This window comes from uncultured Capnocytophaga sp., from assembly GCF_937936315.1.
GTDB lineage: Bacteria > Bacteroidota > Bacteroidia > Flavobacteriales > Flavobacteriaceae > Capnocytophaga.
Map to the genome: position 1 here is coordinate 1 of NZ_CALGWU010000057.1, position 57,671 is coordinate 57,671.

The following is a 57,671-nucleotide window of genomic DNA, read 5'->3' on the forward strand; positions in this document are numbered from 1 at the left end:
TGTAGAAATCGACACAATTAGGGTTTCACGCGCAAAAATACGATATTATTTTTACACAGAAAGACGAGGAGGGAAATTTTAACAGAAAATTAACGCTTATAAGGAAGGGGGTAGAAGTTAGGTATTAGCAGGGAAAAATAAAAGAGGTAAAAGATAAAAAGTTTATTATCTTTTACCTCTTATTTATTAGCTTCTAAGTATTAGAGTTCAAGGGCTTGTTTAGGATTGCCATTCATTAGAATTTCTACAGGATTTTCGAGAGCTTCTTTTACAGCTACTAAAAATCCTACTGATTCACGTCCGTCGATGATGCGGTGGTCGTAAGAAAGGGCGACGTACATCACAGGGGCAATTACTATTTGACCATTGCGCACGATAGGGCGATCGACGATATTGTGCATACCTAAAATACCGGATTGTGGCGGATTGATAATAGGGGTAGACAACATAGAACCAAAGACACCTCCATTGGTAATGGTAAAGGTACCTCCGGTCATTTCGTCTACCGTAATTTGTCCGTCACGAGCGCGGGTTGCTAAACGTTTTACCTCGGCTTCTACACCTCGGAAAGAGAGGTTTTCGGCATTGCGAATCACAGGTACCATCAAGCCTTTAGGTCCTGATACGGCGATAGAGATATCGCAGAAATCGTAAGTAACTTTGTCTTGACCATCAATCATTGAATTGACATCGGGGAAGAGTTTAAGGGCGCGTACTACTGCCAAAGTGAAGAATGACATAAAGCCGAGCCCCACATTATGACGTTCTTTGAAAGCGTCCTTATATTCATTGCGCAACTGGTAGATAGCCGTCATATCGACCTCGTTGAAAGTGGTGAGCATAGCGGTTTCGTTTTTAGCACTCACTAAACGTTCGGCTACTTTACGGCGCAACATACTCATCTTAGCGCGGGTTTCACGACGCACACCACCAGTAGGTGTACCCATTGATGGTTTAGATGCTTTGAGCGCATCATTTTTAGTTATACGACCGTCTTTACCTGTACCTACTACTGTTGATGCAGGGATTTCGCGTTCGGCTAATATTTTACGAGCTGCAGGTGCGACCCGCACGGGGGGAGTAGGTTGCGCTGGGGAAGTGACTTGCACGGGAGAAGGGGCGGAAGCTGCTGGAGCTGCAGGAACCTCTTGTTTCACAGGTTGTGATGTTGAAGGGACTGCTGATGAAGCAGCTGTTGGTGCTTTTGCTTCGGTATCGATCAAGCATACCACTTGTCCTACTTTTACAGCTTCACCTTCTTCAGCTTGCAATGTAATAATTCCGCTAGCTTCAGCAGGAAGTTCGAGGGTTGCCTTATCGGAATCTACTTCGGCAACCGCTTGGTCTTTAGTTACGTAATCCCCCGTTTTTACAAGCCAACGGGCTATTTCTACTTCGGTGATAGATTCCCCAGGAGAGGGGACTTTCATTTCTAGCATAGTTTTTAGGTGTTAGTTATTTCGTTGTTAAAAAGTTTTTCAATTTTGCTAATAAGCCCTTTCGTTCTTGTTTATCATTTTGCAAGAGGGCTTCGAGTTCTCGTCGGTTGAGTGTTATAAGCATATAGTGACCGTCGAGTTTTTGGATTTTGTTTTGAGGCAAACGCTCTAAAAAGGTTTTATAATCAAGACCATCGAGTACTTCATAAGCATTAGGGTCGTTTTCATCACCATTAATGACAACTAAACTGATACGCCATAGTTTTACATCTTCTTGACTGAGGTTTACTTGCGTAAAATCTACAAAAGGTGGATATTCATAAGGCAAGACAGTAGGTACTCCTTGTGTAAGGGCATAAACTCCCATCACTTCCTCTTTGTCGTTACTAAAAAACTGTTGGCGTGCAATATATACATCGGGGTGTTCATATAGTTGTTTTTCTACGAGCTGACTAAAGGCTTTTACTTTATCTTCGGCTTCTAATAGTTCGTTGATCATTTGCTTAGATAAACATATAGGGCGATAAACACTAAAAATATAAGCACCATCTTCTTTATCGTCATAGCATCTGACACCAAAGCTAATATCGTGCCTATAATCGTACGTAATAGCATTGGGTTCATAGGTCTCACCCTCTTCATCAACTACATTAGTAGCCAATGCGGTGGCTACTTTGCCAATGAACTCTATGGCTCCTAACCAATCATTTTCGGTGCTAGGGGTGAACACACGCACTCCATACTCTTGGGTTTCGGGGTCGTAAGAGACTTCAAAACCGCGACCGCTAATACCTTTTTGTCCCATTATCATACACCCCCATTCACTGATAGGGCTATGCATCACCTGAGTGTAATGTTCGTCATCTTCATCAATGTTATACTGCGTAAATCCCTCACGTTGGAGGTTGAGCAACTGCTGAGGCGTCATTTCCTCGGGTGCTTGGGTATTTTTAATGTAAAAAGTTCGACTCATCTTTTGCTAGGTGTTAGTTATCAGGTGTCAGGTGTTAGGGGTTAGGTGCTAATTTAAGAGATATATCATCTAAGAAAAATAGTTTCTTTGTCTTTAAGGTTTTGTTTTTTAGCTTTTTGCGGCTTGAGAGTAATATTAATTACTCCATTCTTAGCTGCGTCACCATATTTAGCTGCGGCTTTTGTTTCAAGTTTTTCTATCTTTTTAACTCTATGTCTATCTATATTTTCCAAAATCACCTTTTTTACTTTAAAATCAAAAAGGGGGACACTATCTAATATATAGAGTGGATGATAGATCTTTTCAGATTTCTTGTCAAAAGCCTTCTTTTTTGAGGGCTTAAAAGCAATTATAATCACTCCTTCTTTGGCTAAATCACCATATTTATCAGTAGCTTCTGCACCTGTAAATACCTTTATACTTTTAATTTTTTCAGGGTCTAAAACATTTAAAGCAAGCTCTCTTAGTTGAGGCTCTACAAGAGGAATGCTATCTAATACAACCAAAGCTGCAATAGGCTTTCGCTTTGCTGATACAGTTCCGATGATAAATAAACACAAGAATATAATAATTGTTTTCATTGAGGCTAATATTTAAACCTTGCAAACTTGTGGCATAGCTTACGAGCTCGTGCCTACGAGGGGGTTCTATTTTATGGTGTTTTCTCTATTAGAGATATATCTAACTTTTCAGTTTTTCCTTTTAAAGTAATTAATAGCACTCCTTTTTTAGCTTTTTCACCATATTTTTTAGTAGCTTTTTTATCTTTTAATACTACAACTCTATCAACTTTCTCAAGATTGATATTATCTATTAAAAGTTTTCCTACTTCAGGATCTGAAAACTCTACATCATTGACAACAACCAGAGGAAAAACTTCTTTAGGAGCTTCTATTCCCGATAAATCGGCTTTTTTAGAAATATCCTTTTTCTTTAAAGTTATAATAACTACTCCATTTTCAGCTCTATTGCTACATAATGTAGGAAGAGTAGTAGCACTTTTAAGGACATTGATACTCTCAATATCATTAGTATTAATTGCACTTAAAAAGATGCTAGCAGCCTTGTCGTCATCTATCAAAACGCCATTCACCACGAGCAAGGGTGAATTTTGCTCTCGTGATACAATTTTGTCAACTGTTTTTTGCGCTGATAGCGCATAAGTGGTTATCAACAATAGTAATGTAATGATTGCTTTCATATTGACGTTCAAAAAACTCTATTTGTGGGGGCGTTTTGCAAAATGCCTCCACATAGTACACCCTAAAAATGAATGATTATCAGATTAATCAACTTTGACGAAGGTTGTAGCGATGGGACAGGCGAATTGCCATTCGTCCCTACGGGATAAATACTTCAGCAATGGCTTGGCTGTGACGTTTGCGGTCACGGGTGTGGCTACCAGAAGCAGGAGCTGCATAAGCAGGTGTACCTACATAACGCCATTTTACCAAATCAAAATTCATTAACATATAGCCATAAGCACCCATATTTTTTGGTTCTTCTTGCGCCCAAACAAAATCGGTAGCGTGAGCATATTTGGCAATTACTGCTTTGAGTTGCTCTACTGGTAATGGGAAGAGCTGCTCGATACGCACCAAGGCTATATCGTCTCTACCTAGCTTTTCACGTTCGGCATAAAGGTCGTAGTAATAACGACCGGAACAGAATACCACGCGTTTTACCTTTTCGGCTTTGGCGATAGGGTCGTCGAGCACTTCTTGGAAATGACCTGCTGCTAAATCGTCGACGGTTGAAATCACTTGTGGGTGACGCAACAAGCTCTTAGGAGTGAATACCACTAATGGCTTGCGGAAATTTGTTTTCATTTGGCGACGCAAGAGGTGGAAGAAGTTAGCCGGGGTAGTACAATTGGTTACATACATATTATTTTCGGCACAGAGTTGCAAATAGCGTTCTATACGTGCTGAGGAGTGTTCAGCTCCTTGTCCTTCATAACCGTGAGGGAGTAATATCACTATGCCGTCCTGAGTCTTCCATTTGCCTTCGCCGCAACAAACATACTGATCAAGCATTATTTGAGCGCCATTAGAGAAGTCGCCAAACTGCGCTTCCCAAATTGTGAGTGTTCGTGGGCTTGCCATTGCATAGCCATACTCATACCCCAAGACTCCATATTCAGACAACAATGAATTATAGATATGGAAAGTACCCGTAGCGAGTTGTTTAGTTTTAAGGTCTTGCAAAAAGCATACTTCTTCTTCAGTATCTTCAGTTTTGATCACAGCGTGGCGATGTGAGAAAGTACCGCGTTGTACGTCTTCCCCAGTGATGCGCACATCGAAACCTTCGGTGAGGAGCGAACCATAGGCTAATAGTTCAGCCATTCCCCAATCGATATGGTTATTAGCATACGCCTCTTTACGATCGGCGATAATCTTTTTCACTTTATTAATAAAAGGTTTATCGGCAGGCAATTCGGTAAGTACGGCAGCTATTTCATTGAGTTTTCCTTTGGCGATAGAAGTATCTACCTTTTGCAACATTTCTTGAGGTGAGGCGATTTCAAAGCCCTGCCATTCGGTTTGCATAAAAGGTTTTAATATTGTAAGCGGTTCTTTGCGTGAAGCTTCAAGACAAGTATCGAGATATGCTTTGTAAGCATTTTCTATTTCGGTAACATACGTTTGTTGGGTAATCCCCTCCCCTATTAGTTTTTGTGCATAGATATGGAAAGGATTGTCGTGTTTACTGATGGTTTTATACATTATTGGCTGAGAGAAACGCGGTTCGTCACCTTCGTTATGACCGTATTTACGATAGCCAAAAAGGTTGATATACACATCTTTGCCAAAGGTTTGACGGTAATCGGTAGCTAAAATGAAAGCGTGTACCACAGCTTCGGCATCATCGGCATTGACGTGAAGCACAGGAGATTCGTTCATTTTTGCAATATCGGTGCAGTAGAGAGAAGAACGCGAATCGGAAAAATTAGCAGTAAATCCAACTTGGTTGTTCACTACGATATGAACAGTACCTCCATTAGTAAAGCCACGCAAGCCGCACATCTGTACAGTTTCGTATACTATACCCTGCCCTGCAACAGCTGCATCACCGTGAATGAGTATAGGCAAGGCTTGACGGATATTTCCTTGACAATAGCGGTCTTGTTTGGCGCGGGTAATCCCTCCGACGAGTGCATTTACAGCTTCGAGGTGTGAGGGGTTAGGCACTAAGTTCATATCTACTGTTTTTCCAGTGCGAGTAGTGCGATTGATAGTAATACCCAAGTGGTATTTCACATCACCATCGAACCAATCGTCCATTTCGTAATCTTTGCCATCGAACTCAGAAAAGATATCTTGTGGATTTTTGTGGAATATATTAGCTAATACATTTAGTCGACCGCGGTGTGCCATACCAAGTACTACGTGTTTTACACCTTGTTCGGCAGCTGTTTCAACCATAAAGTCAAGACCTGCTACAAGGCTATCATTCCCCTCTAATGAGAATCGTTTTTGACCTACATATTTAGTATGAAGGAAGTTCTCAAAAGAAGTAGCTTCGTTGAGTTTTTGAAGGATTTGGAGTTTTTCTTCTTTAGAAAACTGAGGGGTATTATGGTTTTGCTGTAATCGTTTGGTAAACCACTCGCGTTCTTCGGTATTGCGAATATGTTGAAACTCGACACCTATAGACTTACAATAGGTAGTTTGGAGTTTTTCTACAATAGTATTAAGAGTTGAAGGAGCTAAGCCTATTTCGCGAGCAGCATCGAAAGTAGTATTCAAATCGGCTGCTGTTAGTCCGTAGTTTTCGATAGCCAAGGTAGGGGTATAAGGCTCGCGAGGGCGTAGGGGGTTGATTTGTGCGAATAAGTGTCCGTAAGTGCGATAACCATTGATGAGGTTGAGCACAGCAAACTCTTTTTTGACCTTATCGAGAAGGGCAGGGTTCTCGCCATTTACTACTTGTTGTGCCATTACTGGTACGGCTTCTTCAACGGAAGTGCCATATTGCTCTTGGGCAAAATCAAAACCTTGGAAGAAAGCGCGCCAACTGGGTTCTACCGCATCGGGGTTTTCTAAATACTTATCGTATAAATCACCGAAAAAAGCCGTACTTGCGGCATTCAAGAAAGAATACTTATCCATAAAATAGCAATTGTTTCGTTTGTCTTTCGTTAATAATAGGCAAAGGTAGTATTTTGTTTTGAATTAACAAGGGGATTTGTATTAAAAAAAACAATATTTTTACAAATGTTTGATTTTCAATCATATTGAGAAACGAAATAAAAAAACGAGTTACAAGCTCGCACTAGTGAGGGGTACAAGCGAAAAATTTGCATCAGCGAGAAAAACTCAGATAATCTTGAAGTGTCTCAAAGGAGGTAATACTGTTATTAGAAAAATCTATTGAATTTGATTATGTTATTTAATAAAACTATTGTAATTTTGCAGCGTAGAATTAAAAAAATAACAACATTATGAAATTAAATACCTTAGGGCTTGACAAAGCCAAAGTAGAAAAAGAAATCGGCTTGCTAAATGTATTGCTTGCCAACTATCAAACGTATTACCAAAACTTGCGCGGTGTACACTGGAACATCAAAGGAAAACGCTTCTTTGAACTTCACGTGAAATTTGAAGAGCTTTACACTACCGCTCAAGAACAAGTAGACGAAATTGCTGAACGTATTCTCACCCTTGGAGGTGTACCTTTCCACACTCTCGAAAGCTATGTGAAACACACTTCTGTACCTGTAGGTGAAAATATTTTTGACGATGATAAAACTGTGCGTTTGGTAATTGATACTCTTAGTGCGCTATTGCCTTTGGAAAGAGAATTGTTGAACTTTTCTGACGAAATAGGCGATGAAGGTACCAACTCACTAATGAGCGACTTTATCTCTGGACAAGAGAAAACAATTTGGATGCTCAAAGCTTACCTTAATGAAGTAATCTAAAATTAGGTAACAAGTAACAAAAAGACTTTGATAAATTTATCAAAGTCTTTTTTTTGTCAGTTGCTAATTATTTTGTACTTTTGCACAACCACTTAAAAAGAATATAAAATGAGTGCATTGAGTGTTAATCACCTATTGGGTATTAAGTATATCACTGAAAAAGATATACAATTGATTTTTGAAACTGCCGACCACTTTAAGGAGGTCATCAACCGCCCTATTAAAAAAGTGCCTTCACTGCGCGACATTACTATTGCTAATCTTTTCTTCGAAAATAGTACGCGCACCCGCCTATCGTTTGAATTGGCAGAAAAACGCCTCTCTGCTGATGTGATTAACTTTTCGGCTTCACAATCTTCGGTAACCAAAGGAGAAACCTTAGTAGATACAGTAAACAATATCTTATCAATGAAAGTGGATATGGTGGTAATGCGCCACCCTAACCCTGGTGCGGGAGTATTTCTATCACAACACGTAAAAGCCTCTATTATAAATGCTGGTGATGGGGCACACGAACACCCTACTCAGGCTCTTTTAGACTCATATTCTATACGAGAACGCTTGGGCGAGGTTGCTGGCAAGAAAGTAGTGATTGTAGGCGATATATTGCACTCGCGTGTAGCACTCTCTAATATTTTTGCCCTCCACAAACAAGGTGCTGAAGTGATGGTGTGCGGACCTCAAACTCTCATTCCTAAATATATACACGAGTTAGATGTGAAAGTAGAAACTAACTTGCGCAAAGCACTGAATTGGTGTGATGTAGCTAATATGCTACGCATCCAAAACGAGCGTTTGGACATTAGTTATTTTCCTTCTACACGTGAATATGTACAACAATACGGACTTACTAAAGAAATATTGGATAGCTTAGACAAAGAAATAGTGATTATGCACCCAGGTCCTATCAATAGAGGGGTAGAAATCACCAGCGAAGTAGCTGATAGTGACCAATCGATTATTTTACAACAAGTAGAAAATGGGGTTGCTATACGAATGGCGGTAATTTATTTATTAGCTAACAAGTAAAGAGGTAAGAGGTAAGAGGTAAGAGATAAGAGATAAGAGAAAGCGCGATGTTTTTGAATGATAAACATCGCGCTTTTTTATTTATCAGTTGTTGTTATCTTTTTAGTCTGATGGTGATAAGGGCAAAAGCAAAAGTGGTAAAGAAGGAAAAAATTGCATAGACAAGGGCGGGTTTGGTCATATCGGTATTGCCTATAAGGGTACCTGCTACTAATATGGCTAAAGCTGTGTTTTGCAAACCTACTTCTATACTGATAGTTGTTGCTTGTACGCCTGAAAGTTTAAAGTTTTTTAAAGCAATAAAATAACTGAGTATCATTGCGCTGAGATGCATTAATAGTGTAGCTGGCAAAAGACGAATTATTTCGTCTACCGAGATACCACTACCTCCTGATTGTTCATCACCAAAGAATTTGATAAAAAACACAATTCCTAATAATATTGTATTGATCACCTTTAAAGGGAGACGGATTTTAAGAGATATATTAGGGAAAAATCGGTTGAAAAATAAACCCAACAAAGCTGGAATAATAATAATTTTAGCTACTTCCCATACCATATTAAGGATAGGCAAGGAAACCTCAGTATGACTGCCCATAAAGGCTGCTACTGCCCAATTAGAAAGCAGTGGAATAGTAAGCAGAATGAGTAGGCTGTTGATAGCAGTGAGTGCCACAGCTAAAGCAGTATCGGCTTTAATGAGATAACTGATAAAGTTAGAAGTAGTTCCGCCAGGACATATTGAGACAATGATAAGACCTACTTTTTCTTCGGGGGTAAGGTTTATTAATTCCGCAATAATAAAAGCACAGATAGGCAGGAAGACCATCTGCAAGAAAAGCCCCAAATATAGAGGCTTTGATTTTTTGAATATATTCTCGAAATCGGCAAAGTGGAGGGAGCTGCCTATCGCAAAAGTGATAAGCATCAGTACTGCCGAAAGAAGATAATCTATAAACATCGGTAGTTAGGAATTTCTAATAAGTGTAAGTGTAATTGGTTTTGTGGTTATTGTTTTTCTTATACTCCATTGACTTAGGGCTATTGTCATTGTTCCATTGGTAATGGAAAGAGCGAATAGCATTTTCTAAATCCTCATGATTGGCATAGGTATTATCAGCCAAGTTTTTAGTATAAGAAATTATATTATGAGCTCCTATTCTTAAAAGAGGGTCTCTGTAATAATCACCATAATAGTTATAGTTATTTATCAATTCTATTTCGGCTAAATACTTAAATACATCACGCTGGAAGAGATTAGATTTGTTGTCGTATTGATAAGAGCAAGTACCTCTAGTACTTTCTCTAGGCACATTGCCTATATAATTTATTTTTTCAAAAGAGGCTACAGTACCATCAGAGTTAAGGGTATAAGTAAAACGATCATTGAATCCAGGGGTAGGATCACTTGCAATCATTTTGATTTTACCAGTTTCATAAGTATAAGAATACTTTTTGATCACAGGTCCATTCACTGTTGTTTTGGTAGCCACTTTGCCATTTGCATATTCATAAGTAATTTTTTGAACATTATCACTACGAGTAATTGATTGTAAGTTATTTCCACTATAATAAAAATTAAAAGTATAATTTCTATTACTATGAGAATTGCTTTTTAGGGTGATGCTTTTTATCAAATCACCTTCGTAATTAATATTGTAGACTTCATTGGTATTAGTAGACCCATCTTCTATCACTCTTATTGTACTGAGACTAGTTATTTTATTGTTCGTTAAACTATAAGTTTCAGTAGTTTTTATAGTTCCTCTATTGGTTACTTCCTCTTTTACAATTGTTTTAGGGAAAGCACCGCTATTATTATAAATAGTTTCATTGTTATCATCTTTTTTACAAGAGAACAAACTGAGAGTCATTGTTGCTAATAATACGGTTTTCTTCATTGTTTATATTTTTAATATTGGCGACAAAGGTACAAAAAATTAGTTAATAAGCAAATTAATAAATTTGCTAATCACTTCACATATAAGAACCCTTTATCTTTTTTTAACACACCATTTTTGTAGTAGGTTACAACATAGAAGTAAGTTCCTGCAAGAGCTATGCTTTTATTCATATTTTTCACATTGGGATAGCCTTTAAAGACTTTGCCATACTCACCATAAAAGTTATTTTCATAAACCTTAAGCCCCATTTCATCAAAAATAAGTACTGATATAGGTTTATCGGTATCAGCATTTTCTATTTTGAAATAGTTCTCGGGGTTAGATGTTGAGACTCCATTGTATATAATAAGTGATGGGGAGGACGAGTCGGACGGGGCTGATGGGTCGGGGTTGGGTTGTGGGTTAGGTTGAGGTTGTGGGTTAGGTTGAGGTTGTGGGTTAGGTTGAGGTTGAGGTTGAGGTTGTGGTTGTGGTTGTGGTTGAGGGTTGGGCTGTGGTTGAGGTTGAGGTTGGGGTTGTGGCTGTGGTTGAGGTTGTGGCTGTGGTTGGGGTTGGGGTTGTGGATTTTGAGCGTTAGGATCAACAGTGATTACTTGTTCATAACGGTTTTCGTTATGAGCGCTATCTTCTACGAACCACACATAACGTATTATTTTTTTACCGTCTTTGTCTTCACTATTTTGGCTAGACACTACTTGTAATGTTCCATCACAATTATCGGTTGCAGTGAGGTTTTGTCTTACAGGTACATCGGCTTCGCTCTTTACGGTCATACTTGGAGGGTAAGACGAGAGCACTGGTTTTTGAGTGTCTTTAAGGAAAATTTGTTGGGTATAACGGATAGGCAAAGCTCCCTCGGCATAGGCTATCCAAGAGCGAGTGAGTTTGTAAGAATTACGGTCGCCTTCTCTAAACTCTTCTTCATAGTCTATGTGAATATTATCGGCTCCCTCTGCTTTTACTTCAGCTTTGGCAGGAATATCGCCTCGGCATTGTACGTGTTTATCCTCAGGAAGAGGAACTACAAAACGCAAGGTTTTAGTAGGCTCTTCTTTTTCGTAATAGATAAATTGCTGTGCTGTAGCAGAATAGTTGCATTTATCTTTTGCTACCCATTTGCGCAATAAATAGGTAGTATGGTCTTCTTCTGAAAAAGTTACCTCAGCTTTTTTATTAGTACCACAATAATGAGATTCGGCGGTAACGTTAGGTTTTTCGGGAATAGCATTTTTTTTAACAGTTATCACAGGCTCTGGCAAATTTTTAAAGGTAATATCAGGACTGTGCATATCCAATAAATAAGGTTTTTCATTGCTTACAGCATAAGCGATATGATTGAGTACTTCTATTTTGAAAATACCTTCTACATAGAGATTGCCACCATTCAACCCCTTAGCTTGTGTAGGGAAAATGACAGTAGCTTGTCCGTTATTGGGTAATCCATCGGCTAATACATATTTGTAGGTTTTTCCATAATCGTCTGAAAAGAGGATACGTACTTTGCTATCGTTGCCAAAAATATTTTTATCTACACTCCAATTAATGGTAACTTCTTTACCACGTTTGTATTTTCCCGCACTACTTTTGCTTACAGAAGTAATCTTGAAAGGCGTTCCCCCTACTATATTTACTTTGGTTTCATAGACATCATAGAGCGCTACGTGCGGTTTTCCGTCTTTGTAAGCTCCTATTTTACCGTCGGATACGCCTAACCAAAAAGTAAAAACGCCAGTTTCGTTTTCTCCTGTGAACTTATAAGGTACTTTTTCCCATTCATTAGTGTTATTATTTTTTCTATAGGGTTGATAGAACTCTATATGATTGCTCTCGGTAGGGCGATTAGAAGGGAAACGCGCTTTGCCAAACTGATTAAAATCAGCTTGGTGTGCCATATAGAGAAGTGGGTCGCCATCGGGGTCGGTTGCTTCTATATTGAATTGAAAGTAAGTGTTTTGGGGGAGTTTGTATTCCTTTTTCAAAGTAGTACGCTGGATTACAGGGGCACGGTTAGTAGAAACTTCACCGTAGGGGATATTGTCCTGTGGCAAGCCTACCAACTGTGTACGGGCTTTATCGCTATAATAGGCATCGTGCAAATTGGTACGGTTGCGGATGGTGTATATAGAAGGAAGTGAGAAATATGTGCCATAAGGGTCGTTGATATAACTCATAATAGAGTTCCCTCTATCGGGTTCGGTATGAGAAGAAGCGGTTGCTCCTCCTATGGTAAAGGTGTGTGCGGAGCCTAATAAGTGTCCTAATTCGTGAAGGATGATATAAAACTCGTGATTGGCGATACAGCCTCCTTTTAGTTTTCCTGTAATTTCACCCAAATGCGCCAATCCGCGATTATCACGGTATATAGAAAAGACAATACCTGCATCGTAATTCTCTTCGCCTATAAGGTTATTAAAATCTGAAGTCGCTCTATTCAATGCCTCTCTCACCACAGGGTTATCGTATATTTCTTTGTCTTTAGTAGTGATGATAAGGCGAGGGTCGTTCACCAAAGTAAATTGACAACCAATCTCTCTACCGCATACTTCGTTGAGCCCTGCCTCTACTTTTGTCATAAATTCTTTTACCTTATTTATATCACTATAACAATATTTTTTGTAGAAACTATAATCGATGAGCATAGCTAAACGATAGGTTCTGAGTACATTGGTATTGTAAAGCACTTTTTTATCGTCAGACGGAAGTGCCTCTTCGTGCAGTATGGCGCCACGTGCAGTCATCGCATTAGCAGGCGCGAGTTGCATAGGTAGTCTTTGGGAAGTGGGCGTTGTAGCTTGAGAGCATTGTCCATCGGCGCAAGTGCCACAAGTGAAGTGTTCTTTATCGGTAGTAACTTTGATCATTCCATTTTCAGTGTTGATGAAATAAGAATGACCATCGTGCCATACTTCACCTGATAGGGTAGTTTTATTCATTGAGAGCGTTCCTGCAAAATTGCCATTGTGATAGGCAACGAAAGTGCGGAATCCTTCTTGGACAAGGCTATTGGGACGTGCTTGCCAGTTGAGCGATATAGATTTTCCTTTGATAGGAACATTCCATTGTACTGAGGTGTTTGTACCGAAAAGGCGTATGACCTCAGTAGCTTTTTGTTGTGCGTTGGTTACTGCTGTTAGTAAGAAGCAGAGTAGTAAGAGTTTTGATATTTTCATTTGTTGTTAGTGTTTAGTGTTATAGCCCCCGTTCCCCCGAAAGGGGACAAGCCGCAAAAGTGATTGTTTTAAGAGGCTTAGAGTATCTCGGAGGGACTTAGCTAATTATCTTACATATAAGAAACCTTTTTGGGTTTGTTGTTGTCCATCTTTATAATAGGTAACAATATAAAAATAAGTACCCGCAAGAGCTTTGCTCCTATTCATATTCTGTACATTAGGATAGCCTCTAAAGACTTCTCCATTTTTACCATAATTACTATTTTCGTATACTTTGAGTCCCATTTCATCGAAGATGAGAATCGAAATAGGTCGGTTTTCATCAGTATTTTCTACTTTGAAATAGTTCTCGGGGTTAGAGATGGAGACACCATTATATATAATAAGTGATGGGGACGGGGTGGACGAGTCGGACGGAGCTGACGGGTCGGGGGTAGGGTTGGTTGGGAGTTGAGGTTGGGGGGTTGGTTGAGGTTGAGGTTTTGGCTGTGGCGTTGGTTGAGGTTTTGGCTGTGGTTGAGGGTTAGGTTGGGGTTGAGGCTCTGGATCAGGGGTAGTTTCAGGTTTTGTAGGGTCTTTTTGTATCATAAAACCCCCTACGTGATAAGGTTTTGTGCAAGACAATGCATAAGCTAAGCCATCAATCACTTCTATTTTGATGATGCTTTGTCCTCTTTGTTTGCCGAAATGTCCGTGAGTAGTGCCTACAGAAATATTAGGAAGCACTACTTGACAAACTCCATTATTAGGTGCTTCTTTTTTCAATACGTATTTATAAGTTTTACCAGAGTCGGTTGAAAGAAGGATACGCACCTTGCTATCCTTACCAAAAATAGTCTCGTCGACCTGCCAATGAAGCGAAAGTGCTTGTCCTCCTTTGTAGGTTTTGTTCTGTTCCCAACTGCCATTATCGAAGTTTTGTATTTGAAAAACTTTACCTTTGACTATTTTCACTTGCACCTCTTCTACATCGTATTTCACTACGTGGTTGTTATCGCTTTTGTTATGATCAGCAGCTGCTAACCAAAAAGTGAATGTGCCTTCTTTGTAAGAATCGGCAGCCCCTATAGGTACAAAGGTATTGCGTTCTCTCTCAAACCAAGTAGTTTCAAAGCGTATATTACCATCAGATTTTCCTTTGTAGGTCATAAAACGCGCGTTAGATTTGGTAGAGTGAAAGCGCCTATCAGCGGGGTGTGCTATATAAGTAAGCGCATCGCCCTCGGGGTCAGTAGCATTCAGATAGAATTGGAAATATGTTTCTTCTGGGATAGTGTAGGTTTTCTTAAGATGCGTTCTGTCAAGCACTGGGGGACGGTTGTTGCTCTTTACCCCATAAACAAGGTTAGAGCCTGTACCCTCTACACGCTTGCCTGCCACTTGGGTACGCGCTTCATCGGCGTAATACGCCATAGAGTTTCCCAAGAACTTGCGTATCTCTTGCAGACTTACGAGCGAAAAGAAATCGCGGGGGTGCTCGTGTCCATAACTCATAATTGATTGACCCGATCCAGTTTCGGTTTTACTAGAATACTGACCTCCGTTAGAGAACGTATGGTCTGAGCCAAACATGTGTCCTATCTCGTGGGCAATGGTAGAAGGTTTTACAGGGCGTGCCGCCGCGTTAGCTTTGTTGTGTTGTTCATAAGCGGCATAGACCATCGCTAAGCCATTGTAGTTTTGGCGATAATCAGTGAGGATAATTGCTATATCATACTTCTTAGGGTCGTACTTCTTATTTAAGGTGATAGTACCATTGTTTACCACTTCATTAGCAGCTTCCCTTCTGCGGAATAAGTGATTTTCTTCAGTAGTAAAAATAAGTGCCTCATCATCTACCAAAGTAAAATCCACTCCCACATCATTGCGATATAACTCATTCATAAAGGCAACGGTAGCATACCAAAATGCTTTGATTTTATGTATATCTCTATTGAAATATGTCGAATTGTAAATGCTGTAATCCACCGGTATTGCCAAGCGGTAGTGCCTGAACACACCATCGGTGTGAATGAGCGCTTTAGGATAAAGTGAATTGTAAATCTCGGGTTGCTCAATAGGAGGGTCATTTTTATCTTCATCGCCTTCGGGAAAGAAATTGCGGGCAGTGAGGGCTTGTTTTCCCAAAGAACTCGCACCACAATCGTGTTCATCGGTTACTGCCTCAACAGTGAGCATTCCTTGGGGAGAAGTTCCCAATACATAGGACTTTCCTCTGTGAAAAATTTCACCGCTCAACTCCTGTTTGTCAAAGCTGATGACACCTACAAAATGATCTTGGTAATAACCTACAAACGTGCGAAATCCATTATTAGAGGTAGTGCGCGCTTGCCATTGTACAAGCATAGAAGGTGTGTTAGGAATAGGAGGTGCCCATTCTACGGAAGATTCTGTAGCAAAAAGAGCTATAATACTTTGGATGTTAGTTTGTGCATTGGCTACTTCTATGCTTAGGCATAGCCAAAGTAAGTAGCGTAGTAGATGTTTCATTAGTTTGGTTTTAAAAAACGGTGCAAAGGTACGAAACAATTAACAATTAGCAAGGAAAAATTAACATTTTTTATAAAATACCAAAGAGATTTGGAGTATCTCAAAGGGGTTGCTCATTGGCAATATATTAGGACAACCTATACAGGAGTGTAATTATCTTACATATAGAAAACCTTTTTTTGTTAGTTGTTGTCCGTTGAAATAATACGTCAATACATAGAAATAAGTTCCTGCTAATCGTTTGCTTCCTACTACTCCTTTTATATTAGGGTAGCCTCTAAAATATTCACCATTTTGTTGATAGTAATTACTTTCATATACTTTTAAGCCCATTTCATCAAAGACTTGTAGCGTAATAGGTCGGTTTTTATCGGTGTTTTCTATTTTAAAATAGTTGTCAGAGCCATTTTCGCTAGAAATAGCATTGTAAATCACCACTTCATTAGGGTTAGTATCTATATGGGGAGATTCTTGCGGTTTAAGTTTTATAGTAATATTTTGGGTATATACCCTTTCATTGCCGCAGACATCACGAGCCACCCACTTATAGACCACTTTAGAGAGTTTTCCATTAGTGAGATATTCTTCTTTGGGCGGCATTGTAACAGTAGGTTGCCCAGCACAAGCATCTTCAGCTGAAATGCTCTGTTGTTGAGGTACAGTTATTCCTTCTTCGATAGTAAGGTCTTGAGGTAAATCGCCTACGAAAGTAGGAGGGGTTTTATCGGCTATAGTGATACGCTGGGTATGGGTAAGGGTTGTACAACCATCGGAAGCTGTAAAAGTACGCTCTATGGTGTAGTTGTTGAGGCATCGCTTGTTGAGTTCCTTATCGGCGCGGGTAATCACTACTTTAGCACAACCGCCTTGAGTTGTAGGGGTTTGTACAGCAGGAATGGCTTTAGCGCAATTGACAGTTACATTTTTAGGGACACTTGCCCAAGTGAGCGTAGGGACTTTTTTAGGCTCAATGGTAATGATTTGCTGGTGAGTACTAATATTGCCACAAGCATCTTTGGCTATCCACGTATAGATAAGTTTAGTAAGTTTGCTTTTGGCATCTTTTTCTTCTTTATGAGAAGTTGTAACCGCAGCAGTACCACAATTATCGGTAGCGGTAAGCGTTACTTGAGCGGGTATTGTTTTGCCTTCTTTAACGCTCATATTTTTGGGTAAAGTACCTACAAAAGTAGGGGGAGTTTTATCTGTTACGCTAATAGTTTGAGTATAAGTAAGCGTTTGGTTACAAGTATCGGCAGCTGTAAAAATACGTTTGATAGTATAAGTATAGTCGCAATTGCCTTTGATGCGTTCTTCTTTTTGAAGGGTAACCGCAGGAGTGCACCCTCCTGTAACCGTAGGCAATGTTACCGCTGGAATAGATTGCTCACACGAAAGCATAAGATGATTAGGGAGTGATGCCCAAAGAAGAGGTTCAGGAAGGGCGGGGTTCTTTTCAATGGTAAAACCTCCATTTTTAGGATTGTAATTGGTAAGATCAAAAGCTAAACCATCGATTACTTCTACTTTTAACACCGCCTTATCGGTATTGATATTAGGCAAAGTGATTTCCTTACTGCCATTGTTATCAGTTTCTGCTACTACTATATGTTTAAATGTCTTTCCTAAATCATCAGAAAGCAGGATACGCACTTTGGTATTTTTAAAAATAGTATTATCTACGTTCCAAGTAAGAGTGATTTTATCCCCACCTTTATATTTGTTTTTTGGGGTAGATGTAATTTTGAAGGGGGTACCGTCTTTTACGGTTACTTTGGTTTCTGCCAAATCATATTGTACTATATAGTCGGCTGACGATTGGAGTGGGGCATCGCTCACTCCCAACCAAAAGGTAAAAGTACCCGTAGTTTGTTGTGCCAAACCACTATTGGCTACTACATCTCCCGAGTTTTCGTGGTATTCAGTTTTGATAGTTACAGGGTTGGCAGGGGTTGATTTATAAATAATGTACTGCGTTATAGGGGTTTCATCGCTATTGCGCACATCGTGTTGGTTTACGGTGTATAGTAGCTGCTCGCTATCGGGGTCGGTAGTGGGGATATAGAATTGGAAGAAAGAGCCTTTGGGGATAGTATAATGACTTTTAATCTTGCTGTGTTCTATGCGAGGAGCTTGAGTAGTGAAAGTCTTGTCGTGAGCTTTTACGGGTACTTTCGTTAATCGTTCCCGTATGCGCTGAATGCTCGAGAGTGAGAAGAAATCACGCGGACTACCATAGCTCATTACCGAAGTACCTCTGTCATACTCCGTCTTTTCACTATCGTAGGCTTCTGAGCCCTTATAGCTACCAAAAGTGTGTCTCCCTCCGAATAAGTGTCCGATTTCGTGAGCTATGACTTCTTTGGTAAGTACTGCTACGGCATCAGCTTTGGTATTAGCCTTATAAACACCTTCAAGATAAGCTAATCCTCTGACTCCTTTTTTTAAGGAAGCGGTATACGCAAGGGAAATCCCCACATCATAACTATTTTCTCCTATAAGTTCGTTGATAATCGTTGTTGAATTATCCTTAACATAATCGGCATTGCGATAGCTTGCAAAAGTCTCTTTATTCTCGTCTTTGATGATGAGACGCTCATCCTTTACTACCTCAAAACGCACTCCCAAATCGCGCAGGTACATCTCGTTCAGGAAAGCCTCGGTATCTGCCCAAAAAGCTTTTACTTTTTGTACGTTTTTCTCTAAGTGTCCTGTGCTGAAGGTGCTATAAGGGATATGCATCGCCAAACGGTATACTCTTAGTGTTTGTGTGTTGGCAATGGTAGGAGCGGTTTCTTCGGCTAATATGGCAGGGCGTGCTGTTGAAGGGCTCGGGTGCGAATGAGGTGTATCGGTAGTGCCACACTCAAATTTTTCATTAGGTAAAAAGACTAATTTCCCTTTTTGCAAACTGATTTCATACGATTTATCTCGGTAATGGAAACTCCCTGATACCGCTTTTGAACCTACTGAAAGGGTTGCTACAAAATTGCCTTCGCAGTAACCTACAAAAGAGCGAATACCCTCAGAAGCAAGAGAGGTTTTGCGCTCCTGCCATTGGATATCAAGTTGTTGTTTTTTAGCAATTTCTTTGAGATAAGTTTCTGCGGTTTGAGCATTCCCAAGGAAACCAATAGCTAATAATATGATTGTGATAATGTTTTTCATTCTTAGTCTTTTAACTGCTCTATAAGCGCTTCTACGATGGTTTTTATAGGCGGAGACATTCTCGGTATAGCAGAGTAAGCTCGTGCGATCAGTTGCAAACGAAGTGTCTTATCCTGAAATTGTTGTCTCCTTGCTTTTATAACTTCTGTAGAAGGCAAAATATTTATATCCCATTGCTGTTCACTCAATGAGAAAGTTACCAAATGATTTTCAGCTTGATAATTGTAAAGATGTATTTTATCTACGGCTTTTTCATTGTACAAATGGTCTAATGAGTGAAGTAAGCCTTCTACGGCTCTATCGTGAGAATTTTTATCTGCCAATCGTCCATATCCTTGAAAATCTTTTTCTTCTTGATAGCGCAAATAAAAACCTAATTCGGTAAAGAGTGCAGGAACGGCAATCGCAAAAGCTTCTACATTAAAACCGTTTTCTCTAAAAGCTAATGCCGTACGCAAAGGTACTTCAGGATTGCGCATAGTCCCCTCTACAATGATATTGTATTTATGGATAATAGCCTCTTGTATGAGTGCTTCTGTAAAAAAGTTAGAGAATATTTGAGTCTCTGTTGAGTATCTCTCAGGATATTTTATAAGCTCATTAGCCTTAGGATGAAACTCTCGGTAAATATCTCCATTTACAAAAAGGAAATCTTTGTCAGGAAATTGTCTTAGGATAGCTTTTGCTAGACCACTCTTTCCTGATGCAGGCTGTCCTCCTAATATAAAGGCAATAGAATTTTCTTGAGATTTTAAACCTGATAAAAGGTCTGTTTTCTCTCTTTCAAAAATATCCTCAATTTTATAGTACTCCATTCATTTGTTTTATTAGCGGACTATAATAATGTACTACTTTATCCATAACAGAAAGCCTTGCCATATCATCAGTGCCATATAGCATTTTTTCTTCCTTTAAATACATTTTAATTTTCTGGTCTAACGCATCCTTCTCTACCAAATTAGTTAAAGTAGATTTTTCCTTAATAGCCCTTACTTTTAATGAGCCTACAATCTGTAATGCTGTATCTAAACTAATAGGTTCTTTCATCATATATCTTTGTTATTTTAATTCAATGAGCATAGGAGTTTTAGCAGATATTTCTAAGGTGCTTGTACTCAGATTGAGTTCTTTCCCCGATATAACATCTTTTCCCTTCAAAAATCCCGCCAAACTCTCGGCAAAGCGGTTGAGGTGGAGCGTTTGGGGTTTATCACTGTTGTTGAGGATAACCATTAGGCTCTCGGTATCGTTGTAGCGGAAATAGACATACACTTCATTTTCAGGAAGGTATTGTTTAGTCTTTCCGTAGTGAATTACGGCTTTATCCTTACGCCAGTTGAAGAGCTTGGCTGTAAAATCGTAATATTTTTTCTGGGTAGCTGTACGCCCAGAGGCTGTGAAAGCATTCTGCGTATCGCCTGCCCAGCCACCAGGGAAATCTTGTCGTATATCGCCATCGCCTTTGCTCTTGTCGCCTGCCATTGCTATCTCACTACCATAATACAATTGCGGAATACCACGCGCCGTTGCCAGCAATGTGATAATCATCTTATAGCCCTCTATCTTAGGATATACGTGATTGATACGTGCCGTATCGTGATTTTCGGCAAAGATAAGTAGGTTGTTGATGTCTTTATACAGAAAATCATTAGTGAAATTGTCGTAGAGTTGTATCATACCTTTGTCCCACGAAGGCGTAGAGCGAAACGCTTCCCCTATCGCATTAAAAAGTGGAAAATCCATCACAGTAGGCAGATAAGTATTATAACTCTGTATAGCACTTATCGGACTGTCCTTTTGCCAATACGACACTTGGGCACTCTGGTTGAGCCACACTTCCCCCATAATATTGAAATGAGGATACTCATCGGTGATGGCTTTTGTCCATTTAGCAATGCCTTCTTTGTCGTTATACGAATAGGTATCTACGCGCAAACCGTCGAGATCGGCGTATTCTATCCACCAAATTGCGTTCTGGGTGAGGTAGTTAAGCACTAATGGATTTGCTTGGTTGAGGTCGGGCATAGAGCGTGCAAACCAACCTTTTTCGCAGTACTTTTTATCCCATTCTGAAGCATTGCTATCCATCTGAGTGCTCATCCTGAAAGTGCTCTGTCCATATCCTGGGAATTGATGCAACCAATCATAGCAAGGTAGGTCTTTCACTATCCAGTGCTGACTGCCCCAGTGGTTAGTCACATAGTCTTTGATGAGCTTCATACCCCGCTTGTGCAGAGCCTTAGACAGCTGTATATATTCCTCATTCGTACCATAGCGAGGGTCTATTTTATAGACATCAGTTTGGGCATAAGTATGGTAAGAATGCTGAGGCTCGTTGTCCTCACATAAGGGCGTACTCCATATAGCCGTAGCGCCTAAAGATTGTATATAATCCAAATGGTCGATAATTCCCTGAATATCTCCCCCATGACGACCATCAGCATCCGAGCGGTTGAGTTTATCAGTAAGTGCAGGGTGTGAATCGTTGTTAGGATTACCATTGGCAAAGCGATCGGGCATAATGAGATAAATCATATCACTGCTATCAAAGCTCTTGCGATAAGCCGACCCCTCTCTGCGCGCTTTTAGTTCATAACTGACGCTCCCCACTTGTTTCTTCTTTTGCCATAGCGAAATGCTATAGTTGCCCGCTTTTTTATCCTTGGTGTCTACGGTTATAAATAGATAATTAGGATTCTCTGTTTTTAGCACATTACTGATAGGTAAGTCGCTTTCCACGCGGTATTGTGCTATATTTTTGCCGTACAATAATATTTGTATTTCAGCATAGTGCATTCCTTCCCACCAAAAAGGTGGTTCTACACGCTCGATTTGAGCGTGAGCATTAAAAAAAGTAAATAGTCCCATAAGGATAATAATGTGTTTCATATTAGTTTTGCCAATTTGGCGATTTAGCAATTTGCTTTATAACTTCTCTTAGTTCTTTTAATTAATCAAAAAAAACAACTACAATTTATTAAAATAAAGTTATTAATTTTATAGAAAAAATATTCTATTTCTTTTAAAAGCTCTCTTAAAGTGATTTCACTTATAATAAAATTAAGAGAGTACAAACTTCTGACTTTAAACATTTTAACAACAAAACCTCTCTTAAAATCTCTCTTAGGCTCTCTTAATGTTAAGCTAAAGTCCAAGAAGGAAAGGTAAAACTACCTATATTTTTTATTCTCTTACTCTTTCTAAGTTCTGTAAGCAAATTTCCTATTTTATTCTTCTTTTGTTTCTCGTCTAAAATATCAGGTAGTTTATCCCAAAGTAATTTATCAATATCCGCCCTACTCATATTGTCGTGATCTTTAATTGCATTGAGTATAAAATCCAAATAATACTGTTTATCCATTCCTTTGTTTTTGGAATAGTCAGCTTTTTGTCCTGTTTTCTGAGATATTTCTTTACAAATAAAAAAGTTAGGTTTTCGTCCTTCTATCAAGTGTTTTTTCTTTAAATATTTTTCTTCTGAAAGAGTAAGTTTCTTGTGTTTCTGAACTTTGTCGAGCATTATTATTTCCTCAAGTGTAAGTTCTTGGTCTTTAGCTAATCGTTGTGCATAATTCACATCCAAAACCTTTCCTATAAGAGTCATTTTTACCTTTCCTCCTGATATATCATATTCAGGCATAGGAAAAAAGCGAGCTCGCTGGTAGTTAAACATCTTTTTGATGCCTCCTCCTACTGTATCTACCATTTTAAGGTTAAACATTGCCCTTGCCAAAAATGGATTGCGATAGGTTTCTTCAGGAGCATCTTCTAACACTACTTTTTCTACACTTTCAGGTATAAAAGCTCCATAATTGCTAAATACAAGGCGATCTTCAAATTCTATAAGGTTGATACGTGCCGCCTTAGTATAATCCTGATGGGCAATACAATTATTTAAAGCCTCTCGTATAGAAAAAGGTTCATATTGAGTTACTTCTGTAGGAAAAATAGTTCCATTTTGCAAATAGCGATATTTCAGATTACGCACTTTAGCAAAGGCTTTTTCTACTGAAAGTAATAATGGCATTTCAAATATTTCATAATCTAAATCCTGATTATCCCGATTTACTAATTTCCAACGAATTTTAATATCTGCAGGACTTAAAAAATGCTCAGCTTCGCTTTCTCCCAATAAAATAAGAGCCGTACGAGTGATTTTTCCCTTAATAGTAAGTTTAGCTTTATTCAAAAAGGTGATATCATCCCATATCTCTACCTCTTTAGCCATATCTGGGTACTTATTCTTAAAGTTATTGCGAGCCAAAGCTATAGCTGTGGGATTTAAATCATTTATAGTAGCTTCTTCTACTACCTCAGCACTCCAATCTTCTAAAAACGATTGTTTTCTGATACGTTCTATTTTTTCGATGTGTAAAGGTACTAATTCCTCACCATTACGGGCGTAGTAATGTCCACCAAAAGCAATAGGAATACCCTTAGGGGCAGCAGGTATCTGAAACATCAGCACTCTTTTACCTTCCTGTTTAAGTTCATAAATTTCAATAAAAGAAATTTGTTCTGTTGTTTTCCTACTGATTTCCCCTTTTACACTTTCTAAACTTTTAGGAGTGCTCCTATATTGCGTTCCTACGATTTGATGTTTTTTATCTTCTACTCCAAAAATAAGCCAACCATATTCTTTTTGTTTCAAATTTGCTTCATTTGATATTGCTGAAAAGTATTTTCCTAATTTAGGCTATCAAAATCATTTTTAGCTTCCTTAAACTCTACTATTTCATTTTCTATACCACTCAATAGGTGTTGAAAAATATCTATTATATCTATATTTTTCATATTTTTTAATCAGTTAGTTGATTTTTATTTTGATGTATTTGCGATTTTTGTTGAGGTTGCCTTGTTGGTCATAATAACATCCACTTGGGTTCATAGAAGCATAGAGATAACCATTTTTGCTGAAAAATATAGGTAGTTCTCCCCAAACATAAGGTTGCCAGCAAGAGATGTTTGCTTCTACTTTAGTTGTCAACTGAAAAAAAGGGGTTTTATTTGTTATTTCATAGAGAGAAATTGCAGCACCATCCATAGGCTGATAACTAAGGCATACTATATATTTATTGTCAGGAGAAAGAAAAGGAATATCTGTTATATTTGTTTTTTTACCTGTACTCTTATCTATGAGAAGACAACCTACAGCTTCATAATATGAAGCATAGACTACATATTGTTGAATAGGATCTATTCTCCCTTTATAACTATAAATAGCCATATCCATATCATTTTCAACTGTTTCATCTTGAGGATCGGCATCTTTTAGTTTTAGCAAAGTATTCTTACAAGGAAATGTGAGAACTCCGTTTTTCTTAGTAATAGAAAGCGTATCTTCAGTGAGAAAGCTATACTTATTTTTTAGTTCGGATAGGTATTCTTCACGAGAAATAAGAGCAACCGAAAAATATTTAGAGAAATTAGAGACCTCTTTATCTATTGCATTTTTGTTGTTTTCCTTAAAAAAAGTATTTGTAGCTTCTAATGACTCTTTGGTTAAAGTAATATCTTCATAAATACCTACATCTTCCTTACGAACAAAAGAAGTTTTATCATCTTCTATTCTATAAAAATTAGCTGACTCTTCAATGGTTTTTATTCTATCACCTAAGAAAAAATGACTCTTTTTATCAACTCCCATTTTATTAGGTTCTGAATAACGATAGGCTCCATTTGTATTAATTACATATAGTTCTTTCTCTATAGGTACAAATTTTTCTGTTTGTTGTTCCTCTACTTGTTGTGTTGTTTCTACTGATGGTGTTGTTACTACTGGTTGTTGTGTTTGAAAGAGTTGGCAACTGTTAGAAAACAATATTACAAAAAATATTAGAAAGTATTTCATTAGTTTTTGTTAAGATTTTTGGCAAAGATAACTGTTTCTTTTTAAATAGCAAAGAGAATATGGGAGTTATGGAAATTGTGAGGTGTGGATTTGTAGATTGCTAATTGTTTTGTAACTTTGCGCTACTAAATTATTTATCACTATGAAAATCGTTATATCACCTGCTAAAACTATTAACGAAACCTCGGCTTTACCTACTGAACGTTACTCAACGGCTATTTTTGCAAAAGAAATCGCTCAAGTACACGCTGCTCTTAAGCCGCTATCTCCCCAAAAACTATCGGATTTGATGGGGATTTCATCTAAACTTGCTGAACTTAACTGGCAGCGCAACCAAACTTTTGCAATGCCTTTTACTCCCGAAAATGCACGTCCGGCACTCTTTGCTTACGATGGCGATGTATATGAGGGGCTTGATGCCTATTCACTTTCTGAAACGCAAATTGACAAACTGCAAGGGAGTTTACGCATCCTCTCTGGACTTTATGGAGTGCTAAAACCATTAGATCTTATCGCTCCTTATCGATTGGAAATGGGCATTAAACTACCTGTAGGAAAGGCGGCAAACCTTTATGCTTTTTGGAAAGAGAAAATCACTCAAGCACTAAATAACGAATTACAAGAAGGCGAATTGTTTATCAATCTCGCCAGTGAAGAATATTTTAAGGCGATTGATACCACAAAGCTAAAAGTGCCCGTGATTACACCTGTCTTCAAAGATTATAAGGGAGATACGCTCAAAATTATTAGTTTTTACGCGAAGAAAGCACGCGGTCGTATGGTACGCTTTTTGGCAGAAAGTGAGATTCACTCAGTAGAAGATTTGAAAGGGTTTAACGCTGATGGTTATGCCTTTGCAAAACAGTTTTCTAAAGGGAATGAGTTAGTTTTCATAAGATAAAAAACTTTGCCAAAGGTTCTGATTGCACGTTGTGCTACAACCTTTGGCAAAGTGTATGATATCAATCATTTTTGGGGAATATTGACAATAGTAAGTCTTCTCAATAATTTATTAGGATCTTCTTTAGCATTTATAGCTCCTATAATCCAAATTTTTGACAATTCTTCTACAATAAGAAAATAAATACCAAAGTATACTAGTATATTGCTCTCATTTTTTTATCAAATTCATCAAAAGCTCTTCCTGCTTGTTCAGGATTTTCTGTAATTTCATCAACTCGTTTCAAAAGCACTTGCAAATACTCATTAGAAGTCTCACTATCCGAAATATTATAGTCAAAATCCATATTTTTTTCTTCTAAAAAAGAAGTTAGCAGTGCTTTTTGAGTTTCATCTTTTGGATATACTAATACACACATAATTATTCTTTTTTGCAAAGGTATAAAAATTAATTGGAAAATCAGCTAATTTGTAAATTAATCACCAGTCCTTCGTTGCCTCGTACGTTGAAAACGGTATTATCATTAAAAATGAGGTATTGCCCTTTGATGCCCATTAGTTTACCACTATAAGTAGGGGTCTGTGATAATTGCAGTGAGCGCACTTGGGTAGGGTATTTTTCTACAGGGAAATGAATGCGTAGGGGAGTGATATCTTCGGTGATGTAGGGCTGTACTTCATTGGGTACAAAATCACGCATTTCTAATTTTACTCGCAATAAATCTACGGGGGTGATTTGGTTGGTGAGCATTTTGCGCCAATTGGTTTTATCGGCTAAATGCTCTTTGAGAGCAACCTCGGCGATGCCTGCTAAATACCGATTGGGCACTTCGGCAAGGATGAGGGCTTCGTGCGCCCCTTGGTCGATCCAGCGGGTTGGGGCTTGTGATTTACGGGTTACTCCTACTTTTACATCGCTAGAATTGGCGAGATATACATAATGCGGTTGCAACTGCACTTGTTGTTCATAGCCTAAATCGCGTTCTTCGATATTGAGGTGTGCTTTGCTGAGTTCGGGGTGCATCACCCAATCGGCGGTTTGAGGAACTTCAAAAAAACACTCTTTACAATAGCCCTGACGAAAGATAGGTTTGTTTTCTCCACAATTCATACACTGAAAACGCACAAATTGGAGAGTTATATCCTTGCCGATGAGTTGGTTCATCAGCACAAAATCACCTTCCATTGGCAAATAATACCGTATGGGGTCAGCCCATTCGGTAAGCATTTTTTGAAGTACTCCTTGGAACATTGTTTTATTTACTATATGTGTTTTAAATCTGCAATGGTTTGAGTAGGATTGGCAGCATTAAACACAAAACTACCCGCTACTAAAGCATCGGCACCTGCTTCTACTAATGCTTTGGCATTCTTTAGACTCACCCCTCCATCTATCTCAATAAGGGGTGAGGCTCCTGCTTGTTCAATAAGCGTTTTGGCTTGTCGCACCTTTTTATAAGTATTTTCTATGAACGACTGACCTCCAAATCCTGGGTTTACACTCATCAGTAAGAGCACATCTACGTCTTGAATAATATCTTCGAGTACACTCACAGGAGTATGCGGATTGAGAGCTACTCCAGCTTTCATACCTTCAGCTTTAATAGCTTGCAAAGTGCGATGCAGGTGTGTACAAGCCTCGTAATGTACGGTGAGGATATCGCTGCCAAGTTTTGCAAAAGTACTGATGTATCGGTCAGGATCTACAATCATCAGGTGGACATCAAGGGGTTTGGTAGCGTGTTTTTGGATCACCGAGAGTACAGGCATACCGTACGAGATGTTAGGCACGAACACGCCGTCCATAATATCAATATGGAACCAATCGGCTTCGCTGGCATTTACCATTTCAATGGCTTGTTGTAGGTTGCCGAAATCGGCAGCTAATAGTGAGGGAGCAAGAATCATATTTTCAATTAACAATTAATAATTAACAAATTTCAATTGACAATTATCCTACACTGCCTTCCAATGAAATTTCTAAAAGTTTTTGAGCTTCTACAGCAAACTCCATAGGTAGTTTGTTGAGTACTTCTTTACCAAAACCATTTACAATGAGCGAAATAGCTTTTTCGGTATCAATACCACGCTGATTGCAATAGAAAATTTGGTCTTCACCAATTTTAGAAGTGGTGGCTTCGTGTTCTATTTGGGCAGTAGGGTTTTTAGCTTCTATATACGGAAAAGTGTGCGCTCCACAGAGGTTGCCCATCAAAAGAGAATCACACTGAGAGAAATTACGCGCGTTTTTGGCATTAGGCACTACTTTTACCAATCCTCGGTAGCTATTTTGTGATTTGCCTGCCGAAATACCTTTAGAAATAATTGTAGATTTGGTGTTATTACCCAAATGTATCATCTTAGTACCTGTATCGGCTTGCTGAAAGTGATTGGTAACGGCAATAGAATAGAATTCACCTATAGAATTATCACCTTTAAGCACTACAGAAGGATATTTCCAAGTGATTGCTGATCCTGTTTCTACTTGCGTCCACGATATTTTAGCATTTTTCTCGGCTAAAGCACGTTTGGTCACAAAATTGTAAACCCCTCCTTTACCGTCTTTATCACCAGGGAACCAGTTTTGTACTGTAGAATATTTAATTTCGCCATTATCCATTGCGATGAGTTCTACTACTGCCGCATGGAGTTGGTTTTCATCGCGTTGAGGAGCTGTACAACCCTCGAGATAAGACACATAAGCGCCTTCGTCTACAATGAGGAGGGTACGTTCAAACTGACCTGTACCTGCCTGATTGATACGGAAATAAGTAGAAAGTTCCATAGGGCAACGCACTCCCTTAGGCACATAGCAGAAAGAGCCATCGGAGAAGACAGCAGAATTGAGAGCAGCATAGAAATTATCGGTTTTAGGCACTACCGTACCAAGGTACTTGCGGACAAGCTCAGGGTGTTTTTGGATAGCTTCGGAAATAGAGCAGAAAATAATACCACGTTCTGCTAAAGTTTTTTGGAAAGTAGTCGCTACCGACACCGAGTCCATTACCACATCCACAGCTACGGCAGGTTTATCTTCCACCCCAGTAAGGCGTTTTTGTTCTTCAAGAGAGATGCCGAGTTTTTGGAAAGTTTCCAAAAGTTGTGGGTCTACCTCATCTAAACTATTGAGTTTAGGCTTTTGTTTAGGAGCAGAATAGTAAGCAATATCTTGAAAATCGGGAGTTTCAAACTTGAGGTTTGCCCAATGAGGAGGCACTTCCATCGCTTGCCATACACGGAAAGCCTCTAAACGCCAATCGGTCATCCATTGAGGTTCGTTTTTCTTTTTAGAGAGGGCAATTACCACCTCTTCATTAAGCCCTTTAGGGAAAGTTTCGGATTCTATATCAGTATAAAATCCGTATTTGTATTCACTGTTTTCTAATTCTTCTTTAAGTTCTTCTTCTGTATATTTAGCCATTTTTAGCAATTAACGATTTACAATTAATAATTAAGTGGGCAAAGATAGTACTTTAAATTAAATCTAAAATACTATCTTTATAATTATTTTCTATCTTAGGTAAAAGATAAGAGATATGATGAAAAAAATCATCACTTAACTAAAGTGTCTAAAAGTTCGTGGACAGCATCGCTATTCCAACGAGCAATTCCTTCTTTTTGAGCGCGTACAAGTCCGTTTTTATCTACGATATAACCTGATGGGATTTTCTCGGGGTCAAAAGGCATTTTCTCACCAATAATGAGGTAGGTTACTTTGAAATGGAAATTGCGTTTTTGCATCATTTCTTCCACTGGTTCAGGTTTCTCATTAGTGATGATATAGAAATCCACTTTATCCTTATAAACATCATAGAGTTTTTCCACTGCATAGAGGTCGGCAATACTAATGCCGCGCCAAGAGGAGAAGAAATATACGAATGAGGGTTTCTTTCCTTCAGTTTGTGAGTAGTTGAACTGCACATCATTGCGATCTTTGAGTTGCCAACTGAAGTCGATTTTTTGAGCTTTATCAGCGGGAATGATGTCTACCGAACTAGCGAAAATTCGTTGTAGCAAAATCTTACTTTCATAACCTAAGGGGGTTACGAAGAAGGAAAGTACAAAAAGGATAAGGAATAGATTGAGTATGGTACGTTTTTTCATATAAACTAAATTATTTTTCTTCTTGAATGATATCTTTATATTCTTCCCAAAAGGCTTCGAACTGCGACATTGATTGATATAGGAACTCCATTGTTTGTTGCCAAGTGGCTTTGTTGTGAATGGTTACGTCTTGCAGTTCTACATATACACAACTAATTTCTTTACCATTTTCTAAGAAGAAATGTTCTTCGAAAATAGCATTAGGGAGGTATTCTTCTTGGAGTATAGTTTTGAGTGACAGCAATTTATTGTAGTACAAACTACGCTTTTCCTCGTCTGGGTCTTCCACAGCGAGGAACACCCGTGCTTTACGGGTATCGAATGAAAACTTAAAACTAAAATCCTTTATTTTAGTGTCATACAACGTCCATTTGCGAGAGAACGATTTACCAAAGGATATCCAGAAGTCTTCGCGTAGTTTTTTTGCTTCAGCTTTGCTATACACTTTTAATTAGGTAACAGGTTATAGGTAACAGGTGATAGACAATAGATGGTGACAGATGATAATAGATTAATTAAAATTTATTTGGGCGGAGAAAGTAAGAGGTGCTCCATCTATTTGCTTGTAAAAAGTAAATTTATAGAAAGTAGAACCATCTTTTTCTAAAATACCATATTTTTGTTCTTCTACATCAAAAGCCAGAAATATATCAGGAGTATTGATTTTTCTAAGCTTGAATTGCAATTCATTTGTTTTTTTATCAAACAACTCATATCCCCAATTCGTGGTTTTAGCATACAGAAATAGAATAAGAGGTTCGCTTATAGGCGCAGCAGTAGTTGTAAGTTCGGGTACTGCGGTTGTTGCTGAGGGAATAGAGGGTTTTGAGGCTACTGAAGGAACTTGATAAGTCGCTTTAAAAGTAGCTAATTCTGTACCTGAAAGAGCATTACGCAAGGCTTCTTGGTAGGATTTCTTAAACTCCTTTTCACGACTTTTACCTATTTGAGAAGTGAAGACTGCTTTATTAGTACAATCGGTGAGGAGAAATTGCACTTTAGAAGTCATCATATTTGATTCGTTCTTCACATCGGCTTTTAGGGCATCACAAGGGTTTTGGATTAGCTCGGCAGGAGCTTCACTTTGCATATACACTTTGAAGCCTTGCTTCTCAAGCAAGAATTTTGTGAGCATATTAAGTTGGTACTGATTGTCTTCTTTTTGGAAAGCATAGCGATTAGGGACAATCACTGTTTGTGCTATGAGAGTTAGTGGTAGTAATGCTACTAAAAATAATATTTTTTTCATTGTTTCTTTTATTTATGGTCAAAATAAAATTAGGTTTATACTAAAAGTCTCCGGTAGATTACACGGATAAAATGGATTACAATGTTTTTTAGAATTTTGGTGCTATGCTTACGATTTTTCGGAGTTTAACGCAAATACAAGTAACCCTATGTGTTATTATTAATACCCATGAAAGGGTGTTATTCTTCGTTATTCTTCATACGAGCTTCGAGTTCGGCTTGGAACTCTTCAATAACGGGCTTCATAGTGCTTTCGGGCAGGTCGGCAATGCGAATGTACATTAGCCCATCTACTGAATTGTTAAACAGCGGGTCTACATTGAAAGCTATCACCTTAGCATTCTGTTTGATGTATTTCTTAATGAGCACTGGTAGGCGCAAGCTACCAGGTTCCAACTCATCGATTATCTTGTCGAATTTATTGAGGTCGGCTTTAGTTTCGTCGAAGATAAAGTCTTTATCTTCATCTTTAAGTTTAACTTTGAACTCTTTTTTTGGGCGAACGTATTGAGCGATATAAGGGTCGTAGAAGTTAGACTTCATGAACTCTATCATCAGGGATTTAGAAAAGTCGGAGAATTGGTTACTAATACTCACGCTACCTAACAAGAAAGAGTGTTCGGGGTACCGTAGAGTAGTGTGAGCTATTCCTTTCCAGAGCAAAAACAGAGGCATTGGTTTTTGTTGGTATTCTGAAATGATAAAAGCACGCCCCATTTCGATGGTTTTGCTCATCATATCGTAGAGTTCGGGTTCAAAACGGAACAAGTCGTGCGTATAAAAACCTTCGATACCATATTTAGGGAATATTTCGGCTCCTAATCCCATACGATAAGCACCTGCGATTTTCTTAGCTTCATTATCCCAAAGGAAAAGATGGTGATAATAGAGGTCGAATTTATCTACATCAGAAGAAGCGTTAGTACCTTCTCCTACTTCTCGGAATGTAATTTCACGCAATCGTCCTATTTCCTTCATTATATTAGGGATTTCTTGATAAGGAGCCAAGAAAACCTCGTAGTTATTGTTTTTCAGCAGTCGGTAATCCTTTTTAGTGACATTTTCTACTTCTTTTTCTATAAGGTCTTGTTGTATAGGGGCTTCGATTTGTTGTGGATTAGAGGTGTTTTTGTTTGATTTTAACACATTAGTCAAAGGCAAGATTTTCTTATCTTGCTCTAAAGCATTAGCTAAGATATAAGTTTTTTTGCGTAGGAACTCGGTAAAATCGGTTAAATTAGTATGTTCTTCTTGCATTGCTACGGATATAGGTTTACCGATACGTATATAGATAGTACGTTGTTTTTGAGTGAGGAGTTCGGAGGGTAATTTAGCAGTTCTGAGGGTATCACTAAGGCTTGCTAAAAAATAGAATAGTTTGCTATTTTTAGCGTGGAAATAGATAGGGACGATAGGTACTTTGGCTTTTTTAGCTAGCTTCATAGCAGCTTCTTCCCAAGGTTTATCGACCATTAGTTGCCCTTCTTTGGTTACTGATACTTCCCCTGCAGGGAAAAGCCCTAAGGGTTTACCCTCTTTAAGGTGTGCAATAGTATGCTTAAAGCCTACAACGCTAGATTTGATATCCTTACGATCTTCAAACGGATTGACAGGCAAGACATAAGGGGCTAGGGGTTCGATTCGTTGGAGAAGGAAGTTTGCCATAATTTTGAAATCAGGGCGTTTTTCTAAGAGCAATTTGAGGAGCAAAATACCATCAATCCCCCCCAGTGGATGGTTAGAAATCGTGATAAAAGCTCCTTCTTTGGGGATATTTTTAAAATCTTCTTCAGGTATTTCGAATTTTATTTCAAACTCATCTAACAGTTTATTGAGGAAGTCTATGCCTTCAAATTTTTTGGTTCGGTTATAAATAGCATTGAGTTTGGAAAGACGGAGCAACTTCATCAGCGCCCATCCTCCAAAGGTACCCAAGAAGCCAAGTTTATCAATATTAATTGCTTTAGCAACTTCTTTGGGACTTACCAATCCTTTATTTTTTTGCATTCTCATTCGTTATTAAAGTTTTATGATTGTTTTCCTTTCTGCAATTGTTTTATTCTTTTAAGTCGTGACATTACCTCATCGCGATATAAGACTTTGGAAGCCACTTTGCCTACGGTAAGTCCTTGTACTAAGATAGAAAACAATACTACTATATAAGTAATTTGCAACAATGTTTCTTTAAGTCCGTTTTTGTCGGCTGGGATAGAGAGCACTAAAGCGATGGAGACACCTCCACGCACCCCCCCCCATACCATAGTGATAAGTGATCCACGGGAATAGGTAGTTGCTTTGCGCAATATAGTTTTGGCAGGGATATAGATAGCTAAAGCTCGGCCTAAGAGGCAGACGAGAATAGCGACTCCTCCTAAGAGGAATTGCTCGTTTAAGTTATCTATCAGTAGCATCTCAAAACCTATGAATAGGAACAAGATGGCGTTCATAATTTCATCGACGATTGCCCAGAATTTTTCTAGATAATCTTTATTTTCGGCGCTATTAGCTTTTTTACCGACATTACCTACAAAAAGGCCTGCAATTACCATTGCTAAAGGCGAGGATACGTGAGAAGTTTTGGCAATAAGGAATCCCCCCATTACTACAGCTAAAGTGAGCAAGACACTCACGTGATAGTCGTCGGCTTTTTTCATCATTTCGGAAGCTATCCAGCCTAAGAGCACTCCTAAGAAAATTCCTCCTCCTGCTTCTAAAAGGAAGAGCTTGGTAATACCATTGAATGAAGGATCGAAAGTGTGATCGGTAGCCAATTTGAGCACTACAGCAAACATCACTACAGCTACCCCATCATTGAAAAGCGATTCACCAGTAATTTTATTTTCGATGCGTTTAGGCACATTAGCTTGCTTGAGCACTCCCAACACTACAATAGGGTCGGTGGGAGAAATGAGTGTGCCAAAGAGCAAACAATAGAGATAAGGAATTTTAATACCTATCAAAGGTGCTATGTAGTACAGCAGTGCTGATATGAAGAAAGCCGATAGCACTACACTCACTGTTGCATAAGTGAAAATAGGAAGCCGGTGGCTTTTAAGGTCGTTGATATTGATATGGAGTGCTCCTGCAAAGAGGAGGAAGTTAAGCATTGCTCCCATTAAGATTTCGGTAAAATCGAATCCTTGTAATAGGGATTCCAGACGGTGTGCTAAACCTGAGAATATCTCACCACCGAAAAGACGTACGCCTACTGATACCATCATAGCAATCACCATAATCCCTATAGTCATAGGTAGTTTTACGTAGCGCACATTCACGTACGAAAACAAGGCGGCTAAGACAATAATCACTGAAAAAGCGTAGTATAACTCCATATTACTATTTTATTTGTGGGCAAAGGTACGAATAATTTGGAAATTTACAAATTTGCTAATTTGCTAAACGTTTTCGTCGATGTTCAGCGAGTTCGGAGAAATTGTATTGGAGGGCTGGAGTTTGGTCTTCCAATTCACCATTACTAATGGCACGAAGAACTATTTCCTCTATCCAATAGTCTTCTTCAATATTCATAGGGTCATAGCCTTTTTTTAGGGAGAGATCGTAAAGCCAAGCGGTTTTATTATACCAATAGGCATTCCACCCATTGCGGAGTTCTTTTACCAAATCGTAGGCAGTGCGTCCAGTTTGTCGGTGGATAAGTTTGATGAGGATGCGCCCTTGAGAGCGGGAGAGTTTTTTGAGTTCTTCGGTGAAGTGGTCTTCGATATAGCGTTGAGTACGTTTTACATAGACTTTTTTTTGTTGTTTGTTTTGCATAGTATCCATAGTGCGTTCCATGGTATAGAGGCGATCGGCAGCCATTTTAGCATAAGGATAGACTCTTTTGACGCGACTTTTAAGTAGTAAGTAGCGTTTTTGAGCATCGGCATTACCAAAGGAACGCTCTTTGCCAAAAAGGTTTACCTCAGGAAGGTAGATGGTATCGCCTTCGTGAAAATCTTGAGCGGAGAGAAGTGAATAGTGAATAGTGAATAGTGAAAAGAGGAAAAAGGTGATATAGTGTTTCATAATGATTTTATTTTATTAAGGAGGTATGCTATACGCCCGATAACACACTACAAAAATTATTCCAAGTTACTACTCTACTTTTTTCACTATTTATTTTTGATTTTTTATTTTCCTAAAACGGCCATTTTGATAGCTGTGATAGCTGCTTCTACGCCTTTATTGCCAAGTTTACCTCCACTGCGATCGAGAGATTGTTGAAGATTGTTATCGGTGAGGACACAGAAGATTACTGGGACATCACTTTGTGTTGCATTGAGCTGAGCGATACCTTGGGTAACCCCTTGACAAACAAAGTCAAAATGCTTTGTTTCACCTTGTATTACACAGCCTATTACGATGATAGCATCTAATTGCTGAGTATTGATCATTCGCTTAGCAGCATATACCAATTCAAAACTACCTGGCACTTCCCAAAGGAGGATATTGCTATCTATTGCCCCACAATCTTTAAGGGTATTGATAGCACCATTGCGCATTCCGTAAGTTACTTGCTCATTCCACTGAGAAGTAATAATCCCAAAGCGAAGAGCTTTCGCATTTGGGATTGCATTTTTATTGTATTGAGATAAGTTTTTGTTTTCTGTTGCCATAAAAAATGAAAAGTGAATAATGAAAAGTGAATAATACACCTTCCATTATCCACTCAAATTATTATTGACTGATTTTTCCGATAAGAATATCAATAGTACGCGCTTCTTCTGAAGTAGGGAACTCTTCTTTGATACGCTCATAATATTTGAGAGCATCTTCTTTTTTACCTTGTAGAGAAGCTACGATACCTGCTTTTTTGAGGTATAGCGGCGTTACAAAATCGTTGTTGCTATGTTCAAAAGCCTTGATATAATATTTGAGAGCCTCAGCATTGTTTTTTTGTTGGAGGTAAGCATCACCTATATTCCCATAAGCCAAAGCGCCGAAAATATCATCATCAGAATTGAATTCTTTAAGGTGATTGATAGCATTATTGTAGTCACCCAAACGCATATAAGCCATACCCATACCATACTCAGCTAGATTAGCAGCTTTAGTACCACTGTAGTTTTGAGCGATTTGCTTGAAGCCGTATTTACCTTTACCACCTTCTATAGAAACTTTGAAGAGGGAATCTTTGACCTTAGTATCGGTAGCTTGCATAGCTTCATCGAAGAATTGTTGAGCAAAGAAGAATTCGTTGGCAGCTTTCTTTTCGTTAGGAGCTTTCACAAATTGTTGATAGAGCAAATAACCTAATCCTACTACTGCTACTGCAACAAGGACTCCAATAATAATTTTCTGATTTCTTTTTACCCAATCTTCGGTTCGATTAGCGCCTGCATCGAGGGCGTCAAACACCTCGGCGGTGGTACTTTCTTGGTGTAACTGAGCTTCTTGTGCTTCGTCGAGTTGCTCGGTATTTCTGTTTCTATTAGGTCGGTTGTTGTTCTTTTTGTAAGTTGCCATATATAATTTTCAATTAAAGTTCGGCAAAAGTACGACAATTATTTGAATTGACAAAAAAAGTTTTAGTTTTTTAGAGGGATTAGGGAGAAGTTGAGTTTTTTGGATAATGTAGAAGAATTTAGGACAAGGTGAATGAGATGCTTGTAATTACCAACAACTCATTACTAAAATTTGCAAAATTGCTGATTGTTTTTTACTTTTGCAGCTTATCATTAAAAATAAAACTATGAGTACAAAATCTGAAAACCCTAATGCTTATTTTGGAAAATTCGGTGGGCAATATGTACCTGAGCACGCTATCACCGCTCTTAATATAGTAGAAAAAGCCTATCTTGAGGCTAAATCTGACCCTAATTTTCAGGCAGAATTAAACGATTTACTAAAAAACTATGTAGGCAGACCTTCCCCTCTATATCACGCTAAAAATTTAAGCGTTCTTTACGGACATAACATTTACCTAAAACGCGAAGATCTGAACCATACTGGAGCCCATAAAATCAATAATTCATTAGGACAAGCCTTGCTTGCCAAACGTATGGGTAAGAAGAAAATAATGGCTGAAACAGGGGCTGGACAACATGGAGTGGCTACAGCTACAGCAGCAGCTCTTTTAGGGTTAGAATGTGACATCTATATGGGGGCAGAAGATATTGAACGCCAAAAACTAAACGTTTTCCGTATGCAACTTTTAGGTGCAAGAGTGGTAGCTATTCACGATGGCCTCAAAACATTAGTGGACGCTACTACCGCAGCTATTGAATCGTGGTTGAAAGAACTCGACACTACTTTTTATGTGATAGGATCGGTAGTGGGGCCTCACCCCTACCCTATGATGGTAAAAGATTTTCAATCGGTGATAGGGAGAGAGTGCAAAGAACAGTTGGATATTTTAGGAGTTCACGCTGATCACGTGATTGCTTGCGTAGGCGGAGGCAGCAATGCTATAGGTGTTTTTTCAGGTTTTATAGAAGACAATTCTACGCGTTTGCACGGTGTAGAAGCAGCAGGTGAAGGTATTGATACCGATAAGCACGCTGCTACCCTTACCTTAGGCAAGGAAGGAATTATTCACGGAATGAAAACTTACGTATTACAAGACGAAAAAGGCGAGATTAGTCCGGTATATTCTATATCAGCAGGCTTAGATTACCCAGGCGTAGGTCCTGAACTCGCTCATCTTCATGAAACTGGCAGAGTGAGTTACGCAGCTATCACTGATAAAGAAGCATTAGATGCTTTAGTACGTCTTAGCCGCAAAGAAGGCATTATTCCAGCTATTGAAAGTGCACACGCTTTAGCTTACTTAGAAAAACTTTGCGCTAAACTTCCTGTTGAACCTAAACAGACCATCGTAGTGAATGTATCGGGTAGAGGGGATAAAGATATGCATACTGTATTTTCTATATTGAATAGTTAGATTTTTTTTATTTTTTTCAACTTTACAAACTTTGTTAAAGATCGTAGCCCAAAAGACTATTAAGTTTTTAACAAAGTTTTTTTATTTCTAAGCTCTATTATTTTCTTCTTAACTTATTGATTACTTACGCTTTTCTTAAAGATAGATTTTTTAGTAAAGAAAAACGTACAATAGGTAAAGAGTACTTTGTTAATCATTTCTTAATTTTGACCCGAAAGAAAAACTTTAAATTTTTGTATAATGAAAAATATCATTAGTATTTGTCTTATTTTGTTGTTCAGTTTTCCTATGCTGGCACAAAAAATAACCATTACAGGGGTTGTTACCGATGAAAACCAACAACCTCTTCCTGGTGCAACGGTAGTAGTAGAACCCGGGCACACAGGTGCGGCTACTGATTTGGATGGACATTTTTCCTTGAATGTGCTTCCCAGCGATAAAATCGTAGTGAGCTATATAGGGTATCATCCAAAAACTATAGCCGTAGGGAAAACACGTACCTTTAAAGTAAGTCTCTCGCCTGAAGTAACTCAAATGGACGAGGTGGTAATTGTGGGGTACGGTACGCAGCGCAAAAGCGATATTTCTACAGCTGTAGCTTCGGTAAAAATGGCAGATATCGCCCAAAGCAGTCCGTCGCAAGTATTACAAGCCTTGCAAGGTAAAGTGAGTGGAGTGCAAATCATCTCATCTGATGGTTCAGCTACTAGTGGGCTCACATTTAGGATTCGCGGGGTAAACTCCATTACAGGAGGAACACAACCTCTCTTTGTTATTGATGGGGTACCTATGCCTACCCAAAGGGTAACTAATACCAATGAAGATATAGCTATCAACCCTTTACTCGGTTTAAATCCTAATGACATTGAGTCGATGGAAATCCTCAAAGATGCAGCTGCGGCTGCTATCTACGGATCTAATGGGTCTAATGGTGTGGTACTTATCACTACCAAAAAAGGTAAGGAACTCGCCAAACCAAAATTTAACTTCAGTTATGCAAGTTCTATTGAAATGATGCCTAATATCCCTTTGAAGGTACTCAGTGCTGAAGATTACGCTCATAAAATGCTCAATTATGCTACTTGGGACAACCCACAAGTTATTAACTTTTGGCAACGAATGATTGCAGGTGAGCAATGGAATAATCCAGCTGTAAAAGATTGGCTCAAAGAGGTAACCCAAACAGGCACTAAAAACGAAGTAAATGGTAGCATTACAGGAGGTAGTAACCAAACCCGTTATATGCTTTCAATTGGTTATCTTAACCAAGAAGGCCTCATCAAACGTTCTGCTTTCAACCGCTTTACTTCACGCCTTAACCTCTCACAGAAGATTAACGACAAAATGGATGCTGGAATCAACCTCTCATACGCCGTTTCTAAAGATAAAAACCCTGTGAGCGATTGGTCTCAAAACGGAGTGGTGCTTAAAGCTTTACAAACTTCGCCCTTCTTGCTATATCCTGGTTTTTCTACTCTAATGAGCTACCCTAATATCCGTACAATGAGCCCCAAAGTAGCAGTAGACCAAGTAGATATCAATACTAAATACAACGAGCTCAACGCCAATGTATACCTTAGTTATCAGCTACTCAAAGATTTGAGCTTTAACACTAGCGCTTCTTACCGTTTACACACTATTGGTCAAGATCGTTTTTGGGGGCCTGACACTTGGTTTGGACAATCGGAACGCGGACGTATGGAACTCTCTAACCGCAATGAAAACAGCTGGGTATACGAAGCTCGCTTACAATATTCTAAAAGCCTCAACAAACACTATTTTTCTATAATGGGCGCTTTTGAAGCTAATAAATATTGGACAGACTTCACTTATAATAAGTCTACCAACTTTGAAGATACTAAACAAGGCATTTGGGGTATCAACCAAGGACTAGTAACTTATACACCATTGTACACTTATGATGGCAACCAATTAGTATCGTACATCAGTAGAGCTACTTATAGTTATAATAACAAATATGTACTCAATGCTTCTTTGCGTGCTGATGGATCTTCTAAATTTGGTAAAAACAACAAATACGGCTACTTCCCAGCCATTTCTTTAGCTTGGAATGCACACGAAGAAAATTTTATCAAAAAAATAGAATCTATTTCGAACTTGCGTTTGCGCGGTAGTTTTGGTATGACTGGTAACAACCAAATCCCTTCTTACCAATCTTTAGCTCAACTCGCTAAAAACAAAGTAGTTTTAGACGGCAACAGAGTAGAAATTGGGCGCTATATCAGTAATATCGCTAACGACAACCTTAAATGGGAAAATCAAAAACAATACAATATAGGTTTAGATTTGTCCTTCCTCAAAAATCGTTATACACTTTCTACTGAATTGTATTACAAACGCATAGACGATATGCTTTTAGAAGTAAACATCCCTTCTACTTCAGGGTTTCAAAAAGCGTGGAAAAATGCTGGTTCAATGGAAAACAAAGGTTTAGAAGTGAGCCTTAATGCACAATGGTTGCGTGAAGGTAATTTCAAATGGACGACTGATTTCAATATTTCTTTCTACCGAAACAAAATCCTTTTATTAGACGAAGGTCAGTATCAACAATTCTATGATCGTGGCATCAACTCTAAAATCAAAAGTGATGTTCTCTTACGTGTAGGTATGCCAGTAGGTATCTACTATGGTTATGTAGCCGATGGCGTATTCCACAACCAAAACGAAGTGGATAATGCTCAACCAGGCCCTAACGTAGCCTTAGGAGGATTGCGAGTAAAAGATATCAACCACGATGGGGTAATCGACACCAATGACCGTATGCCTGTAGCCGATGTAAATCCATTGCATACAGGTGGTATAGGCAATACTTTCTCATATAAAGGATTTGAGCTCTACACTTTCTTGCGTTGGTCATATGGTAACGATGTAGTAAATGGTAATGCTTATTACCTCACAGGTACTAAAAACATCGACAATATTACACAAAATGTTTACAATAACGTATGGTCACCTCAGCAACCTGATCGTAACTTCCCACTCTTTGGAGGTGGTTTCTGGGCTGAAAACGCTTTCCGAAGCGACTTGGTTGAAGATGGTTCTTTCTTGCGTTTGCAAACTGTAAGCCTCAGCTACAACTTGCCTAAAGAAGTACTAGAACCTTATAAACTCAACAAATTGCGAGTAGGAGTAACAGGTACTAACCTAGCCCTTTGGACACGCTACTCAGGATTTGACCCCGAAGCTAACACTGGCTATGGCACCATAGTACGCTTAGCTCCAGGGCTCGATATGAGTCCATACCCACGACCTACCTCGCTTTTGTTCTCAGTTGAAGTTGGCTTTTAAAAAAATATAGATTATGAAATTACATATTACAACCTTTATAGCAATAGGGATGAGCCTAGGATTAAGCAGTTGTGCCAAATTCCTTGAAGAAGATCCCAAGAGTACCCTTACTTCCGAATTTTTCTATGAAAATGAATTGGATGCTCGCCAAGCAATGAATGGTACCTATCGTTATCTTACCGATGTGTACATTACAGGACACCATTCCAAACAAATCAGTACTGACCTTACCAAACGTGCCGATTGGGATGAAGGAGGAGGACTACGTAACTACAAGTTCGGAGCTGACAACGATTATATTACTCAAATGTGGCAACAACACTATGCCGCTATTAAAAACTGCAACTCAGTAATCGATAATGTAACTGAACATCAAGGTCGCATCAACAATTGGGAACGCTATGTAGCTGAAGCTCGTGGCGTGCGCGCTTTCTTGTATTTCAACTTAGTACGTTGGTTTGGCGATGTGCCTTTAGTGCTAAAAGAAACTAAGTCACTCAACGACCTCAAAGTATCTCGTACTCCACAAAAGCAAGTGTTTGAGCAAATTATAGCCGACTTTACTTATGCAATGGCACACGTAGCCGAAAAAGGCGATACGGCTAATGGTTACCAATACGGACGTATTACCAAAGATGCTTGCCGTGGGTTCTTAGCTAAAGTGCATTTGTGGCTTGCCTCAGTAGCACAACGCGACGGGCGTGAACTCCTCGGTTCAGCTACTGATAACTACACCAAAGCAATGAATTACGCCAAAGAAGTCATACAAGGCGGTCGCTATCAATTAGTAGAATACTATCCCGATGTATTCAATGCCAAAACCAAAGTAAATGAAGCCCCAAAAGAAGTCATTTGGTGTGTACAAGGACTTACAGGTGACGATACAGGAACCCTCACCGGTATGGTCTTCGGAGTGAGAGGTAGTGAAAACTTAGGAGGTTCTTGGGATAATATTTCTAGCTCCGATTATCACCGTATGATTTATGAACCCTCCGATTCTATACGCCGTTTATGGAACTGCCCACGTGTGCAAGTACTCGACAATGGTAAATTATGGGGATGGGATTATAAAATCTATTGGGATACTCGTGCTGACCAAAAGCTAAGTGCTGCCTCTGAGAACGACAACTGGGTAATGTGGAGCATCGGTAAATTCCGCCGTTTCCCATTAGCCGATGCCTCTTCGTACAACTACAAAAACTTTGGTATGGATGAACCTTTGCTTCGCTTTGCCGATGTACTCCTCATTTATGCTGAAGCCTATAACGAGGTAAACCATTCACCTGGTGCTTACACCCCCTCATCTTCTTTAGCAATGAATGGCACTAACGTACAAAGTGCTTACGATGCAGTAAACTTAGTGCGAAAACGCGCTCGCATTTCTAACAAAGCTGGCGGACGAGTAGTACATCGCGATGTATTGCCTCGTGACTTAGATAAAACCCATATCAACGATGTAAACACCGTAGTCCCCGATTGGAAAACATCTTCTTATGGCTATGATTATGCAGGTACTGCTATGTGGGCAGCCAAACATTACAGCGATGATTATACCGCTTTCCGCACTGAAATATTGAACGAACGTGCCCGTGAACTCGTAGGAGAAACCACCGATCGTTGGTGCGACCTTGTACGCCGTGGCATCTTAGTAGATGCCTTCCAAAACTGGCGTATCTACAATCCTTTTATCAGCGGTGAAGAACGCCGTATTCCAGCACCTGCTGCGCCTGAGAATATTCGCTCTTATCACCAATTGTTACCTATTCCACTCAGCGAATTAGACACAAATAAGAATTTAACTCAAAACCCTGGCTATTAATTTGATAATTGGCAAATGAAAACGGCACAAAACTTAGGAAAAGCTTTCTACTTTGCCTAAGTTGAAAAACAAATAACAATTTAACACATAAACAAATGAAAGCACATATATTACTCATTAGTGGGTTGCTTCTCTCAACTTTGGGCGCTTGTACTAAGGACAATCCCGAAGAGGTAGACCTATCTGTAACAGCCGATAAAACCCAAGTAAGGGTAGGCGACCCCGTAACTTTTACAATTCATCACAATGTAAATGCTTTGGCTATCTACACCGGTGATGAAGGACACGATTACCTAAAGAGTATAGACAATGTACTCAAAGGAAAGTCTTCTCAGGAGTTGCAAGGCAAAAACTATCGCCCTACCGACCCCGATGTGATACCTTACAAAATAGATTTCTCCTCTACACAAGTAGGAAGTACCACTTTAGCTGATGGTGCTTTTGAAGTACGAAATGCCAATAGTGGCGCTAACTTAGTAGGCAGCCAAGCCGAAATAGTAACTGATGCTACGATAGGTAAAAATGTAGTAAAAGTGGATGCCCAACACCCCAATTGGTGGTATGAAGGGTTACGACTCAATGTAAACACTAAAGTAGGAAATAATAAAAAAATGACCCTGCGTATGAAGTTTGCTTCTACTACCTTAAAAAGTGCTGATGACCAAAGTCTACACCCCGAAGAAACAAAATTCCCCATCGTAATACGTTTAGGAGGTATAGCCGAAGGTGATACTGCTGTTACTTTTGACGGTAGCACCGTTTGGGACCTATATGTAGAACCAAAAACCGAATATACCGATTACACTTTTGATATCAGTCGTGTAATAAACGCTTGGGAAAATGCTGTAAACAAAAAAATGGCTACACTTTCCTATATCCAAATCCTATTCACTACGGTAGGTGCTGGCATTGGTTATATAGGCGATTATTTTGTTGAATCGGCTAACTTCGGAGCTATTGATTATAAGGCTTTCGATACAGGAAAAGGCATTACTATCACCGATAATTCTGGGGTAACCAAATACACTCACAAGTATGACAAAACAGGTACTTATGAGGTTGTGGTAGTAGGCAGTAGCAGTGGTTTTAAAAGCTATTCCAAAGATGGCTACAAAACTGATGTAGGTGCTGTAAGTGCTAATGAGTACAAGTACAACAACGAATATCGCACTATTAAAATCACTGTAACACCGTAATAATTACAAATGACGAGTTACGAATAACAATTGTGTTAATTATTAATTGTTAATTGTCAATTGTTTAATATTTTTGCGCTCTAAATGAAAAATGAAACTGACAAATGAATAGATTGATAAAGCTCTTGCGAATCCTGCTACTGTGGCATTTTTTCTTTTCTCTCTCTTTCACAGAAAGTTTGATGGTGAGACTACAAGCACAAGAAACTTTCCTTTTCCACCATCTTACGCGCAATGAAGGCTTGTTACACGACAACGTTACTTGCATTGCTCAGGATTCGTTGGGCTTTATTTGGTTAGGCACGCATCGCGGTCTCAACCGTTTTGATGGCTATTCACTTGATGCCTATAAGTATGAAAAAGACCCTATCAACTCGGTGTACTACAACCGTATGTACAGCTTGCAACCTATGGGGCGTTACCTTTGGGTAGCTACCGAAGCAGGAGTTGCTTGCTTTGATATACACCTCAAACAGTTTGTCAATTTCAAAATAGACGACCCTCTTGATTTGGCTTTCTATACCAAAGTAAAACTCTTACAAAAAGGCACAAACAATGAACTTTGGCTTTTGAGTGAAAACCAAATTAGGCGTGCTAAGGTAGTGTGGAATCAACACGAGAAGGTACTTACGCTGAAAACATTGCCTATTGGCTCTGTCTCACAACTCACTACTTCGCAACTCAATCCACAAATAGCGGTGAGCGAGAAAGGAGAAGTGTGGCTTTCAGGTTTTCCTTGGTTATCGGCTTACGTTCCTGAAAAAGGCACACTAAAAGCCCTACCCGAAAAGGTGAACAACATAGGTTCGGGTATCGTAAAGATGCTCTATACCGATGGTTATTTATGGGTGATTTACCGTGATAGTTTGGTGAAATACGCTTGTAATTCTAACAACACCTATACTATAGTTGCTAAAAAAGAATTTGCTTTAAATGAACATCTGCTTTCACTGGATGTGGGTAGCCAATACGTGTGGGTAGTGAATGAAGAGAGTATCTTTCAGTTAGATAAAAACACGCTCAACCTGCTAAAAACACATAGCCATTCACCTTCCAATCCGTATTCAGCAAGTAATCATATCAATAGTGTGTTCTTAGACAAGGATAGCAATTTGTGGGTATCAGCTTGGTCTAATGGCGTATCCTACAGCAGCACACGCGATGCGTTCTTCAAAACAGTATGGATAAAACCCCAAAGTAAAGTAGGGTCGGAATTTGTGAGTACAATGCACTACGCCCCCGATGGTTATGTGTATATAGGCAATAAGTTTGGAGGGGTTATTCGTTTTGATACCCGCAAACAACAATTAGAAGAACCTTATTGCAATGCTCCCGAACTTTCACCTAACGTCACGAGTATTCAGAGCGATAAAGCACATTTGTACGTATCGGTTCGCGAACGTGTATTTGTGATTGATAAACAGAGTAGACGCATCATCAGTTCTTTTCAACCGCAGTGTAAAGATTATATTTTTGATATCAAACTCGATTCCTTTCAACGTTTGTGGATTACCACCTATTCTGGTTTAGAATGCTTTGAGGAGCGAAATGGGCAATGGCAAAATATCTATGTCTTTACCGAAGCAACCCCCGAACCTCGTAGGTTATCTACTAACAAGCTACACAAAATATATGTGGATAAAGCCAAAAATGAATTGGTGATAACCTCAGCAATGGGATTAAACAGATTGCAACTTAATGCCAAAGGTGAAGTAGTGCGTGTGCTCAAATACGCTGCCGATACTCAAACCTCTCACAGCCTCAGTAGCAATTATCTTTGGGCAATTGATAAAGACAAAGATACTTATTGGATAGGCACTATGGGCAGCGGGCTCAACAAGGTTATCTTCACCGATAACGCCAACGGAACTCCCTCCTATACTGCCGAACATTACGGCATAGATGAAGGGGCTACCTCTAATGATATCGAAAGTGTAGAAGTAGATGCTTTTGGCAATGTGTGGTGTGGAGGTTTCTATTTGAGTTTCTTTGATACAAAGCTAAAACGTTTTGCAGCTTTCAACAATAGCGATGGCTTGCAAGGACATAGTTTTGGTACAGCTTCCTCTTGCAAAGATGCTGAAGGGAATTTGTACTTTGGAGGCTCTCACGGCTTTAACTATTTCAAACCACAAGCGCAAATACCTGTATCAGCTAAACTGAAAGCACATTTTAGTAGGTTTGAGAATAATGGGAAGGTTGTCAATTCGGCTATAGAGTTTACTAACACTCTGACTATAGGCTATCCTAACAACAACTTTTCAGTTTATTTTACAACACTTTCCTACAAAGCGCCTCAGCACCTGCGTTATCGCTACAAACTCGAAGATTACGACACCGATTGGCACTATATCGCTGCAAATACCGAAGTACCTCACGCTACCTATCAAAAGCTGCCTTATGGCACGTATAAACTATTAGTGGAGGTAGGCGATTGGCAACAGTGGAGCGGAGCGCAAACCGAACTTATAGTGGTGTCTAAACCGCCTTTTTGGCTCACGTGGTGGGCGTATTTGTTGTACGCAATCATTTTAGTTTCATTGCTATTTATAGGATTTCGTTACTTTTTGCGATGGACACAAATGAAGCATACCATAGCTGTACAAGAGGAAAAAGAACGCCATAAAGAAGAACTTATGCAAATGAAAATGCAGTTCTTTACTGATGTTTCTCACGAGTTCCGCACTCCTCTTACCCTTATGAGCCACGCAGTAACCGAAATGGAAGAGGAAATGCCTACCAATAAGTATGTACATACTCTCAAACGCAATACGGGTAAGCTCAGCAATATGGTGAACGAACTCCTTGAAATACACCGTATGGATGTATACACCCCTCAGTTGAAGGCTAATTACATTTCAGTAAATAGCTATGTACAATCCATCTACAACGAGTTTAAGGAGTGGGCAAACCAAGTGGCGATAACACTGCAATTAACACTGCCTGAACAAGAAGTGAAGTTGTGGTTAGACGAGAAATATTTTAGTAAGATTCTTTCTAATATTCTCTCCAATGCCATTAAGTACTCCAATGCGAACAGCACTATAAAGCTATCAGTATCAGTGGGTAACTTAAACGAAGTTACACCGCTCTACAAGAATACTTTTGAGAACACTACACGCACCTTAGCTGGCAAACAACTCATCGTGAAAGTAGAAGACGAGGGGGTAGGACTTGAAAAAGAAGCCTTGCCCGAAATCTTTGAACGTTTTCACCGTGTAGAGGGACAAGGGCAGAAAAGAGTGGGCTCAGGCATCGGACTTTCTTTGGTAAAATCATTAGTTGAAGCGCATCGCGGCGGGATTATCATTAGCAGTAAGCCTAATGTAGGTACCGAAGTGATCATCACTTTCCCTATGGACGATAGTTACTTATTGCCCGAACAGAAATTGCAGGACAGTGCTTTTCAGCTAAAAGAATACTTATCGGACTATGCCGTTGAGTATGAGCATCTAAACGATGAAGAAGATGAAATTGTAAATTTACCTCAGGAAGATAAACCTACCTTGCTTTTAGTAGACGACAATCACGAGGTACTGATGATTCTCAAAAACATCTTTATCAAAGAGTACAACATCATTCTCGCCTCCGATGGCGAACAAGCGATTGAGAAGTGCAACCAGCATTTTCCTAATTTGGTCATATCGGATGTGATGATGCCTAAAATTGATGGCTTTGAGCTCTGTGCTATCTTGAAAAAGAACCTGCAAACTTGCTTTATCCCTGTGATATTGCTCACTGCAAAATCGCAAATAGAGTCGCAAATAGAAGGAATTGAGTTAGGTGCTGATGCCTACCTTACGAAACCTTTTGATGTGAAACTACTCAAAACCAATGTGCGCAACTTGCTCAACAAGAGCAAACAGCACACTCCTATTGAGAATATCCGTCAGAAGGTGATTGATAAAAAACAACAAGAACAATTAGACAAGCTCACTCACTTAGTAGTGACCAATATGCAAAACCCACATTTCTCGGTAGATAACCTCTGCCTTGAACTCGGCATGAACCGCACTAAGTTGTACAGCTTTGCCAAACAAGCTACCGAGCTTACCTTGGCGAACTACATTCGCAAAATACGCTTAGACAAAGCTGCCGAACTGCTCAAAACTACCGATAAACTTATCAGTGAAGTGTGTTACGAAGTAGGAATCGATAGTCCGTCATATTTCACAAGAGCTTTTAAAGAACAATTTGGGGTATCACCCTCAGAATTTATTTCAGGTAAGAGATAAGAGGTAAAATAGATACCTAACACCTGACACCTAAAAACTAACGACTAATGAAAAGAATATTTGCTTTTGTTACTTTGTGCAGTTCGCTATGGGCGAGCGCACAACAGCCCACTGAAATCACCCTACTACCCAATGAACAATGGTGGGGTGGCTTTACGGGCGTAGGCAAAGAGATGCCTTACCAGCCATCGGAACGCATTTACAACTTGCGCACCGAGAATTTTAATAACCAATCGGTGCCCTTTCTGTACTCTAATCAAGGGCGTTACATCACTTCGGAGGCTCCTTTTGCTTACCAATTTAAAGAAGGAAAGATACTTATCACGCCTTCACGGGCTGAGGTGAGTTGCCACACAGCTGGCACTACCCTCAAAAGTGCTTATCAGGCAGTGAGTAAACAATACTTTCCGCCTTCTGGGGTAATCCCCCCCGAAGTGTTCTTTACCAAACCGCAATACAACACTTGGATAGAACTTATTTACAATCAGAATGAAAAGGACGTTTTAGCCTACGCCAAAGCCATTCTGGATAACGGAATGCCAACGGGAGTAATAATGATTGATGACAACTGGCAAAAAGACTATGGCGTATGGCAATTTCGTCCGGATAAGTTTCCTACCCCTAAGGAAATGATAAACCAGCTCCACCAAATGGGTTTCAAAGTGATGGTATGGGTATGTCCATTTGTATCACCCGATAGCCAAGAGTACCGTTTTTTGCGTGACAAAGGTTATTTAGTAAAGAAAAAAGGAGCTGACACCCCTGCTATCCTCGATTGGTGGAACGGACTTAGTGCTTGCTACGACCTCAGCAATCCCGAAGCCTTTACTTACTTTGTGAATATGCTCAAAGACCTACAAAAAGAATACGGCATCGATGGATTTAAGTTTGATGCCGGTGACCCCGAGCGTTATTTGGCAGAAAATGTAGAAGTTTTCGACAAAAAATCTTACGATACTGAACAGACCTATCTCTGGGGTAAATTAGGCTTGGAATTCCCTTACAACGAGTTCCGCGCTTGCTGGAAATTAGGCGGACAGGCTTTGGTACAGCGTTTGGGGGACAAGAGTTACTCTTGGGGTGGTGTCGCCCGTTTAGTCCCCGATATGATAGCCGCAGGGCTCAATGGTTATGCATTCTCCTGCCCCGATATGATAGGCGGAGGGGAATATGGCAGTTTCTTGAATGTAGACCCTACTAAGTTCAATCAGAAGCTCATCGTGCGCTCTTGCCAAATACATTCGATGATGCCTATGATGCAATTCTCAGTAGCTCCTTGGCGCATTCTCTCGAAAGAAAATTTGGCTATCTGCATCAAATACGCCAAATGGCACGAACAATTAGGTGACTATATCATAGTCGAAGCCAAAAAATCGGCACAAACAGGAGAACCTATTGTCCGCAGTATGGAGTACGCTTTTCCTCATCAGGGTTTTGCTAATTGCAAAGACCAATATATGCTGGGCGATAAGTATTTAGTAGCCCCCGTAATGACCGAAAGCGATGTTCGCACAGTAAAACTCCCCAAAGGCACTTGGCAGGATGAACAAGGCAAAAAGTACAAAGGAGGCAAACAGTACACGCTAAAAGTACCTTTAGAGCGATTACCTTATTTTGTAAAGATAAAGTAATAAATATAATAGCGCTTTGATAACCAATGTAAGGGCGTTTTGCAAACGCCCTTACAAAAGATAACTTTATTAAAAATTTAACAATATGAAAAAATGCTTTTTAACGTTATGCGCTTTATTAGCAGTGTCTATCTCTTGTCAAAGCAAAGAAGACACCTCTAATAATGGGGAAGGCACGCAGTCTTCTACCACCCAATCGCAAACCACCCAACCCTTACCTCCTAATACCCAACTCACTCAAATAGTGAATTACCAGCCTACTAATGACATATTCTTAAACCCCGAAAGAGGTTTTTTAACTCACCAAGATCAAAAAAGTGATAGCTGGCAATTAAATGCCAATTGGGTAAGAGAAAAAAGAGAAAAAGAGGGACTTAGCCTTGTACTCACCATCTATTATATGAATGAGTTTCGTGAACAACCTATTTCAGAAAGTTATCTCAATCGCATCCGCAATAATATGCGTGCCATTCGTGAAGGAGGTAGTAAGGTAGTGTTGCGTTTTGCCTATTCGTATGATGAGAACGACTACAATAAAGGCAAAGGAGATGCTTCTTGGCAGTGGACAGAAAAACATCTCAATCAATTAGCCCCTATCATCAAAGAAAATGCTGATATTATAGCTGTGTGGGAATCTGGATTTGTAGGCGTATGGGGTGAATGGTATTACACAAATCATTACACCTTTAAACCTGCCGATAACGCCCAAGCGTATGAACCGCGCAAGAAGGTATTAGCCAAAGAATTGAGCATTTTGCCTAAGGATAGAATGGTAAGTGTACGTTACCCAAAAGCTAAACTCTACACTCAAAACATAGGCGTAGGGAACGCTCTAACAGCACAAACGGCTTTTAGTGGTAGCGACCTATCTCGTATAGGTTTTCACAACGATTGTTTCCTCGCCGATGACGACGATACTGGCACCTATCATCACATACAAGAGCATCGCAATTATGTAGCCAATGAAACTCAATACGTAGTAATGGGGGGCGAAACCTGCCGTCCAGCATCAGGCTACTCTTCTTATGCTGAGTGTAGTAACGCCCTAAAAGATATGGCTACCTACCATTGGAGCTACCTCAACCAAGACTATTATGAGGGGATTCTAAACCTCTGGAAAAACAAATGTATGGACGATATCAAAAGGCGTCTCGGTTATCGCTTTGTGCTTACTGAGGGAAAATTTAATGATAATATCAAAGTAGGAGGAAAATTACAACTGCAATTGAAGATTAAAAATGAAGGTTTTGCAGCGCCTTTCAATCCGCGCGATGTACAGATAATCCTCACAAAAAAAGGAACTGGCGAAAAACATATTTTCAAAGTAAATACCGACCCTCGCCGTTGGGCAGCAGGCAGCACTACCGAAGTAGGTGCAGAGATAACCCTTCCTAAAAATCTTACCGCAGGAGACTACAACGTTTATCTCAACCTCCCCGACCCCTACAAGAGCCTATCCACTCGCCCTGAATATAGTATCCGTTTAGCTAATAAAGAAGTATGGGAACCCCAAACTGGCTACAACAAGATTCACACAATAAAGATTAGGAATTAGAAATTAGCAGTTAGAAATTAATAATTAGTCGTCAAACAAATCAAATTACTTCGGTTTGTTTGACGACTAATTTTTCCAATCACCAAATTGGTTAATTGACAAATTATTTATACCTTTGCCCAAAAAAGAACAATAATGAAAAAAATAATCACACTTTTTGCTATAACTACAACTTTTAGTTCTTGTAGTTTCTTTTCTAATGCAGCCAAAGAAGCTGCCAATACTACCGAAGAAATCGCTAATAAAACCGCTACTAAAGCAGGTGAAATTATGGGAAGTACAGCACGTTCTTTCGGCGATGGTATAGGAGAAGGCATTGACAAATCAGGTAATTCAAGACTAAAACTTTCTGAAACTCTCACCCAACGCGGCTTAAAATTAGGTCATCACACCGTTAGTGATGAAAATGGTAACGACAATAAACTTTCTCTCTACCTCATTTTCGAAAAAGACTTTGAAGGTAGCGTAATGGTAAAAGTATTTAACAAACAAAACATAGAAATTGGGCGCGTAAAACAACAAATAAAAGGAAAAAAAGACAATGCCGCTTATTTTGACTTTGTATTCGACCCTCGTACTAATATCGACCCTAAATACACTATAATCATAGAATAAAACATTATCTCTTACCTCTTAGCTCTTACCTAAATAAAATGAATACTGTAGATCAATATAACAAAGTAATTGAACAATGCCGCAGCCTCTTTACTAACAAAATGAAAGACTATGGCAGTGCGTGGCGTATATTGCGACTCCCCTCTCTCACCGACCAGATTTTCATCAAAGCACAACGCATTCGCGGACTGCAAGAAAACGCTGTACACAAAATAGACGAGGACGAAACTACCGAGTTTATAGGCATTATCAACTATGCTCTAATGGCGCTCATTCAAATAGATAAAGGCATCGCCTCTCAACCCGACCTCAGTTTGGAGGAAGCTACAGCCCTCTACGATGCCAAAGTAGTAGAAGCTCGCACCCTAATGGAAGCTAAAAACCACGATTATGGCGAAGTATGGCGTGAAATGCGCGTGAGTTCTCTCACCGATATCATCCTCCAAAAACTCTTACGCGTGAAACAAATTGAAGATAACCAAGGCAAAACACTCGTAAGCGAAGGTATTGCAGCTAACTATCAAGATATAGTAAATTACGCTGTATTCGCCCTCATCCATTTAACAACTAACACCTAAACAAATGGAAACCAAAATATCTGTAATAGGCGGGGGAAGCTGGGCTACAGCACTCGTCAAAATCCTTACTGCCAATATCGACCAAGTGTGTTGGTATATGCGCAATGAACAAGCTATCGAGCACATCAAAGCAACCAAACACAACCCTAACTACCTCAGCGATGTACATTTGAACATCAACAAGCTACACCTCACTAACGATATCAACGAGGCGGTAGCTTTTAGCGATTATATCGTCTTCTCTATCCCTTCAGCTTTCTTAAGTGATGAATTAGAAAAACTCTCCGAACCACTATCTAATAAAAATATTTTTTCTGCTATCAAAGGTATTGAACCTAAAAGCGGACTCATCGTAGGTGAGTATTTCAACAAAATACATCACGTACCTTATGCACAGATAGGTATCATTGCAGGTCCTTGTCACGCCGAAGAGGTAGCCCTCGAACGTTTATCGTACCTCACTATTGCTTGTTTGGACGAGGAAAAAGCACGCTTTATGGCTGAAGCAATGAAACGCCATTATGTGAAGACTAAAATATCCGACGATGTGGTAGGTATTGAGTACGCAGCTATGCTCAAAAATATCTATGCCCTTGCTGCCGGTATTGCACACGGATTGGGCTATGGCGATAACTTCCAAAGCGTACTGATGAGCAACGCCATTCGCGAGATGCGACGCTATATCAAGCATATTTACAAAATCAAACGCAATATCAACAACTCCGCTTATCTCGGTGATTTACTCGTAACCGCCTACTCGCTTTTCAGTCGCAATCGTATGTTCGGCACGATGATAGGCAAAGGCTATACCGTAAAGAGTACAATGGCTGAAATGAATATGGTAGCCGAAGGTTATTACGCCACCAAAAGCGCCTATCTCATCAACAAAAATCAAGAAAAACCAAGCCGTACCCCCATACTCAATGCCGTCTACAAAGTATTATACGAGGGCAAAAGAGCGAGTATAGTGTTCTCAGAACTCACCGGAGAATTGGATTAGTTTCCTCCCCTGCCCCACCAAAGGAGGGGAGTTCACGTGAGAAAATCATTGTTAAACTTTTATTTATCCCCTTAAATCCTTTTTATGGATTTGTCCCCCTCTCTTTTGGAGAGGGGAACGGGGTGAGGATTATTATGTTCACAGGAATTATAGAAGAAATAGGTAAAATCGTACGAATAGAACGCGAACAAGCGAATCTGCATTTATACGTGAAAAGTTCGTTTACTAATGAACTAAAAATAGACCAAAGTGTTGCCCACAATGGGGTATGCCTCACCGTAGTAGCTATCGATGGCGATGTATACCAAGTTACCGCTATTGCCGAAACCCTTGCCAAAACCCACTTAGGCAGTTTGCAAGTAGGCGATGCAGTAAACTTAGAGCGTGGTATGCTCCTCAACACCCGCTTAGACGGACATATCGTACAAGGTCACATCGACCAAACAGGCACTTGTAGTGCCATCCAAGAGGAAGCCGGTAGCACCCGCTTTACTTTTGAGTACGACCCTTCTACGGGTAATGTAGTAATAGAAAAAGGCTCTATCACTGTGAATGGTGTAAGCCTCACTGTAGTCGATGCCACTCGTGATAGTTTTAGTGTAGCAGTAATCCCTTATACTTTAGCGCATACCAATCTACAACATTTACAAATAGGTAGCATTGTAAATTTAGAATTCGATGTAATTGGTAAATATGTCGCCCGACTTATGCAACGATAAGTCGTTGTAAAATAAGAGAACGCACTTCTTCTCGCAAAGCGTCTTTATCGTCAAGAGTTTTGCCTTGGGTAGAAATAGGCGGTAGTACATCCACTCGCATTGTGCCTATACTGCCCGCAAAAAAGCGGAAAGGAAAGCGTTTTTTAGTGTCGTAGAACACCATTGGCACTATGGGGATTTGGCACTGTATAGCAATGCGAAAAGCTCCGTCCTTAAAACTATCAAGTACAATACTCTCATCATCGGGGACGCCTCCTTCAGGAAAAATACAGATACTCAAACCTGCTTTTATGCGCTCCATAGCTTGGGTGTAGACCTCTCTCCTACTCTGCGGACTCTTTCTATCCACCATTATTGCCACACGCTTGTAGAAATAACCAAACAAAGGCAGTTTAGAGAGTTCTTTCTTTCCTACAAACACAAATGGATTTTTACTGCAATACAACATTAGCATAATATCCATCATACTGTAATGATTGGCAACCAACATATAACTATGATGATCATTAGGTATTGTATATTCGCGTTTCACTTTAGGGAAAAAGCCCATTGCATAGAGGATAGGTGTTGCCCAGAGGTGTCGCATCACCCAGTACAAGGCGCGATAGCACCTTTTATGAGCAGTAAGGACGAGCAATAAAGGTAACAGTATCAGTATAATAGAGGCTACAAGTACATAAAACCAAGACTTCCAAAGTAGCCAAAAAGTGTATTTCAAAAATTTCATTTTTCTTATCTTCAAGGGGGCAAAGATAACGCAAATATTTATAAACAACAATTTATAAAAAAGGCTATCCATTTGTTTCCGGATAGCCTTTTTAGTTTTTTATATTGATTTGTTATTAATAACCAGAATTTTGGTCTTGAGATGTAAGACTTGGGTTTGAGCTAAACGCATCTTCAGGGATAGGCAATTGCCAACGATAATCACCTGCAGGAAGAGTTACCCAACCTGCTGCTGGAGGGGTACCTGTACCATCAGCGAGAGCTCCTTTAGTAGCATTTCGTTGTATAGGAAGTCCAAGTCTTTTTAAAGTAAAGAAACGATCTCCTTCAAATGCTAATTCTAAACGACGCTCCAAAAGTATTGCGTCTAACAATGCTGTACCTGTTTCATTACCGCTTGTAAAACTTGAATAGCGTTGTGATCTCACCGCATCAAGGTCGGCTAAGGCTTGGGATGCATTTCCTAATCTGTAATTTGCTTCTGCTCTTGTTAAATAAACTTCTTCCAATCGGATGTATTTACCATCTACTACATTGGCAGCTCCTCCATCTCTACCTATATATTTAGAAACGGTGTTATATAGTCCAGAATCATAAGGATCAGTAGAAATAGTAGTTGATTTGCGGATATCTGTATTCTGATACAATTGGTACAAATCGTACGAACAAACAAATTCAGCTTTATTTTGTCCACTTGTTTTTTGACCATAAGCAGAACCTATTTGTATTCTCTCTTTTTCAGTGAAAAGAATACGGAAAAGTACATTTTTAGTATAAGTATCTTTCCATACATTAGCAAACTGGTCACGAGGAGCAATATTAAATGAACCATCAGCTATTGCTGCATCAGCGTGTTCTTTAGCTTTCTGATAGTTTCCATAATAGAGATACACTCTTGAAAGAATAGCTTGAACTGCTGTTTTATTTAGTTGTCCGTTCTTTTTGCTATCATCCATTAGGGTAAGAGCAGTTTCTAAATCGGATATAATTTCCTTATAGGTATTATCCACCGTAGTTCCATAACGGCGAGGTTTACCTTCTGGGTCAAAACTTTTCAAATAAGCTATTCCCATACTTTGTTTAGCATCTGCTGACTGTGTAGGGATTTTGCAATATACGCGTGCTACATCAAAATGACCAATAGCTCTAAGAGCTAAGGCTTCTCCTTTTATAGCATTTTTTACAGCATCGGTAGCCTGTTTTAGGTTATCGAGATTATCCAAAATGTTGTTGGCTCTACTTACAAGAAGGTAGCCTCTTTTATAGATATTATAGCCATTCTCGGTTTTATTGTAGCGCATTTCATACAAGGTACGAAAAGTTCCTCTACCTTTAAAGTTATAGGTAAGATTATCCGAAAGGATATCTGGGCATATAAAAAGCCCTCCGCTATTGTGATAGTAGCCATAATTTTGGAAACTTGTATACACACCTTTTAAGGCGGTTTGAGCTCCTTCAACAGTAGAGAAAAGTTTCTCTGATTCTATCCCATCATAAGGTTCACGGTCTAAATCACAAGCTGTAAATAATGTAACGAGTGATAATAAAAGTCCTATTTTTTTATATATTTTTTTCATTGTCATACAATTTAGAAAGTTAAGTCAACACCCATTGAGAAAGTACGCAAGGTAGGATAAGAGTATAGATATACTTCTCCTGAAATAAATTCTTGATTTTCTTTTAATTGCGATTCAGCAGCCCCTATAGATACTTCAGGGTCTCCTTCAAATTTTGTCCAAGTGTACAAATTTTGTCCTTGTACAAAGATACGCAATCCTAAACCATTTACGGCGTCTTTAGGGAAAGTGTAACCGAGTGATAAAGTTCTGAATCGCAAATATGAACCATCTTGCAAAAATCTATCAGATGATTGATTAAAACTTGCGTCTAAGCGTGGCAATTTGTTATCTCCTGGATTTTTCCAATAATCCAAGGCGTCTTTTCTTTGATTCATATTTACATTAGCCCCATCACTGAGCAAATCTTGGGCAACTTGGTTGTAAATATAGTTACCTAATTTAAATGAAAAATCAGCATTTAAATCTATGCCTTTATAGACAAAAGAAGTGTTAAAACCTCCAAATTGTTTTGCAAAAGGACTTTTTCCTGACAATATGAACTGACTAGCGTCTTTGTATTTATTAGTTGTTGTTAGTTCACCTGTTTCATTGCCATTTCTATCGTATAGTTTTTGGTAATAAA

44 protein-coding genes (1 of these 44 running past the window's edge) are annotated in these 57,671 nt (G+C 39.2%); 14 read left to right on the plus strand and 30 right to left on the minus strand.

The features are described from left to right. Nucleotides 1–200: 200 nt before the first annotated feature. The 5 genes from odhB to Q0162_RS11060 form a co-directional block, all read right to left on the minus strand. Nucleotides 201–1,439: a 2-oxoglutarate dehydrogenase complex dihydrolipoyllysine-residue succinyltransferase gene (gene odhB, locus Q0162_RS11040; RefSeq protein ID WP_297891626.1), complete on the minus strand. Its 1,239-nt coding sequence runs from the start codon at nt 1,437–1,439 to the stop codon at nt 201–203. 16 nt (nt 1,440–1,455) lie between these two features. After that, nucleotides 1,456–2,412: a DUF4299 family protein gene (locus Q0162_RS11045; RefSeq protein ID WP_297891627.1), complete on the minus strand. Its 957-nt coding sequence runs from the start codon at nt 2,410–2,412 to the stop codon at nt 1,456–1,458. Between the two features lie 65 nt (nt 2,413–2,477). Continuing rightward, nucleotides 2,478–2,993 (minus strand): hypothetical protein, encoded by a 516-nt coding sequence (locus tag Q0162_RS11050; protein WP_297891630.1) that lies wholly within the window; start codon nt 2,991–2,993, stop codon nt 2,478–2,480. Nucleotides 2,994–3,064: 71 nt separating this feature from the next. Then, nucleotides 3,065–3,613 (minus strand): TonB-dependent receptor, encoded by a 549-nt coding sequence (locus Q0162_RS11055; RefSeq protein ID WP_297891632.1) that lies wholly within the window; start codon nt 3,611–3,613, stop codon nt 3,065–3,067. A 139-nt stretch (nt 3,614–3,752) separates the two neighbouring features. Further along, the gene (locus Q0162_RS11060) at nt 3,753–6,527 is read right to left on the minus strand and encodes a 2-oxoglutarate dehydrogenase E1 component (RefSeq protein WP_297891635.1); all 2,775 of its coding nucleotides are present in this window, start codon (nt 6,525–6,527) and stop codon (nt 3,753–3,755) included. Between the two features lie 332 nt (nt 6,528–6,859). Between Q0162_RS11060 and Q0162_RS11065 the strand changes: the two genes are divergently transcribed. After that, on the plus strand, nt 6,860–7,339 hold the full coding sequence (locus tag Q0162_RS11065; protein ID WP_278638780.1) for a Dps family protein: 480 nt from the start codon (nt 6,860–6,862) through the stop codon (nt 7,337–7,339). A gap of 108 nt (nt 7,340–7,447) precedes the next feature. Continuing rightward, entirely contained in the window at nt 7,448–8,368 is a 921-nt protein-coding gene (locus Q0162_RS11070) for an aspartate carbamoyltransferase catalytic subunit (RefSeq protein WP_297891640.1), read from the plus strand. A gap of 94 nt (nt 8,369–8,462) precedes the next feature. Here Q0162_RS11070 and Q0162_RS11075 read toward each other — a convergent pair whose 3' ends face one another. The 10 genes from Q0162_RS11075 to Q0162_RS11120 all read right to left on the minus strand — a co-directional run bounded on the left by Q0162_RS11075 (nt 8,463) and on the right by Q0162_RS11120 (nt 24,951). Then, nucleotides 8,463–9,329 carry a bile acid:sodium symporter gene (locus Q0162_RS11075; protein ID WP_297891642.1) on the minus strand — a complete coding sequence of 289 codons (867 nt, stop codon included), beginning with the start codon at nt 9,327–9,329 and terminating at the stop codon, nt 8,463–8,465. Between the two features lie 16 nt (nt 9,330–9,345). After that, a complete protein-coding gene (locus tag Q0162_RS11080; protein WP_297891643.1) occupies nt 9,346–10,269 on the minus strand; it encodes a hypothetical protein in 924 nt (307 codons plus the stop codon). 71 nt (nt 10,270–10,340) lie between these two features. After that, nucleotides 10,341–13,442 carry a reprolysin-like metallopeptidase gene (locus Q0162_RS11085; RefSeq protein ID WP_297891645.1) on the minus strand — a complete coding sequence of 1,034 codons (3,102 nt, stop codon included), beginning with the start codon at nt 13,440–13,442 and terminating at the stop codon, nt 10,341–10,343. A gap of 105 nt (nt 13,443–13,547) precedes the next feature. Continuing rightward, a complete protein-coding gene (locus Q0162_RS11090) occupies nt 13,548–15,932 on the minus strand; it encodes a reprolysin-like metallopeptidase (protein WP_297891647.1) in 2,385 nt (794 codons plus the stop codon). A gap of 153 nt (nt 15,933–16,085) precedes the next feature. After that, complete coding sequence (locus tag Q0162_RS11095) at nt 16,086–19,100, minus strand: reprolysin-like metallopeptidase (protein ID WP_297891649.1); 3,015 nt, start codon at nt 19,098–19,100, stop codon at nt 16,086–16,088. 2 nt (nt 19,101–19,102) lie between these two features. Then, a complete protein-coding gene (locus Q0162_RS11100; RefSeq protein WP_297891653.1) occupies nt 19,103–19,915 on the minus strand; it encodes a zeta toxin family protein in 813 nt (270 codons plus the stop codon). Next, nucleotides 19,902–20,147 carry a hypothetical protein gene (locus tag Q0162_RS11105; protein WP_009417563.1) on the minus strand — a complete coding sequence of 82 codons (246 nt, stop codon included), beginning with the start codon at nt 20,145–20,147 and terminating at the stop codon, nt 19,902–19,904. The genes Q0162_RS11100 and Q0162_RS11105 overlap by 14 nt, the downstream gene beginning before the upstream one ends. A gap of 12 nt (nt 20,148–20,159) precedes the next feature. Beyond that, entirely contained in the window at nt 20,160–21,989 is a 1,830-nt protein-coding gene (locus tag Q0162_RS11110; protein WP_297891654.1) for a glycoside hydrolase family 13 protein, read from the minus strand. Nucleotides 21,990–22,239: 250 nt separating this feature from the next. Beyond that, nucleotides 22,240–23,751: an ATP-binding protein gene (locus Q0162_RS11115; protein WP_297891656.1), complete on the minus strand. Its 1,512-nt coding sequence runs from the start codon at nt 23,749–23,751 to the stop codon at nt 22,240–22,242. Between the two features lie 156 nt (nt 23,752–23,907). After that, complete coding sequence (locus Q0162_RS11120; protein ID WP_297891659.1) at nt 23,908–24,951, minus strand: hypothetical protein; 1,044 nt, start codon at nt 24,949–24,951, stop codon at nt 23,908–23,910. A 142-nt stretch (nt 24,952–25,093) separates the two neighbouring features. Here Q0162_RS11120 and yaaA point away from each other — a divergent pair, with 142 nt between their 5' ends. Continuing rightward, on the plus strand, nt 25,094–25,852 hold the full coding sequence (gene yaaA, locus Q0162_RS11125) for a peroxide stress protein YaaA (RefSeq protein ID WP_297891662.1): 759 nt from the start codon (nt 25,094–25,096) through the stop codon (nt 25,850–25,852). Between the two features lie 196 nt (nt 25,853–26,048). Here yaaA and Q0162_RS11130 read toward each other — a convergent pair whose 3' ends face one another. The 12 genes from Q0162_RS11130 to Q0162_RS11185 all read right to left on the minus strand — a co-directional run bounded on the left by Q0162_RS11130 (nt 26,049) and on the right by Q0162_RS11185 (nt 36,669). Then, a complete protein-coding gene (locus Q0162_RS11130; RefSeq protein WP_297891676.1) occupies nt 26,049–26,270 on the minus strand; it encodes a hypothetical protein in 222 nt (73 codons plus the stop codon). Between the two features lie 41 nt (nt 26,271–26,311). Then, nucleotides 26,312–27,103 carry a DUF2797 domain-containing protein gene (locus tag Q0162_RS11135; RefSeq protein ID WP_297891679.1) on the minus strand — a complete coding sequence of 264 codons (792 nt, stop codon included), beginning with the start codon at nt 27,101–27,103 and terminating at the stop codon, nt 26,312–26,314. 11 nt (nt 27,104–27,114) lie between these two features. Continuing rightward, entirely contained in the window at nt 27,115–27,759 is a 645-nt protein-coding gene (gene rpe / locus Q0162_RS11140; RefSeq protein WP_297891681.1) for a ribulose-phosphate 3-epimerase, read from the minus strand. Between the two features lie 43 nt (nt 27,760–27,802). Continuing rightward, the gene (gene sufB, locus Q0162_RS11145) at nt 27,803–29,272 is read right to left on the minus strand and encodes a Fe-S cluster assembly protein SufB (RefSeq protein ID WP_297891683.1); all 1,470 of its coding nucleotides are present in this window, start codon (nt 29,270–29,272) and stop codon (nt 27,803–27,805) included. A 131-nt stretch (nt 29,273–29,403) separates the two neighbouring features. Continuing rightward, nucleotides 29,404–29,955: a TlpA family protein disulfide reductase gene (locus Q0162_RS11150; protein ID WP_297891690.1), complete on the minus strand. Its 552-nt coding sequence runs from the start codon at nt 29,953–29,955 to the stop codon at nt 29,404–29,406. A 10-nt stretch (nt 29,956–29,965) separates the two neighbouring features. Beyond that, nucleotides 29,966–30,400, minus strand: coding sequence for a DUF4268 domain-containing protein (locus Q0162_RS11155; protein WP_297891693.1), 435 nt, complete (start codon nt 30,398–30,400; stop codon nt 29,966–29,968). Between the two features lie 66 nt (nt 30,401–30,466). Then, nucleotides 30,467–31,204, minus strand: a complete 738-nt coding sequence (locus Q0162_RS11160) for a hypothetical protein (RefSeq protein ID WP_297891696.1) — start codon at nt 31,202–31,204, stop codon at nt 30,467–30,469. Between the two features lie 179 nt (nt 31,205–31,383). Beyond that, nucleotides 31,384–33,216 (minus strand): GNAT family N-acyltransferase, encoded by a 1,833-nt coding sequence (locus tag Q0162_RS11165; RefSeq protein ID WP_297891699.1) that lies wholly within the window; start codon nt 33,214–33,216, stop codon nt 31,384–31,386. Between the two features lie 14 nt (nt 33,217–33,230). Further along, nucleotides 33,231–34,535, minus strand: a complete 1,305-nt coding sequence (locus Q0162_RS11170; RefSeq protein WP_297891700.1) for a sodium:proton antiporter — start codon at nt 34,533–34,535, stop codon at nt 33,231–33,233. A gap of 55 nt (nt 34,536–34,590) precedes the next feature. Then, nucleotides 34,591–35,229 carry a DUF4294 domain-containing protein gene (locus Q0162_RS11175; RefSeq protein WP_297891703.1) on the minus strand — a complete coding sequence of 213 codons (639 nt, stop codon included), beginning with the start codon at nt 35,227–35,229 and terminating at the stop codon, nt 34,591–34,593. A 104-nt stretch (nt 35,230–35,333) separates the two neighbouring features. Continuing rightward, entirely contained in the window at nt 35,334–35,819 is a 486-nt protein-coding gene (gene ribH / locus Q0162_RS11180; protein ID WP_297891706.1) for a 6,7-dimethyl-8-ribityllumazine synthase, read from the minus strand. Between the two features lie 61 nt (nt 35,820–35,880). After that, on the minus strand, nt 35,881–36,669 hold the full coding sequence (locus Q0162_RS11185; RefSeq protein ID WP_297891709.1) for a tol-pal system YbgF family protein: 789 nt from the start codon (nt 36,667–36,669) through the stop codon (nt 35,881–35,883). A gap of 226 nt (nt 36,670–36,895) precedes the next feature. Here Q0162_RS11185 and trpB point away from each other — a divergent pair, with 226 nt between their 5' ends. From trpB to Q0162_RS11240, 11 genes are all read left to right on the plus strand, one after another. Further along, the gene (trpB, locus tag Q0162_RS11190) at nt 36,896–38,086 is read left to right on the plus strand and encodes a tryptophan synthase subunit beta (protein ID WP_297891712.1); all 1,191 of its coding nucleotides are present in this window, start codon (nt 36,896–36,898) and stop codon (nt 38,084–38,086) included. A 240-nt stretch (nt 38,087–38,326) separates the two neighbouring features. Then, nucleotides 38,327–41,395 carry a TonB-dependent receptor gene (locus Q0162_RS11195; RefSeq protein WP_297891715.1) on the plus strand — a complete coding sequence of 1,023 codons (3,069 nt, stop codon included), beginning with the start codon at nt 38,327–38,329 and terminating at the stop codon, nt 41,393–41,395. Nucleotides 41,396–41,408: 13 nt separating this feature from the next. Continuing rightward, entirely contained in the window at nt 41,409–43,214 is a 1,806-nt protein-coding gene (locus Q0162_RS11200; protein WP_297891718.1) for a RagB/SusD family nutrient uptake outer membrane protein, read from the plus strand. A gap of 95 nt (nt 43,215–43,309) precedes the next feature. Further along, nucleotides 43,310–44,410: a DUF5017 domain-containing protein gene (locus tag Q0162_RS11205; protein WP_297891721.1), complete on the plus strand. Its 1,101-nt coding sequence runs from the start codon at nt 43,310–43,312 to the stop codon at nt 44,408–44,410. Between the two features lie 104 nt (nt 44,411–44,514). Further along, nucleotides 44,515–48,645, plus strand: a complete 4,131-nt coding sequence (locus Q0162_RS11210; protein ID WP_297891724.1) for a response regulator — start codon at nt 44,515–44,517, stop codon at nt 48,643–48,645. Between the two features lie 47 nt (nt 48,646–48,692). After that, the gene (locus Q0162_RS11215) at nt 48,693–50,276 is read left to right on the plus strand and encodes a glycoside hydrolase family 31 protein (RefSeq protein WP_297891727.1); all 1,584 of its coding nucleotides are present in this window, start codon (nt 48,693–48,695) and stop codon (nt 50,274–50,276) included. A gap of 85 nt (nt 50,277–50,361) precedes the next feature. Beyond that, nucleotides 50,362–51,831, plus strand: coding sequence for a DUF4832 domain-containing protein (locus tag Q0162_RS11220; protein WP_297891730.1), 1,470 nt, complete (start codon nt 50,362–50,364; stop codon nt 51,829–51,831). A 135-nt stretch (nt 51,832–51,966) separates the two neighbouring features. Beyond that, nucleotides 51,967–52,446: a hypothetical protein gene (locus Q0162_RS11225; protein ID WP_297891733.1), complete on the plus strand. Its 480-nt coding sequence runs from the start codon at nt 51,967–51,969 to the stop codon at nt 52,444–52,446. A 38-nt stretch (nt 52,447–52,484) separates the two neighbouring features. Next, nucleotides 52,485–53,024 carry a DUF1599 domain-containing protein gene (locus tag Q0162_RS11230; RefSeq protein ID WP_297891736.1) on the plus strand — a complete coding sequence of 180 codons (540 nt, stop codon included), beginning with the start codon at nt 52,485–52,487 and terminating at the stop codon, nt 53,022–53,024. Nucleotides 53,025–53,028: 4 nt separating this feature from the next. Beyond that, on the plus strand, nt 53,029–54,024 hold the full coding sequence (locus Q0162_RS11235) for an NAD(P)H-dependent glycerol-3-phosphate dehydrogenase (protein WP_002680531.1): 996 nt from the start codon (nt 53,029–53,031) through the stop codon (nt 54,022–54,024). A 134-nt stretch (nt 54,025–54,158) separates the two neighbouring features. Next, nucleotides 54,159–54,743, plus strand: a complete 585-nt coding sequence (locus Q0162_RS11240; protein WP_096089295.1) for a riboflavin synthase — start codon at nt 54,159–54,161, stop codon at nt 54,741–54,743. On the opposite strand, the gene Q0162_RS11245 is transcribed toward Q0162_RS11240, so the two are convergent. The 3 genes from Q0162_RS11245 to Q0162_RS11255 form a co-directional block, all read right to left on the minus strand. Beyond that, entirely contained in the window at nt 54,730–55,470 is a 741-nt protein-coding gene (locus Q0162_RS11245; RefSeq protein ID WP_297891743.1) for a 1-acyl-sn-glycerol-3-phosphate acyltransferase, read from the minus strand. The genes Q0162_RS11240 and Q0162_RS11245 overlap by 14 nt on opposite strands. 115 nt (nt 55,471–55,585) lie before the next feature. Next, a complete protein-coding gene (locus Q0162_RS11250; protein ID WP_297891745.1) occupies nt 55,586–57,046 on the minus strand; it encodes a RagB/SusD family nutrient uptake outer membrane protein in 1,461 nt (486 codons plus the stop codon). 11 nt (nt 57,047–57,057) lie between these two features. Further along, on the minus strand, nt 57,058–57,671 hold the final stretch of the coding sequence (locus Q0162_RS11255; protein ID WP_297891748.1) for a TonB-dependent receptor. It continues 2,425 nt past the right edge of the window; 614 of the gene's 3,039 nt are visible here — the last part of the coding sequence; its start codon lies beyond the right edge, outside the window; it ends in the stop codon at nt 57,058–57,060.

Excerpts from the sequence above, each read along its gene's own strand:
- odhB (WP_297891626.1), bottom strand. The coding sequence starts at position 1,439 with ATGCTAGAAATGAAAGTCCCCTCTCCTGGGGAATCTATCACCGAAGTA.
- Q0162_RS11045 (WP_297891627.1), bottom strand. The coding sequence starts at position 2,412 with ATGAGTCGAACTTTTTACATTAAAAATACCCAAGCACCCGAGGAAATG.
- Q0162_RS11050 (WP_297891630.1), bottom strand. The coding sequence starts at position 2,993 with ATGAAAACAATTATTATATTCTTGTGTTTATTTATCATCGGAACTGTA.
- Q0162_RS11055 (WP_297891632.1), bottom strand. The coding sequence starts at position 3,613 with ATGAAAGCAATCATTACATTACTATTGTTGATAACCACTTATGCGCTA.
- Q0162_RS11060 (WP_297891635.1), bottom strand. The coding sequence starts at position 6,527 with ATGGATAAGTATTCTTTCTTGAATGCCGCAAGTACGGCTTTTTTCGGT.
- Q0162_RS11065 (WP_278638780.1), top strand. The coding sequence starts at position 6,860 with ATGAAATTAAATACCTTAGGGCTTGACAAAGCCAAAGTAGAAAAAGAA.
- Q0162_RS11070 (WP_297891640.1), top strand. The coding sequence starts at position 7,448 with ATGAGTGCATTGAGTGTTAATCACCTATTGGGTATTAAGTATATCACT.
- Q0162_RS11075 (WP_297891642.1), bottom strand. The coding sequence starts at position 9,329 with ATGTTTATAGATTATCTTCTTTCGGCAGTACTGATGCTTATCACTTTT.
- Q0162_RS11080 (WP_297891643.1), bottom strand. The coding sequence starts at position 10,269 with ATGAAGAAAACCGTATTATTAGCAACAATGACTCTCAGTTTGTTCTCT.
- Q0162_RS11085 (WP_297891645.1), bottom strand. The coding sequence starts at position 13,442 with ATGAAAATATCAAAACTCTTACTACTCTGCTTCTTACTAACAGCAGTA.
- Q0162_RS11090 (WP_297891647.1), bottom strand. The coding sequence starts at position 15,932 with ATGAAACATCTACTACGCTACTTACTTTGGCTATGCCTAAGCATAGAA.
- Q0162_RS11095 (WP_297891649.1), bottom strand. The coding sequence starts at position 19,100 with ATGAAAAACATTATCACAATCATATTATTAGCTATTGGTTTCCTTGGG.
- Q0162_RS11100 (WP_297891653.1), bottom strand. The coding sequence starts at position 19,915 with ATGGAGTACTATAAAATTGAGGATATTTTTGAAAGAGAGAAAACAGAC.
- Q0162_RS11105 (WP_009417563.1), bottom strand. The coding sequence starts at position 20,147 with ATGAAAGAACCTATTAGTTTAGATACAGCATTACAGATTGTAGGCTCA.
- Q0162_RS11110 (WP_297891654.1), bottom strand. The coding sequence starts at position 21,989 with ATGAAACACATTATTATCCTTATGGGACTATTTACTTTTTTTAATGCT.
- Q0162_RS11120 (WP_297891659.1), bottom strand. The coding sequence starts at position 24,951 with ATGAAATACTTTCTAATATTTTTTGTAATATTGTTTTCTAACAGTTGC.
- yaaA (WP_297891662.1), top strand. The coding sequence starts at position 25,094 with ATGAAAATCGTTATATCACCTGCTAAAACTATTAACGAAACCTCGGCT.
- Q0162_RS11130 (WP_297891676.1), bottom strand. The coding sequence starts at position 26,270 with ATGTGTGTATTAGTATATCCAAAAGATGAAACTCAAAAAGCACTGCTA.
- Q0162_RS11135 (WP_297891679.1), bottom strand. The coding sequence starts at position 27,103 with ATGTTCCAAGGAGTACTTCAAAAAATGCTTACCGAATGGGCTGACCCC.
- rpe (WP_297891681.1), bottom strand. The coding sequence starts at position 27,759 with ATGATTCTTGCTCCCTCACTATTAGCTGCCGATTTCGGCAACCTACAA.
- sufB (WP_297891683.1), bottom strand. The coding sequence starts at position 29,272 with ATGGCTAAATATACAGAAGAAGAACTTAAAGAAGAATTAGAAAACAGT.
- Q0162_RS11150 (WP_297891690.1), bottom strand. The coding sequence starts at position 29,955 with ATGAAAAAACGTACCATACTCAATCTATTCCTTATCCTTTTTGTACTT.
- Q0162_RS11160 (WP_297891696.1), bottom strand. The coding sequence starts at position 31,204 with ATGAAAAAAATATTATTTTTAGTAGCATTACTACCACTAACTCTCATA.
- Q0162_RS11165 (WP_297891699.1), bottom strand. The coding sequence starts at position 33,216 with ATGAGAATGCAAAAAAATAAAGGATTGGTAAGTCCCAAAGAAGTTGCT.
- Q0162_RS11170 (WP_297891700.1), bottom strand. The coding sequence starts at position 34,535 with ATGGAGTTATACTACGCTTTTTCAGTGATTATTGTCTTAGCCGCCTTG.
- Q0162_RS11175 (WP_297891703.1), bottom strand. The coding sequence starts at position 35,229 with ATGAAACACTATATCACCTTTTTCCTCTTTTCACTATTCACTATTCAC.
- ribH (WP_297891706.1), bottom strand. The coding sequence starts at position 35,819 with ATGGCAACAGAAAACAAAAACTTATCTCAATACAATAAAAATGCAATC.
- Q0162_RS11185 (WP_297891709.1), bottom strand. The coding sequence starts at position 36,669 with ATGGCAACTTACAAAAAGAACAACAACCGACCTAATAGAAACAGAAAT.
- trpB (WP_297891712.1), top strand. The coding sequence starts at position 36,896 with ATGAGTACAAAATCTGAAAACCCTAATGCTTATTTTGGAAAATTCGGT.
- Q0162_RS11195 (WP_297891715.1), top strand. The coding sequence starts at position 38,327 with ATGAAAAATATCATTAGTATTTGTCTTATTTTGTTGTTCAGTTTTCCT.
- Q0162_RS11200 (WP_297891718.1), top strand. The coding sequence starts at position 41,409 with ATGAAATTACATATTACAACCTTTATAGCAATAGGGATGAGCCTAGGA.
- Q0162_RS11205 (WP_297891721.1), top strand. The coding sequence starts at position 43,310 with ATGAAAGCACATATATTACTCATTAGTGGGTTGCTTCTCTCAACTTTG.
- Q0162_RS11210 (WP_297891724.1), top strand. The coding sequence starts at position 44,515 with ATGAATAGATTGATAAAGCTCTTGCGAATCCTGCTACTGTGGCATTTT.
- Q0162_RS11215 (WP_297891727.1), top strand. The coding sequence starts at position 48,693 with ATGAAAAGAATATTTGCTTTTGTTACTTTGTGCAGTTCGCTATGGGCG.
- Q0162_RS11220 (WP_297891730.1), top strand. The coding sequence starts at position 50,362 with ATGAAAAAATGCTTTTTAACGTTATGCGCTTTATTAGCAGTGTCTATC.
- Q0162_RS11225 (WP_297891733.1), top strand. The coding sequence starts at position 51,967 with ATGAAAAAAATAATCACACTTTTTGCTATAACTACAACTTTTAGTTCT.
- Q0162_RS11230 (WP_297891736.1), top strand. The coding sequence starts at position 52,485 with ATGAATACTGTAGATCAATATAACAAAGTAATTGAACAATGCCGCAGC.
- Q0162_RS11235 (WP_002680531.1), top strand. The coding sequence starts at position 53,029 with ATGGAAACCAAAATATCTGTAATAGGCGGGGGAAGCTGGGCTACAGCA.
- Q0162_RS11240 (WP_096089295.1), top strand. The coding sequence starts at position 54,159 with ATGTTCACAGGAATTATAGAAGAAATAGGTAAAATCGTACGAATAGAA.
- Q0162_RS11245 (WP_297891743.1), bottom strand. The coding sequence starts at position 55,470 with ATGAAATTTTTGAAATACACTTTTTGGCTACTTTGGAAGTCTTGGTTT.
- Q0162_RS11250 (WP_297891745.1), bottom strand. The coding sequence starts at position 57,046 with ATGAAAAAAATATATAAAAAAATAGGACTTTTATTATCACTCGTTACA.